The sequence below is a fragment of the Citrobacter sp. Cpa228 genome (assembly GCF_030333085.1).
GTDB lineage: Bacteria > Pseudomonadota > Gammaproteobacteria > Enterobacterales > Enterobacteriaceae > Citrobacter > Citrobacter pasteurii.
Window position 1 is genome coordinate 1 of record NZ_JAOWGQ010000038.1, and the last position, 57671, is coordinate 57671.

A 57671-nucleotide genomic window follows, 5' to 3' on the forward strand; every position below is an offset into this window, starting at 1 on the left:
CTTCAGAGGGTATATCCCCGCGAAAAACACTGAACAGTATTATTCATAACTCCGGCATGTCTATTAGATTCACTATTGATAAGTCAGAAAAATCGCTACAAGGTGAATATGAACTATGTATAACCAAGGACACGGATGGAGCATACTCACTGAAGATTAGTGAAGAAAACGTATCTGAACAATTAGAATTACAATTAAGTGAAGCGCAGTTCATATCAGGAGCCAGATATTTTAGCACCATATATTTTCTGGATAAAAACAACCTATCAGAAGCCGGACAAAAATATATTGATACGGGATGCCTCGATCTATCAGGGGAAGATTTAAGCGAACTTGATATGAGCGATTTGGATTTGAGTAATGCTGACCTTTCCGGGGCAAATCTAAGTAGAACAAGTATAGAAACTGAGCAACTACTTGATACTAGTTTAATACGTGACAATTTTAGCGAAGATAATCAGCGTGAAGCAGCAAAAAAGTTGAGTGAGATAATGTTGTTGGAAACAAATAATTTCAATAATTTCAATAATTTCAATAAGTTCGATAAATTATTCGAATCCGTTAAGAACATGGCTAAACCAGAGTGTCAACAATTGTTTAGTAAAACATTGATTGAAGAAAAAAATTCGAACATAGTGGTTTCATATTCAATCGCAGGAAACATTATTGCCAGGCCACGTATTCAATTTGCGGATTTGGCGTATTAGTCGCGACTTGATCTGACACTGGACCTTGAAAGGTTGAGAGTTACCGGTTTTGATATGGGTGTCGAATCCTTATACAAAACACGAGGTAACTCTCATGCTTCATGCTAACAATCCCGTCATCAAACACAAAGCCGGTTTGCTCAATCTGGCTGATGAACTCAGTAATGTATCGAAAGCCTGTAAAATCATGGGCGTCTCACGCGATACATTTTACCGTTATCGCGAACTGGTTGATGAAGGTGGCGTGGATGCACTGATTAACCGCAGCCGACGTGCGCCCAATCTCAAAAATCGGACAGACGATGCCACTGAAAACGCCGTGGTGGATTACGCCATTGCGTTCCCGGCACATGGTCAACAATGAACCAGCAACGAACTGCGCAAACAAGGCGTCTTCATCTCCGGAAGTGGTGTCCGTTCCGGCTGGTTGAGACACTGCCTTGAGAACTTCAAAAAACGTCTGAAAGCGCTGGAAGAAAAAGTGGCGCGTGATGGCATCGAACTGACCGACGCACAGATAGTCGCACTGGAACGAAAAGAAAGTGATGACGAGGCCTGTGGCGAAATTGAAACCGCTCATCCGGGTTATCTGGGCTCACAGGACACGTTCTATGTGGGTAACCTGAAAGGCGTCGGGCGTATTTATCAGCAGACGTTCGTTGATACGTACTCTAAAGTTGCCCATTGCAAGCTCTATGTCACTAAAACACCAATTACAGCGGCTGACCTGCTCAATGATCGTGTGCTGCCATTTCATGAATCTCAGGGGCTGCCGATGCTGAGAATACTGACCGACAGAGGAACAGAGTTCTGCGGTAAGGTGGAACAGCATGACTACCAGCTTTATCTGGCGATAAATGATATCGACCATACGAAAAAGAAAGCGATGTCCCCGCAGACGAACGGTATCTGCGAGCGGTTCCACAGGACAATATTGCAGGAATTTTATCAGGTAACGTTCCGCAAAAAACTGTATGGTGCTCTCGATACATTACAAACGGATCTTGATGAATGGCTGGCTTATTATAATAATGAGCGAACTCATCAGGGAAAAATGTGCTGTGGGCGGACACCAATGGAAACATTACTTGATGGAAAACGCATCTGGGCTGAGAAAAATTTAAGCCAGATGTAATCTGACAGATACCTGTATAAATAACCGGTAACTGTCAGATCAGGTCTGAGCTAATACAAGTCATAGGTACAACCCTGATGAAGTTCTCTGACGGATTCACACGCCTATGGCCATCTGTAGCAACTATTGTGTGCTACTGCACGGCCTTTTATCTTCTCTCCCAGACTCTGTCGACCATTCCAACAGGTATTGCGTACGCAATTTGGTCAGGTGCTGGAATCATATTAATCAGCCTTTTGAGCTGGTTGGTAAGTGGGCAAAAACTTGATTTTCCGGCGATCGCAGGCATGCTTCTTATTTGTGCTGGGGTTCTGGTTATTAATATTTTTTCAAAATCCTCCCCACATTGATTCTCTTATCTTGCTCTTGTAGGAAAAGCGCATATGAAAATACCAAAACTCCATACAGAACGCTTGCTGTTAAAACCATTAGAAGCCGAAGATGCCTCGCAGATTCAGGTGCTTTATCCACGCTGGGAGATAGTTCGCTATATGGTTTCCTCAGTACCCTGGCCCTATCCTGATAACGGTGCGGAGAATTACGTCAATAACATTGCCCTGCCTGATATGAAAAAAGGGATTGCGTGGATCTGGACTATCAGACTCCGTGAGGCCCCTGACGCTCTCATAGGTTTAATTTGCCTTTATGACGTTGAGGATAATAACCGTGGATTTTGGTTAGATCCGGAATATCAGGGTCAGGGTTTTATGCGTGAGGCCAGTAATGTCGCTACGGATTACTGGTTTAATACGTTAAATAAGACGGTATTGCGTGCGCCGAAAGCCTCTCTCAATATCCGTTCCAAACGTATTTCAGACAGTAGCGGCATGCGGCTTATCAAGACGGAAAAGAAAGAGTATGTCAGCGGTTTGCTGGATTCTGAACTTTGGGAAATCACGCGCGACGAATGGAACGCTCATCAGGTTGGTTAATATAAATTATGGAATGTCCATAACTGAACCGCAGAGAATTTCTGTTCTTCGCAAAAGTTCATCGCCTCTTGAATCAGTTTTCTACCCAATCCACTGCCGCGACAGCCATCATCGAGAATAAACCAGCGCAAATGCGCTTCATTCGTTTTGCCCTGCACCAGTTCGGTAATCAGGAGCCCGGTGGAGCCGACGAAATTGCGCAAACCTGTCACATCAACTACTGTGTGGGCTTCCCGATGTTTGAGAAAGTGGAAGTCAACGGTGCCGCTACGCACTCGGTATTTCGTTACCTGAAAGACGAATTACCCGGCGCGCTGGGTGGGCGGATCAAGTGGAATTTTACTAAGTTCCTGATCGGGCGTGACGGCAAGCCGCTCGAGCGTTTTCCCCCTTTCACTACCCCAGAGAAAATAGAAACCACTATCCTTACAGCGCTTAAAGTCTGAGTGCCCCTGTAATTCAAACCGACCCTGGTATGCTCCAGTTCGCTGTCTGAATAAAAAACACGCTGCAAAATCAACAAAATATAATCAACTTGCTTAATTACTCTGCAATCGCGTGAAAACATGCAGAAAAATGCTAATTCCCTCTTGCCTCATTCGGTCTGTGCCGCTAATATTCGTCCCCGTTGTCACCTACAACGTTGCGTTCATAGCTCAGTTGGTTAGAGCACCACCTTGACATGGTGGGGGTCGTTGGTTCGAGTCCAATTGAACGCACCATTTGCGTCCGTAGCTCAGTTGGTTAGAGCACCACCTTGACATGGTGGGGGTCGGTGGTTCGAGTCCACTCGGACGCACCAAATCATATCCCTTTGATTTGGTGCCTTTTAACTTAGAAAATTCTCAAACGTTCTCCTGAAACACATCTTATTCTTTGCGCAGACAAGCAAGATACTTCTGCACCGATCGCACCACAATCTGTCTGACATTGGATTTAATATCCTGACCTTCAAACGCGCCATAGAGTCGGTCGAATCTGACATCCTGTAACGCGCGCATAATGTGGATAACCGCGCTTGCCGGCAATGGCAGCATATTGGGGTAGCTCCACATAAACGACACTGCATCCGCACCGGGAGCGACCTGCAGAATATCGCCCACGAGGATTATCCCCACCCCATCATCAATATGCATAATACTCCCCCCCCGCAAAATGTCCGCCCAGGCGTAACAACGTTATAATGCGTTATAGCCCCTTGCGTATCGTCACAGGACATTCCGCAGGTCTCACACAAGATTGTCATTTGTCTTCCCCCTGTACGCATGCCCTCTTCCGTTCCCGTTCAGGATCTTTCATTACGGTCAAAGCATCGAACAAAAAAAGACAGCGTCAGCATCCCCCCCGCACGCTGGATCAAATAACCCTTTGAAAGTGAATACAACACCAAATGATGCCAACGAAATGGCATCATCAGATGCCTTCAAAATCCCTTGTGCAGAGCGTACCATTCATCTTCTTCACATAACCGCCATAGCCCAGAGATCAGATATCATGCCCTCTTCAATCACCCTGCTTGCTGCGGGAAGTTTACGACTGGCATTTACCCCACTGCTCAAGCAGTTCACCCGCCTTAGCGGCATTGAGGTCAACGTCGGCTATGGCCCGGCAGGCTTGCTGCGCGAGCGTATTGAAGCCGGGGATCCGTGCGCACTGTTCGCCAGTGCAAATCGGGCACATCCGCAACGGCTACTGGACACACACCAGGCCGTTTCCACACATACACTGTGCTGGAATCAACTGGGTCTGGTCACCAACCGGCGCGGTGAGTGGCTGGATTTACTCCGCGACCCGGCGCTGCGTATTGGCACATCCACACCGGGCTGCGACCCTTCCGGTGATTATACCTGGGCATTTTTCGACAACATGGATGCACTGGAACCAGGCCTTGGACGACAGCTTCGTACACGCGCCCTGCAACTGGTTGGTGGCCGCGATACGCTCAGCATCCCGCCTGGCGAATTGGCAAGCTGTTGGCTTCTTCGCCAGGGGTTGGCCGATCTGTTTATTGGTTACGCACATTATGCAAAAGCGCTCGGTTCACCGTCCGATGTTCGCTACGTTGCTATTCCTGCTGAACAGAACATCTTGTGTGAATACCAACTGGCGGTGCTCGATGCTTCTGAAGAGGTGATGAGACTGGTTAAATTTATGCTTGCCCACGACGGTCAGGCATTCCTGACCGCCGCCGGTTTCTTGCCTGTTAGCGGTGGATAGCAAACAGCGGCGCAAGAAACGGAGTCTGATAGTTTTCCACACTGAATTTTCTCAATGGCAGGCCATAGGCCTGGAACAGATTGTCTTCTGTCACCACGCCGTCCGTCGGCCCTGCCAGCCATTTTCCCTCAGGAAGCAACAGCAGCGTATGAGTTGCAATCTGTAAGGCGTGCAACGGATCGTGCGTCGAGAAAAGCACGCTACAGCCCTGCCGGTGTGCCAAATCGCTGATGAGCTGCAGCACGACCTGCTGATTGGCAAGATCCAACGCTGAACATGGCTCATCAAGCAACAGCGTCTGGCATTCTGTAACCAGAGCACGGGCAATCATCACCAGTTGCTGCTGACCGCCAGAAAGTGAGCTAAACGATGTGGTGGCGAGATGCGCAATGTTTAGCTGTTCCAGCGCCTGCTCCGCCCGTTGTTGATCCTGGCGGCTCGGCTGAGCAAACAATTTTACGTGCTGCGCCCGCCCCATCAACACCACGTCGCTCACCGTATAGGGAAACGGCAGATGGCAATGCTGGGCCACAATGCCTATCCCCCCATGAACGTCAATACTCCCGCCCAGCGCGGGTCGCGTGCCCGTTAGCGTATCCAGCAGCGTGCTCTTACCCAGACCGTTTCGCCCAAGCACCGCCCAGATCTGGCCTTTCTGACACTGAAAAGTGAGGGGGTCAAACAGTGGAGAGCGATAGCCATAGCTAAGCTGATTCACGCTGAGCGCAATAGATGTCATTGTTTCCCCCGACGACTGGTACGAATGAGCAAGAAGGCAAACAGCGGTGCGCCGAGCAACGCGGTGATGATCCCAAGCGGTATTTCCGCATGCATCAGAGTGCGGGCGATATCATCAACCGCAATCATAAAACCACCTCCCATCCAAAAAGCACACGGGAGCAAGCGACGATGATCAACCCCCACCAGCAACCGCGCAAGATGGGGAATAACCAGCCCAACCCAGGCAATGCTGCCACTGACCGCCACCTGAGCGGCAACTAAAAACGCGCAGCACACCAGCACGCTACGCCGCAGCGGAACCACCGCCACGCCCAGCGCTTTAGCATCTTTATCATTGAGCGATAACAGATTTATCCGCCAGCGCAACTGGTATAATATCGTCGCCGCAATGGATACCGGGATCGCCAGCAGCAGGACTTTATGCCAGTTAGCCGTGGCAAAACTGCCCAGCAGCCAGAATACGATGTTCGGCAAGGTTTCTTCCGTATCGGCCTGGTATTGAATCAGGCTCACCAACGCGGCAAAGAAACCACTTAAAATAATGCCAGACAAGATCAGCACCAGCGTATTTTCCAGCCCTTGTAAGGCCGCAATGGCATACACCAGAATGAGCGCCGCCAGACCGAAGAAGAAGGTTGAACCCATCATCAGCCACGGCTCAAGGCCCAGCAGAATGGCCAGCGTCCCGCCGAAGGCCGCCCCCGAGGTTACGCCTATGATGTGCGGGTCGACCAATGGGTTGTGAAACACCCCTTGCAAGGTAGCGCCGCACAATCCCAGCGCCCCCCCCGCCAGCAACGCCATCAGAATACGCGGTAGTCTGACTGTCCATATCACCTGACTGGCAATACCCTGCGCATCGCCAAAATGGGTGAGTTGATAAAACACTTCACGTAGCGACAGCGGATATTGTCCAAGACACAGCGAACTGACCCCCAGCACCAATACCCCTGCTATCAGTAACGATTGCAGGGGGAAACCCCGTTTACTTAGCAGCATCAGACTGCCAGTTCACACGATAAAAACGTTGATAGTAATCCTGCGCCTGCGCATCCACATCGACATTTTTATAGGCATCCGGGTAAAGTTTTTTGGCCATCCACAGCTCACCTATTGCCAACGCTTCCGGCATCGGATAGCCCCAGGCTTTGGCATATTCAGGCATCAACCAGACACGATGATTTTTCACCGCATCAATACCCTGCCAGTTAGGATCGTTTTGGATCTCTGTGACCACCTGCGGATATCGGTCCTGAACAAAAATCACCTGCGGGTTCCACGCCAGCACCTGCTCAAGCGCCACCTGACGTGCACCTTTCACGCTGGCCGCCGCCACATTTAACCCACCCGCATGTTGCATCATCAGGCCGGTGTATTTCCCGGAACCGTAGGTCATAAGGTCAGGGTTAGCCATATAAATGCGAACCTTTTGCGCTTCCGGTATGGCAGCAACTGGCGCATTGAATTTTGCTCGCGCCGTAAAGACGTAATTGATCAGCGTTTCCGCCTGCGTTTTACGCCCGACCACATCCGCAATCAGGCGGATCCCCTGCTTTAAGCCTTCGTTGTAGACCTGCTCTTCATCAGCCATCGTCGGGTTCATTTTATTCTGTTGCCCGGCAATATCCTGACGTAACGAGATAGCCACCACCGGGAGACCGGCATTCTGAATCTGCTGGATCATCTCGGCGGGCGCATAGTTGGCGACAAACACTACCTGCGGATGAATCGCCAGCAAACTTTCGATATTCACGCTGGTGAGATCGCCAGGCGTAGGCAGCGTAGTTATTGTCGGCATAAACCGGGCAAACTCAGGCCCAAGCTGTTTTTTCCAGCTCGACATCACGCCGACGATATCCTGCGCAGCATCCAGTTGCACCAGAATATTCAGCGTCTGGTGTTGCAGCACAACCACCTTATCGACATGGTCAGGGATTGTAACCTGACGCCCAAGCTGATCGGTGATAGTGCGATCCGCCTGTGCGGAAAAGGCAAAAAACATGCTGGCGCAAACCAGCACAAAAGAGCGAAGAGTTAACATAGATACCATCTGGACTGGGAAAAATTCGATATGCATTAAATTATATAACGTGATAGCTGGCAACCCATTATCGCCAGACACGGTATACCGCCACGCGGTTCGTCACGGCAAATACAGTGTGTAACCCTGAACTGGCCTGCATTTGCCCGTCAGCGTTTCCCGCTTTACCCCTGTGGGGGTAGCCCGGCTAAAATCCGCATCGCCTGCGCCTCGCTAAGCGAATAATCAAAAAACTGGCGGTAAAAATCGCGGGTTACGTTAACCATATCCAGACCGCTAAACAGTGTTGGATGCAGCGTTGACGCGGCCCACAGCAGCTGTAACGCGCTTTCGGTTCCATAGCGATCCCAGGGGAAGACGCCCGCCGGATTGCGCCAGACTTTGCCCTGTTTCACCGCGTTAAGCTCTTTGAACAACGCTGCATAAGGTGAACTGGCAATATCGCCACATCCCGCCCCGAGAATAATCACCTCCGGCTGCCAATACAGCACCCGCTCGGGTGAGACTTCTTTCATGTTACCGTCCACTTCCCCGGCGACGTTCCGCCCACCAGAGAGCGCAATCCAGGTATCAATCAACGTGTTTCTACCGTCGACTTTCAGTGGGTTCAGCGACTGAATGTGCAGAACCCGCGGGCGCTGATTTTCCGTTAATGTCGCCGTTTTCGCGCGAACATCCGCAATAGTGCGGGTTAAAAATTGATTATATGCCACCGCCCTGGCGCGAGCCTGATCCGTGCCTAACACGTCCGCCGTGGTCGTGACTGACTTTTCCATCGAAGGATAATCAGTAAATGCCATTTCCAGCGTCGGGATACCCGCCTGGTTGTAACTCTGCGCATCCCCCTTGCCCTTTGCGACAAACAGAACATCGGTATGCAGAGCCAGCAGGGCCTCGCTATTGAATGACGTCCCGTGAATTTGTAAGGCCTGATTCAGCGATGGGTTTATTTTGAACATCCACGGCTGGCTCTGTGGATGGTTGACGGTGGCGACAATCTGACGTCCCGCCCCCAGCGTCATCAACACCGAGTGATGGGCAAACCAGCTATCCGCAATACGTTGAACTTGTGTGGGGACGGTTACAGTGTGACCGGCATCATCCACAACCTGACGCGTGGCCAGGGCGGGAAACGCCAGCCACACACAGAGCAACCATGTGTGGCACGTTTTCATCAGCAATCCTTAAAAATCAACCTGAACGGAAATCTGCGCCTGACGTGGGGCGCCAAGTTGCGCACTGGCCGCCCCGGCCCCCGTATAACCCGTCAACGCGCCGGGGACAATGTTGGTCCAGTAGCGGCGGTCGGTCAGGTTAGTGATATCAAACCGGAAGGTCGTGGGCGTGTTCCACAGTCTGGTGGCATAACGGCTACCAATATCCACCGTGGTATAACTGCCTACCCAGGTATCATTCGCGTTATCGGTAGCCCGACGTCCGACGTAATGCACGTTGGCATCCACATCCAGTCCCTGAACCTGTTCAATGCTATAGACTGCCAGCACATTCGAGGTAAAGCGTGGCAAGCCGACAACCTGCTTGCCATCTGCACTACTGGCGGCAGTATTGTGCAGCATGGGGTCCAACCAGGCGGCTCCCCCTAACACCCGTAAATTTTCTGTGATATGCCCATCGGCCATCAGTTCCAGCCCGCGGTTTTTCTGCGTACCGTCCTGAGCAAATTCGCCGTTGTCGTTGGTATAAGCGAAGGGACGTTTTGCTTCAAATAGCGCCGCGGTGAGCAGCAGATCTTTGACGGGCGCATATTTTGCCCCCACCTCTACCTGATGGCTGCGATACGGATCCAGTACGTGTCCTGCGTTGCTGGCCCCGGCAGGTGCGGTATCGCCCTGCTGCAAACTGTCAGCCCAGGTGGTGTACAGCGTGACGTTCTCAACCGGTTTATACATCAGGCTGGCGGAGCCGCTCATGCCGTTATCCTTTTGGCGACTGGTTTCATGACCGGATTTGTTATAATTGCTGACGGTAAACAGGTTTTCGCTACCAGACAGCAATAAACTCCATTGTGGAGTGAAATGCAGCGTATCGCTTAACAGAAATGCATGCTGCGTAGTGGTCGCCGAATGATAGCGATTAGTAAAGTCAGGATAAGGCGGGCGCGGATAGTCGGGATGTTGATCAAGTGAAGAATGCCCCAGCGTAAAAGTTCCCCCATTTCTCGGGTTATAGTTTTTCCATACAAATCCGCGCATTCCGGTCGCGATATCCTGCGTCAACCAGCCGGAATCAATGCTGCCGGTCAGGTTCGCTAAATAGCTGTTGATCGTAAAGCGACTGGCCGCTGAATTCGAGGTCGTGGTGGTGTAGTGACCCCGATTATCCGTCAGGGTGTTGGTTACTGCCGTCGATTCACGGTCAGCAACCTGGTGTAAGGCCCCCAGATCCAGCATCCAGTTACCGTCAAAATCATGCTTGATGTGCATGTCCGCAGTGGTCGTTTCATCATCATGACCTGCATATGACTGACCATATTTACTGTTCGTCGGATCGAATGCCGAAGGAAACTGCACGCCTTTTGCCAGCGCAAAGCTGCCTAGCATGCCTTTTTCATAATAGTGGTAATAGCTGAAATTACTCTCCAGCACGGTTTTATCGGTCAGCTGAAAATCCAGGCCCAACCCCGCGTACTGCCGACGAACATGACTATCGGTGGTGTAACTGTGCCCTTCATCATTCATCAGGTTGAGGCGGTACTTCACTCTGTCTCCCGCGTCGACAGGCCCGCTGAAATCCATTGATGCCAGCGTTCCTGACCCTGTACCTTGCCCTACGGTAACCCGATGCAGTGGCGTATCCAGAGGGCGTTTCGAGACCAGATTAAACATCCCCGCCGGGTTGGCTGGCCCGTACAGTGAACCCGCGATACCACTCAGCACGTCTATATTCTGGAACTGCTCTGTCGGATATTCGGTGGTGGAAACGGCATTCAGCCCATCAATCATATGGTTTTGCACCACGCTCCCTTGCATGCCACGGGTTTGTGGTCGAACACCCTCTCCCTGCACGGACGGTATGTAGCGATAAACATCCTTAACATCTTTGATTTGTTGCTGATCAATCACTTTTTTCGACAGTGTTTGTACCGACCACGGAACATCAATTAACTCTCGCTGGCCCAGGCTACCGATCATCGCCTTTTTTTCAGCCGCCGCAGGCTCCTGCCCGGGGAAAGAAGATTGAGCAGGCGCGGAGGCAGTAACGGTAATGGTGTCATCAGCATGGGCCGACAGGGGGGCAGCAAGACAAGAAAAAGTCAGCAACCCGGAGGCAATTGGGGTGATTTTGCAATTTAACATGTGTTGATTCAATTCGTTAGATAGAAAGACTGGCGGTCGCTAACACAAGCGCCTTCTCTTGCGGGGCACGTTTATTATATTTGTATGATGAATAGAATAGGCCTAATCGATATATATGTAAATATATAACGATGGGAACTGACGAATTGGCGACAATAAAAAAGCCGACGGTAATGGCTACTGTCGGCTTTACACACGATCGGTGCTGAACGAAATTACTTCATCGACGTTTTGATTATCTCTAACGCTTTTGCAAACTGATCCTGCGGGATAGTCAGTGGGTAAAGGAAGCGGATCACGTTGCCATACTGGCCGCAGGTTAACAGCAGCAGCCCCTGCTCGAGCGCTTTTTTCTGCACGCGCTGCGCGGCGGTAGCACTGGGTTCACCCGTGGCCGCATCGCAGAATTCAGCGGCAATCATCGAGCCTAATCCCCGCACTTCGGCAAGTTCAGGACATACTGCACGCGCATCGGTCAGCACAGCACACAGTTGCTCGCCAAGAGCTGCCGCACGCTGGCACAGCTTTTCATCACGGATAATATCCAGTACCGCATGAGCTGCCGCAATCGATAGCGGGTTCCCGGCGTAAGTCCCCCCCAGTCCACCCGGCGCGGGCGCATCCATAATATCGGCTTTGCCTACGACACCCGACAACGGCATCCCACCCGCAAGGCTTTTTGCCATGGTCATCAGGTCTGCTTTATCAGCATAGTGATCCATCGCAAACAGCTCCCCGGTGCGGGCAAACCCACTTTGCACCTCATCGGCAATCATCACGATGCCATGCTCATCGCAGATACGGCGAATTGCCGCGACAAATTCCTCCGGTGCGACAACAAAGCCGCCTTCACCCTGGACGGGTTCGAAGATAATCGCCGCGACCTGGCTCGGATCGATATCCGCTTTAAACAAACGCTCTATCGCTTTAATCGAGTCTGCAGTTGAAATCCCCTGCAGCGCAGAAGGATACGGCGCATGGTAAACGGACCCCGGGAACGGGCCGAAACCTTTTTTGTATGGCGCCACTTTGCCGGTTAACGCCATCGTCATGTATGTCCGCCCGTGGAAACCACCGCCAAAGGCGATAACGCCAGGGCGACCGGTGTGAGCGCGGGCAATTTTAACCGCATTTTCCACGGCCTCAGCCCCGGTGGTAAAGAATGTCGTTTTACGCTTACCGTCAATTGGCGCCACGGCGTTGATTTTCTCCGCCAGCGATACATAACTTTCGTAGGGAACAATCTGATAAGCCGTATGGGTAAAGGCTTGCAGTTGCGCTTCAACGGCCTGCACCAGACGCGGATGGCGATGCCCGGTGTTCAGCACGGCAATCCCGGCGGCGAAATCAATATACTGACTGCCTTCAATATCGGTAATCGTGCTGTTTTCAGCCGACTGGGCATAAAAATCACACATCACACCCACGCCACGTGGGGTGGCATCCAGACGACGTTGTTGCAGGTTTTTATTGTTCATTCTCTACACCTTGTCCATAGACACAATTGGTTGAATTACCCTTTAAATTTAGACGCCATCTGGTACTTTAATCGAGAGCCAAATCGTTTTATTTTAAGGATCCAAATGCGTTCACTTGCCGGAGATGTGATCAAGCATGCATTTAGCCAGCAGACTGACGAGAAGCTGCATCGTCGCCTGTATGCCGCCATCTGTAGCTGCATCCTTGAGGGGGGCCTGAAACCCGCTACCCGCATGCCCCCTTCACGCGACCTGGCGAGTGAGCTGGCGTTATCACGGAATACTGTCCTGCGGGTTTACGAGCAGTTGCAGGCCGAAGGCTATATCTCCGCGCGCACCAGCAGCGGTACATTTGTGACCGACAGCGTGCTGGACAATCTCGGTCTGGCCCCTAATAAACCTCCGGTTTCACCTGCGACACGTGAAGACCACGCCAGTTTGTCCTCCCGTAGCCTTGAACTGCTAGGGCATGCCAGCGCCAGCCCTCGCCAGTGGGGGGCTTTTATTCCTGGTGTACCGGACGTGAATTCTTTCCCGCATCGCGCACTGAAAAAGATTCAGGATCGGTTGGCAAGGCGGCTACGCCCGGAGTTTCTCACCTACGATGCCACTGGTGGTTTGATTGAACTGAAAGAAGCGCTGGCGGATTATCTGCGCACCGCACGCGGCGTGCGCTGTACGCCAGATCAAATATTGATTACCGAGGGTATTCACCAGGCGTTGGATCTGGTAACCCGCTCGTTGTGTAATCCTGGCGATAATACGTGGATTGAAGAACCCGGTTACTGGGGAATAAAAAACATTCTGCGCATCAATGCCGTCAACTTTTCGGCCATCCCGGTTGATGAACAAGGCATGGTTCCGCCTGCTTGCGTCGAACCTGCGCCGAAACTTATTTTTGTGACACCGTCACATCAATATCCGCTTGGCCCGGTAATGAGCCTTGGTCGACGACGGCAGCTACTCTATCAGGCTCGTGAAACGCACAGCTGGATTGTGGAAGATGACTACGACAGCGAGTTTCGTTTTTCCGGCCAACCCATCCCGTCATTGCAGGGACTGGAAGAAGATGCTCCGGTTATCTATATCGGCACCTTCAGCAAGACCCTCTATCCGGCACTGCGGCTCGGGTACGTTGTGATACCCAAACCGCTTGCCGCCCCACTGATGAAGGTACATAACGATCTCTATCGTGGTGGTCATCTCCTGATTCAGGCGGCGCTGGCTGAGTTTATTCGTGAGGGTTACTATGCGGCGCACATCCGTAAAATGCGCCAGTTATATAGCCGCCGACGCCATACGTTGGTAGAGCTCATCATCAGCCAGCTTGGTGAGGATTATCTGGGACCTTACAGCAGCAACGCCGGACTACATCTGATTTTACAGCTACCTGTGGGTACTGATGATAGCGCCATTGCCCAACAGGCCAACGCACAAGGTCTTCTGGTTCGCCCGCTTTCGCGGTACTACGTGAAAGAAGAAAAACGCAGCGGTCTGCTGCTGGGCTTTGCCAGTATTGAAGAACATGAGATGGCTGCGGCGTTTACCCGACTGGCGGGTATTATCAGGATAAACACCGAGTAAGCACTGTCATCCGGCCTACAAAAATGCGTAATTCGTAGGCCGGATAAGCGCAGCGCCATCCGGCATCATTGCATAGATTAATGTGAGGCTTTTTTAATCCCGGACAGATCTTCCTGGCTAACCTCACCATTACCTTCACCCCAGCTTTTACGCACGTAATTGATCACATCGCGCATTTCGCTGTCGCTGAGCAACCCGCCATAGGCTGGCATCTTAAAAGAGACATTCCCCCGTGTCGTCGGTGTTTCTGCGCCGTGGGCAATCACCCTGAACAACGGCGTTGGGTCATCTACCATCACTAACGGGTTGTGAATGAGCGAAGGTGCATTATCATCGGTCCCTTTCCCTTCCAGACCATGACAGGTCGAGCAGTAGCGGTTATAGGTCACTTTACCCGCTTCCGGCGAATTCGACCAGGAGGCCGTAGCGGCTGCCGTACGCGCCGATTCCGTCTTCGCGCTTTTCAGGCTCAACAGATACTGCGCAATCGCCGTGGCATCTTCGTCCGTCAGATACTGTGTGCTCTGGCTGACGACTTCAGACATCGATCCCGATACTGCAGCATGTTTGCTTTTCCCCGTCAGCAGCAATGACGTTAACGCCTGCTCAGACATCCCGGTTCCCCGCAGCGATGGCGCATACCAGCCGTCGATCATCGCCCCGCTCAGGTACTCAGCATCGGCATTGGTATAGGCTTTTTCGTTCATCGCCATCCCTCTCGGGGTATGGCATGACCCGCAGTGCCCCGGACCTTCCACCAGATAAGCACCCCGTTTTACCCGCGCTGCCGTATCATCCGCTTTGTTGTCTTCAACAGCGGCAGTTGGCGCATTGGTAAACAACCAATTCCAGATATGCAGCGGCCAGCGGGCCGAGATCAGCCAGGGAATAGCGTTCTCTTTATTGGGCTCTGCTGACGGCTTAACATCATGCATGAAATAGCTATACAGCGCCTGAACATCTGCGTCGGACAGTTTCGAGTAAGAAGGATAAGGCATCGCCGGGTACAGCGGATGACCGTCTTTAGCAATCCCCTGGCGCACGGCCTTCTCAAAATCGTCGTAAGAATAGTTACCGATACCGTGAGTCTTATCCGGGGTAATATTCGTCGAATAGATATCACCAACCGGCGTGGGGAACTTCTTGCCTCCCGCCATCGCCGCGCCGCCTTCCGCGGTATGGCATGCCACGCAGTCTGAAATCCTCGCGATGTACTCACCGTTAGATTCAGCGGCCGAGACAGAAGCGGTAAACAGGCAGGTGATTAGAACGGTTACATTACGCATAGATCACCCCATATCCTTGAGTTCATTAACCGCGCGCCATGCCTGATCGATCGCAGCATGAGCATAAGCGCTCCAGTCAGCATCAGAGTTAGCGATAGCAATACGTCCGATAGGTTTACGCGCCCGCTCAATAATCTCCGGCATTTTTTCCATATCGTCGAACAGTGAATTAGCGTAATACGCATAACCATGCGCCCAGCGGTTAACAGTAATGGCCGCGATATCCCGCTGGTTGTCAAAACCGGTTGAACCAAACATTTCCTGCAACTGAGAACGGATCATCTCTTCATGCGCGGCAAACGTAGTCCCCAGCAAATAAGCGCGCCCCAAACGGAACTGCTCCCTCGCGGACAGATTACTGCCAGGATACGTGGGTACATAGACCATATGAATTACCATTGGCTCGTCCGGCGAGGCCGGGTGTTGATATCCGCCGATACTGACCGGATAGTCGAGCTTAATTCGGCTGTATGGCGCGGCTGGTGAATAAAACTCATGAACCCCCAGTTGCTTAAACGCTTGCCAGTTTTTGACCACCACATTGGTGTACACCAGCGGCGCCTTCACGTTCAGTTTGAGATCGGCCTGCTGCTGCTCTGGCGTTTCCGGTACCAGATACGGGATCATCATGTTATAGCCCGCCATAATGGCGTTCTTACCGTGCACGCGATGCATTTTGCCATCGCGTAGCCAGGTGACGGCAACGCCCCCCTCCACGTTTGCCGCATTAATCACCGTGCTGTTCAGGCGTAAACGCGTGGTATTTTCCGGCAGGTCGAGCTTTTCATAATCCAGTCTGGCGAGGACAGAATCTTCCATGGTATTGCCCGGCAGCGCGTCCGGCAGCATGTGTCTGACCAGCAACCGTGCCAGACCCGCATTGCCATCCGGGAAATGATAGACATATGGCTCTTCGAGGTCGGCCAGCGATTCACCGTCCAGCGGCGGCAGCCCTAACGCTTCCATTCCCGGCAATGCGCACGCACGAGCATCACTACCGGATATGCCTTCAATACCGATGGCAAAGAAATCGTTGGAACGCTGCTGGAAATAGAGCAACGCCATTTTGCTTAAACCGACCCTGGTGGAAAGAAACTCACTATAGCTGTGGGTATCCAGCCATTCCGTTTTCTCATCAACCGTCATCCCAGCAAGATAATCAACCGGATGCACATGCAGATCGATCAGGGCTTTACGATCTTCCTCACTCAAGGGGAAGTCGTTAATAAAGTCTTCGATATTCCGGCCATTGAGCCGATCCGGCGGAATATCATCGGATACCGCACGCCCCGGATCGCCGCTGACTATTTTCGTCTCACCAAAATTCTTTTTATCGAAGAAGACGCCGCGACTAAGCTGCCAGTCGGGATAGAAATTAACGTCAAAACTCTTTTTCAACCGCGTGACGCTCACGCCGACGGTTTCCATCAGCTTATTCACTTCGGGGCTGAAATTATGCGCGGGTGACTGAAAAGCTTCACTCCCGCCATATCCGATAAGTTTTTTGCCTGCTGAGGTGAATTCGTTGCGTTTGGCGTGACCACCAAAATCATCATGGTTATCGAGGATCAGCACCTTGCTGTTTTTCCCGGCCAGTTCATGCCAGAAACAACCCGCGGCCAGTCCGCTGATACCACCGCCCACAATCACCAGATCGTACTCTTCCTCGATGGGCAGAGTGCTTAAATCAAAGTGCTTATGTTCACGGCCTAACGCATGGGCCATTTCAAACGACCCCGGATGGTTACCGCGTAGCCCCGTTAACGCCGGCGGATAATAACTTCCATCAATAAATTCGTGCCCCTTTCCTGCCGCTCTGACCAGATCCAGAGGGGTCAGTCCCGCAGCGATAGTCACCGCCACGCCGTTGAGAAAATCACGTCGGGTAATTGCCATTAACTTTGTCCTTTTGCCACTGACACATTGTCCTAAAAAACACTACAAATGAGAGGTTCCCCCTCGCAGATACAAGGAGGATACCGCCGACTACTTCACTGGCTTTAGCTCTTCATCCAGTTTTTTAGCGTCATAATAATCACCCTGCCAGGTGATTTTTCCTGCCTTAACATGAATATAGCTGACACCTTCAAATTTGATCGGATTATTTGTCGGCGGGCTTCCCGCCCATTCACCGCTATTTTTACCCGAGAACTCCCAACGAAATGCCACGGTATCTTCATCAGCGACAGGTTTACCGACCATTTTCCAGGTCAGATCCGGGACCGCCTTAATAAATGCACCGATCACGTCTTTTTCAGCTTTTTCCCGACCGGTTACCGGCTCTCCTGCGGCGGCATCGTAATAAACGGCATCATCCGCCAGGTACTGGGCAGCCAGCGGCGCATTATGCGCATTCCATGCTGCCATATACGCTTTTACCGTGTTCAGCGGTGAGCTTTCTGCCAGGCTGAATCCTGAGAACATCACCAATGAAAGTGCGGCTATTTTTAATGTTTTCATCGTATTACCTGTTATTCGGAAATATCACACATGATATGTTTCACCCGGGTATACTCATCGAGCGAATAAGAGGAGAGATCTTATCCGTAGCCGGATTTTTTGAATCCACCGTGCGGCATTTCGGCGCACAGAGGAATATGACTGTTAATCCATACGGTGCCGAAATCGAGATCAATACTGAAACGCTGAGCGCGACTGTGATTGCAGGTCCAGACGCTCGCGGCCAGGCCATATTCCACATCATTCGCCTTGCGCAACGCGTCTTCATCACCAGAAAACGACTGGATGGTCATTACCGGGCCAAACACTTCGTGTTGGATGGCTTCATCATGTTGATGCAGGCCGGAAATTATCGTTGGCTCAAAGTAGAAACCCGGTCCAGGCCCCGCATGACCACCTGTTTCAATTTTCGCATGTGCAGGTAAACGCTCAATAAACCCCTTCACCTGCTCAAGCTGGTTTTTGCTATTCAGAGCGCCATATAACGCATCCTGATCCTGCGGAGGACCAAACTTGATACTTTTGGTTTTTTGGATCAGTTTTTCCAGGAACGTCGCATAGACAGAATCTTCCACCAGGATGCGCGTGGCGGCAGTACAATCCTGTCCGCCATTGAAAAATCCTGCGGTTGTGATGGCAGTAATCGCCTTGTCCATATCGGCATCAGCAAACACAACGGCGGGCGCTTTGCCACCCAGTTCAAGATGGGCCTTTGTCAGGTTCGCTGCTGCTGATGCCGCAACCTGCAGACCCGCGCGTACCGAACCGGTAATCGACACCAATGAAGCCGTCGGGTTAGAAACCACCAGCGAGCCAGTACTGGCCTTGCCCAACACGACGTTAAACGCCCCGCGCGGAAATAAGGGTGCCGCCAGTTCAGCCAGGAGCAGCGTACTTACCGGGGTGGTATCGCTCGGTTTTAAAACTACCGTATTGCCTGCGGCCAGCGCCGGTGCAATCTTCCACACTGCCATCATAAACGGGTAGTTCCACGGTGTAACTTGTCCCACAATGCCCAACGGCTCACGACGAATCGTTGAGGTGAACCCGGCGGAATATTCTCCGGCGGCCTTCCCTTCCAGACAACGCGCTGCGCCGGCAAAAAAACGGATCGCATCGCACGAGGCTGCGATCTCTTCTTTTTCGATAAAATGACGCAATTGACCGGTTTCCTGGCTTTGCGCGTTGACCAGTCGTTCAACATTTTTTTCTATCTCATCCGCCAGTTGCAGCAGTGCTTTTTGCCGCTGGGCTGGTGTCGATTTCTTCCACGTGTTAAAGGCCGCCGCGGCCGCCAAGTAGGCAAGCTCCACCTCAGTCGCACCGGCATTAGGCGATAACGCGTACGTTTCACCGTCAACCGGGCTCACCAGCTCAAACATGTCTTCTGTGTTACCCGCTACATATTGCCCATTTATAAAATGCTTCAGGGTTCTCATGCTTGTCTCCCGCCAATTAATACATAAAGAATCTTATGTAATATATATATTGTAAAAGTTTTTCAAATGCGCAACATTGACACTATGATAAACCTCGCATTTTTAACTTAAATTTTACATTTTCAGGGTAAGGCTTTTCATCGTCAGCGCGCAGTGCGTTTTGACGCTATCGGGACACACATCCGCCTGTGCAGCGATGTTGCGCATGGGCAGGTAAAATAACGCGGCCATTCTGACCTTTCGTGCCCCGCGGGCATGTGTTAAAAATGGTCGTTGTTTCAGGGAATTGAGTGCAGAAAAGATTATGATTACTCATGCGGTCATATTTGCGCCTATCGGGCAGGTCAGTCGTTCAGACCAAATAGTGCAGCGCCTTTCAAACGCCATTATTACCGGGTTGCTGGAGCCAAAAGAACAGCTGCCCAATGAAACCGATTTGGCAAAAATGATGGGTGTCTCACATATCACTATCAGAGAAGCGCTCAATACGCTTCGGGCTAATAATCTTATCCATACGGTTCGTGGCCGTAATGGCGGGAGCTTCGTTTGCGAGAATATTGATGGCAAAAATAGCGCCCTGCATCCGTTTAAATCGATCAGTACCGATTACCTTTCGGATTTAGGCGAAATGCATTGCGCCATTATCAGCCACAGCGCCAGGTTAGCCTCCAGACGCATGACCGCGGCGGATATTGCCAAATTTCGCGAGTTTGTAGACGTGCTGAGGAAAGCCGACTCACCTGAACTAATGACTCAGGCCGATATGCGTTGTTTGCTGGCAATTGCGGCCAGCTCTCATTCGGCACGGCTGGCCAACCAGGAGCTTCAGGTCCAGGCCGAGTGGGCATCACTGGTGGCAATACTCTATCGCGCCGACAATATTCATGCGGAAATTATTGCGCTTTATTCGGCGCTGGCCGACGCGCTAGCCGCCCATAACGAGACCGGGTCAGTCCAGTACGCCACGCAGATCATCGACACGTTTACCTATTACCTTATTGAAAAAAAGCTGAAATATAACTCGAACTGACAATCAGTGAAGGCAGGACAGATCATGAGCTCTTCGACATCCTTAAGCGCATTAATCCGTAAAATTGATGATATTACCGTCTCTACCGTAGAGTCTACCGTTGCGCTGGCGAGGAGCATTCACGAGGCCATTGCCGGTGTGCAAAAGGGCTCAGCCGAAGTTGTCCTCGACCCCGCTGTCAGATCAACGGTTCAGCAACACATCAAGAGCACACTGAACAACAATCACTACTGTTCGGGCGCAGGTTTCGCCAGCCATATTGAGAGTACAGCAACCAGCAAAGAATATTGGCTGCTGGAATGGTGGTATAAAAAAGATAATGGATTGAGTCAGGCACATCTGGATTTGGATCAGGCGACGCAACAGCGGCTGGATTTCAGAACCTTTGAGTGGTTTAAGCATTCGCCTCCGGCAGGTGAAGCGTACATCCATGGCCCGTATGTCGACTATATCTGTAACATCTCCTATACCCTAACCTCAGCGGTTCCGGTTTACTACCATGATCAGTTCCTCGGCGTCGCCGCCGTCGATCTGCTGGTCAGCCAGATAGAAGCCGAACTGCTCTCCTGCACTCACCCTGATTATGTCATTCTGACCAATCTGGAAAACCGGATCATCTTTTCCAGTTGGCCGCGCTTTCGCGTCGGTGAATTATTGTCACCTGCGCACAGCACGGTGGTGTATCAAAGCGACTACTTTATCCTTTATCACTACCAGAAATAGTCAATTCAAGACTGAGCGTTACCGGATAAGGATGCCAGCGTCGTATCCGGCGCGCAAAACGTGCGAAACTAAGGGCCCGAAGGCCCTTAATTTTAGTTATCCTGCCCCATATTGAGCTTCGTGGCGTAGGCAATAGCATCGTTTTCCGGTGCAGCCGAGCGGCCAAACGGTCGGGTAAGGAACATGTAGATCAATCCTGAACCTACCACAATCGCCAGGCCAAACAGTACTGTCCACCGATCGATGAAATCACTGCTGTCAGCAGGCTGTGCCAGTAACCAGATCCCACACAGACCGTAAGCCAATGCCAGCACGTTTACAATCACCCCCCAACCTCCAATCGTCCACTCTCCGGCGGGTTTCCAGCCTTTCAGGCGTTGACGCAGCGCGGCCAGTACCACCATCTGGAATGAAATATAAATGCCGATCACAGCGAATGCGGTGATACGCGATAAGTTATCTGGCTGGAAATAGACCCAGACACAAATGATAACCGGCAACACGCAGCTGACGACCATGGCATTATCCGGGACACCATTTTTAGAAATTTTGGCCATCCACTCACTGCCCGGCAGCATTCTGTCGCGGGAGAAAGAAAAGATAAGACGACTTAATGCCGCTTGCAGAGACAGAATGCACGACAGCATCGCGATAATCGCGACGACGATAAAGACCGTCGCACCGGTTTCCCCCAGCGCTTCATTGAGGATTGCCGGGATCGGATCGGCGGTTTTACCATTCACGATACTTACCAGGTTCGGTGACGCCAACAGATAGCCCATGACGGAAATAATGGCGGAGATCGCGCCAAACACGATACTTAAAACCATGGCTACCGGAATTTTTTTGCTTGGATTTTGCACCTCTTCTGCCACGTTACCGCACGCCTCAAAGCCAAAGAACATAAACAGGCCCATCAACGCGGCAGACATAAAGGCGGTGGAATAACTTCCGTCATGCGCCAGTACCCCCATCGAATCAAAGATGACGGAGAAAGGCTGTGAACGGTGGAAAATTAGCAGGTAAATACCCAGCGCAATCACGCTGACGATTTCACACCAGAAACCAATTTTGGCGACCCTCGCCAGATTCCTTGTCCCGGACATATTAACGGCCATCATCAAGAGCAGCAGCAAGACGGAGGTCACCAGCATGGTGGCGGGTGTCTGGCCATAATGAAAGAGTGATTCCACAAATGTTGATGTGTATTCCGCGATCGAGGTAATCGTCACCACCAGCGCCCACAGGTAGATCCAGGCGGCGATCCACGCATATTTCTTACCCCACAACCTTCTCGCCCAGGGATACAACCCCCCGGTGATCGGATATTGAGACGCAACCTCACCAAACACCAGGGCGACTAACAACTGCCCACACGCGACGATCAAAATCCACCACACAGCGGGGGGGCCCGCCAGCGTCACTGCCAACGCGAACAGCGAATAAACAGCGGTAAGCGGCGACAGGTAGGTAAAACCCAACGCAAAATTTGAAATAAGCCCGATCGAGCGGTTGAACTGTTCTTTGCCATCTTTTTGAAAATTATCGTTTTTCTTATCAGGTGTCTGTTCCATATTGCTTTCTCTTTTGTGGAATAGTCGCAGGGTTGAACAATTAATGTATAAAAGATATTAAGTTATATGTATAGTCATTTTGTCGCATATTTGTTAAAACAAATCGCACATCACGTTCCTGAATAAACAAGGATACGCCTCAATTTATTAACATTTAATTAACACAAAAAGGTGAATTATGAGAGGTTTTCAGGGGTGAGGGGTAAGATGGTTGATACCCTCCGGATGGGTGTTTCTGCCCAGGTACGCATCAGTGGAAACGACGATTTTTGAGTTAACGCAGGCTTTCTTCTTTTCCAGCGACTCGCGAGTTACGCGAGGGAAACATTAACAGAACGTACAGTGCCAACCCACCGTCACTCACCAGGGCAAACGCAACAATAACCAAAGACACATCATAATTTCCTGTCAGATCTTTCAACCGTCCCATGAGCGGCGGAAACACCAGGCCTGCTACGTTGGCAACTGGTTGTCACCCGTCTGATGTTTGAGCCCAACGCCGTCAACGTAACTGCCCGCGATCTGGCCGCGATTGAAGACGGGGTATGGGAAACCGAGCGTGCGGTTGAGCAGCACCTTCTGCTGCTGGAAGCAATACGCCTGCGTCAAGGCGCGACGGCCAGGGAATATATGCGCAATATTATTCTCAGCGCCGCGAACCGCCATCTGTGGGAGACGCTGCCGGAAAAATACGCTGACCTGGTATAAGAACGTGCTTAGTAGCAATAATCGCTGCTGTTCAGCAACATTTTTGCAATATAATGGAACGGTGTTAAACGCTGAACCTGAGCAGGTGAATGATGGAAATTGATCTCGATAATCTGGTCTTTGATGGACTGGAAGAAGCGCAAGAGCGTAATGCTGAACGTCTGGAAGATGCGGACAAAAAAGCGCAGGAAATTATTGCTGATAATGACTGCGGCGATGCCTGCAAAATCTAATTTCTGAACCGGCGCAATGCCGGTTTTTTTTAGTCAGCCTGTGCTTCACGCCGTATAACGCAACGCCTCAATCAACTGTGCAAAGGCTGCGGTATGTTGTCTACGGCTGGGATAGTACAGGTAATAACCGGGAAAAATTGCAACGCATGTTCCCCGAGCGTCAGATGGATATTACCCGCCACACGCTGACGAATATCAGTTAATGCCAGTAGATCCGTTGCAATGTCATCGAAACGCGGACTGATACTGTTGATAAGCCGTTCTCCGGCTTCGCTGCGGCGCGGGTAAAACTGCGTTCACGGACAACGACAATAAGATAATAGAGATCGTTAAAATTATCACGCAACCTGTTTTGATGTATGTTACCGGTCAGAATTAGGATTCAGTAGTATTACTGATTATTTTGCACACTTCATTCCAGTACACTTCGCGCGTCTGGCGAAGTTCAGCGTGTTGTTTTATCACGGAACCACTCCGGATCAATGTTGGCGATATCCACCCCATACAGGCTGGCGACAGGAAGAACAGACTCCACAACACGCTGAAGATTTCGTTCCGCACTATGTTGTGGAGTCTGTGGATGTCGATTCTTTATACGCAACCAAAGATATTTAACCCCATTCATCTTCTCCGCCTCCTCTGTCTGTTGGACACAACGTATTCCAACGCAGAATGCGTAAAAAATGAAATGCGAATTTTTGCCAACGTTGTGCACTATTTTGCATTTCGATTTTTCATTATTTTCACCCGTAATTAACACCTCTTTCACTAATATCATTTTGTATATAGATAAGAATTTTTTCTTATTTGGTCACCGCCGCAAGTTATGGGAGCGTAAAAAGCACAAACCAAAACAACAGGGATTCAAAGAAAATGATGGCAACGACGATTCACAGCACAAAAAAAACATGGCTGGCACTCAGTGTCCTGCTGGCGTCAGGCATTGCCGCGTCATACGCTCAGGCCGATCAACTGGCCGATATCAAAGCCGCAGGCGTGGTTAAAATCGCCACCTTTGACGCCAATCCACCGTTCGGCTCTATTGATGCAAAAACGCATAAAATTGTCGGCTACGACGTTGATTTCGCAGAAGCGCTGGCTAAATCACTTGGCGTTAAACTGGAACTGGTCGCCACCAATCCGGCTAACCGTATACCGTTATTGCAGTCCGGTAAGGCCGATTTAATCGTAGCGGATATCACTATTACACCTGAGCGTGCACAGGTTATCGATTTCTCCGCCCCTTACTTCGTTACCGGACAGCAATTCCTCGTTCCGGCAAAATCGCCGGATAAGCTTGATGACTACAGTAAGGCTCGTATCGGTGCGGTGAAAGGGACGACAGGTGAGCAGGCGTTGCATCAGCGTTTTCCACAATCACGTGTGCTGGCCTATGACGATATTCCGCTGGCACTAACCGCCCTGCGTAATGGTAATGTCCAGGCGATCACCCAGGACAGCACCATTCTGGCAGGGTTGTTAGGCGGTGCACCGGATAAAGCAAATTTCAAAATTTTGCCCGACCTGTTGAGCAAAGAAGAAATTGGTGTGGGAGTGAAAAAAGGTGAACCTGCGCTATTGAAAGCCGTGAACGACGAGCTGTTAAAGCTCGAGTCTACCGGTCAGGCAGCCAAAATTTATGATGTCTGGTTTGGTCCGCAAACCAAAAATCCGCAGCCCCGCGCCTTCAAAATAGAAGCGAAGTAATATGCTCACAGGCCTTTTTAATCGTCCCGCAGCTTCGGCTGCGGATTTTACGCATCTGCGCCAGGCACGTGTTGAACTGCGTAATGTCATAAAACACTATGACAATCATACCGTGCTTAACGGTGTCAGCCTGTCGGTTGAACCGGGCGAAGTCGTCACCATTCTCGGGCCTTCTGGCTCAGGAAAGTCGACGCTTATTCGCCTGATAAACCAACTGGAGTCACTGAGCGGCGGCGATATTTTTATTGATGACAAACCGATCGGTCAGCTGCGCGGCTCCGCATTGCGTCAGCTCCGCAGCCGAATTGGCTTTGTGTTCCAGCAATTCAATCTCTACACCCACCTGACGGCACAGCAGAACATCACGCTGGCGCTGGAATATGTTCACGGTTGGAAAAAAGCGGATGCTGAGCAACGGGCACTTGAACTGCTGGAACAGGTAGGATTGGCCGAGAAAGCCGATGCGTATGCCGCCCAACTTTCCGGCGGACAGCAACAACGTGTTGCTATCGCCCGCGCACTGGCCTCCTCGCCGCAAATCATCCTGTTCGATGAACCCACCTCCGCGCTGGATCCAGAAATGATCGGCGAAGTGTTGCAGGTCATGAAGAGTCTGGCTCATAGCGGTATCACCATGATTGTCGTGACCCATGAAATGCATTTCGCCAGGGAGATTGCCGATCGTGTGGTGTTTATTGATGGCGGCGATATTCTCGAAGTCGCGCCTCCTGCGGCGTTTTTCACTCGCCCTCAGCACCCCAGGACTCAACGTTTTCTGAAAAAAGTGCTCGACCCGTTACACCAGGAGTCATCGTTATAATGCATGCAATGGACTGGCAGGGGGTGCTGAGCGGGCAACCTCTGCAATGGATAATCTCCGGTTTTCTGACCACGCTTTGGGTCACGCTAGCCGGCGTGGTACTCGCCACGGTGTTTGCCATCTTTCTGCTCAGCCTGCGCCTGACAGGACAGCGCTTTGCGACCACCATGGTCAGCGTGTGGGTCTCTGTTTTTCGCAATACCCCTTTACTCGTTCAACTGATGTTCTGGTACTTCGCTGCGTGGAATCTTCTTCCTCGCGACGTGATTACCTTCATTAATGCGGAACATTCCTGGTCCATTCTGCCGGGGGATGTCTGGTGGTTAACACCGGAGTTTCTCTGCTCCGCATGGGGGCTGGGTGTATTTACCTCGGCCTTTCTGGTCGAAGAGGTAGCCTCCGGTTTGCAGGCTGTGTCTGGCGGGCAGCGCGAGGCAGCCATAGCACAGGGGTTTTCGTCATGGGCGACTTTTCGTCACATCCTGCTCCCTCAGGGGCTGGCAAATGCCTGGCAGCCGATCGTGGGGCAATATCTTAATCTGATGAAGTTGTCTTCATTGGCCAGCGGCATTGGCTTTGCCGAACTGACGTACCAGGTGCGGCAAATTGAAAGCTATAACGCCCATGCGTTGGAAGCCTTTGCCGTCGGCACGGCACTCTACCTGCTGACCGGTATTGTTCTGGGGATGTTGTTAACCCGTCTTGGCCCTGTGTCTGCAGCAGGTAAACCGTTGGCGCGTAAAACACGTATATTCCGTTTCAGGAGCCTACTGCATGATCGCTAATATTTCGGTTATTACCGACAATCTGGACTACCTCCTGTGGGGACGGATCGCAGAGGGGCAACCGGGGGGCGTTCTGCTCACGCTGTTGATGGCGATTGGCGCAGCGGCACTGGCGCTTCCCGCCGGGATCGCACTCGCCTGCTGTGCCTGGCGTTTTCCTGGGGCGATACGTAAGGGGCTGTTTATCTGGGCAGAGTTTATTCGTGGTATTCCGTTAATCTTCGTGATTTTCTGGATGTGGTATCTGTTGCCCATGCTCACAGGCAGTGATTTGCCGGGAGCCATAACCGTCACGCTGGCATTGGCCTGGTTTACCGCCGCCTCGGTGATGCATTCTGTGTACGCGGGTATCACTGCGCTGCCAGGCGGTCAGTATGATGCGGCCATCGTTCAGGGGTTTCGTCCGCTCCAGGCGCTCGGGTTAATTCTGTTGCCGCAGGTTCTGCGCAACGTACTCCCCTCGCTAACGGGGATTTTTATCGGGCTGCTCAAGGACACGTCGCTGGCGTTTATCGTCAACGTGCCTGAACTCACGACGGTTGCGGGTCAGGTTAACAGCCGGGTGCAAATTTACCCGGCTGCCATTTTTGTCTTTACCGGACTGGTCTATTACCTGCTGTGTTTTAGCCTGGAGAAGATCACTCAGCGTCGGTTCGCGTTGAAATAACAACACGGCTCAACATGCCACAAACTGATGGTCTTCGTTGAGCCGATACTTCACCCCTGCGCGAATGTTATTTTCACCCTCAATAGCCACCGCAAAGCGCATTCTCTTACCGTCGTGATAGGCAAGCGCCGCGCATCCGCCGGGGCCGAGGATTATTGAATCGACCACGCCAGTACTGGCAATAACGGTGTTTTCTCCGTTGGCCATGATCTGCACGTTGTCCGCGCAGTTGGCGATTTTCGACTCTGCGCCAAAACTGGCTATCTGGGTTAAATCACCGCTGCTGGCAATACGACTTCTGTCGCCCAGCGAACTGATGCGCACCCGCATACCCGTGCTGGCCATGCGTGTACCGCCTCCCACACTACTGACACGGGTGGAGTTTCCCGCGATGGCAATACGGCCACGCTCACCGGAACTGGCAACATGAGCGTTATAACCCACGCAGCCAATACGTGCGCTGTAACCTGCACTGGCAATCTGCGCGGCGTACCCGGCGCTGACGATTTTAATGTTATCGCCCGCGCTACCGAGACTGTCGCCATCAGCCGCGCTCGCCAATTGTTTACCGTTGTCGTCTGCCGTCTGCGGGCAGACAACACGGCCCATCGCACAGATATCCTGCTGGACAAAATTCTCTTCATCCTGCCATCTTGACCAGCCGTATTCCACGAGGCTATCTGCCCAGTCACTATACCCTTCCTGCTGGAGTGCACGGTGCACCTCCGCATAGCTGCCTCCCTCAGGAAACGCACGCAGAAACCAGCGATACATCACGGGCCCGACGCGCCAGGCCCGTAAGTCACCACGCGTAATCATCATCTCTTAATGCCGGTGATAGCCATCCACCATGCACTTAAAGGTTTCGCCCGGTGTGCGTCCTGTAGTGCAGAGATAAAGATGTCCAAAAATGAAAAACACGCTCACGACAGCCAGCGCAAAGTGCGCCTGCAGCAACCAGTAACGTACGCCAGGGAACAGATCGCCCACAACCTGTGGGTACAAGGATAGCAACCCGGAGATCAGCAGTAGCGGCAGCAAACCGTACATCACGCCGACATACGCCGCCTGCTGTAACGGATTGAATTTCGAACGCGTTGATGCCGGGAATGGATGCGCTTCGCCCTGCATAATACCAAACAGGTAAAATCGCGTCTGCCTCTGCGCCCGGCCGATCCAGCCCTGACGCTGAATAATATAGTGATGACCGTTCCCCCCAATAAGGTTAATCAGGACAAAACCAATCCAGCAGGCAAGCAGCAAAAAGCCACAAACCTCATGCACAGTCAGCAGGCTTTTCATCACTGGGGCACTGACAGCGGTGAAATGGTTTATCAGGCCGCTGGCCAGCAGCAACAGAAATAACAGCGCATTCGACCAGTGCCACAAACGGACAGCTTTCGAGTATAAATAGACCTTCTCTCCGTGTCCTGCGGACGCTTTATTCGCTGAACGTAAGCGCAACATTGCGTGGAGTGCCAGCACCAGCCACATCCCCACCAGCATTAACCCGGCGAAAACCAACCAGACAGGCCAGTAATCCGGCGAAAACATTGGGACGTACTGCGCAAGCTGTGCGTGAAACTGTTCGGCATTCTGCGACGCGTTCATACATTATCCTTTTTAATCAAATGTTGACCGAACCGACGATACAGATGGGGCTTCCCGGCGCCTGCAAGTTGATATTCGTAGTACTTGTTTTCCCGCAACCAGGTCTGAATTTCCGGGCTGTCCTCACGGCCAAAAATCAACGCGTGTTCTGGACAAGAATTGACGCAAATTGGCGGGAAACCTTTCGCCAGACGTGATTCGGCGCAGAAGTCGCATTTATCCGCCACTTTGGTTTGTGGGTTGAGATAGCGTACCTGATACGGGCATGCGCCAATGCAGTAACTGCAGCCGATACAACGAGAGGTATCGACTCGCACAATCCCGTTTTCATCTCGCCAGGAAGCACCGGTAGGACACACCTCAATACAGGGGGCATCGTCACAATGCTGACAGGACTGACGAAAATAGTGATACAGCGTTTCGTTATCGTTATCCGTTACCGGGATATGGGCTATCGATAAACGACTCCCCTGAACAGGAACATGATTCGTTTTCCTGCACGCTCGGGCGCAAATATTACATCCGTTGCACAATGATTCGTCGTGGATCATGACATAACGAACGTTTTTATTACTCTTCGTACTCGCTAACAGGTTTTGGCCTGGGCCGGTGAAAAAAATCACCGTCCCCATGCCAATGACAAATTTTCGTCGGGTGAAGGACATCGGGTTATCCTCTAATGCTGTGACAGTGATCGTCCACACGTTCCATGACATCAACCTGAAAAATTCAGGGGTTCTGATACTGCTCAACCTCAAGCCATTCGCACAGGCCATACGCTTTGCCGTAACTCATAAAGCGCTCGCTAAACAGATAAGGTTCCGCATTCGACGATTCCACAGCACGTATGTCTGCATAATCAGGATGCGTTTCCATTGCCGTGAGCGCCGCCGTAACCTGCTCAGGTTCAAAGTGGTATGGCGGCTGCGCCAGCATGGCGACCTTATAGGGGCGAGGATACGTTTGGCAGTCAAAACGTACCGCTTCTGCAATGGCATGGCAGATATCATTTTCCACCACCTGCACACACATCCCGGCATAGTTTGCCGTCATGGTTTGCGTCGAGTAGAAGTAGGTATCCTCTGAGCCCTGGATACAGATAATATCTGCGTCGGATGCGTGCTGGCACATCGTGTCCAGCAGCGTCGCCAGGTCACTTTCAGGAACCGAATAAGGTGGCAACAGAAACACGCTGCGTGCCACCAGTTGACCTGAAGCAGAATGCTGGCGGATAAAATCCGCCACTATCGACTCCGGGGTGGTGGGTTCCTGAATTAATGACGAACTCCGGTGTGCGGCAGGCTGGCGTAACGCGTGCAGCCACTGTCTCTTTTGGCTATCCACGTCGTCACCATGCACATCCTCTGCAGCGGCCAGGTCGTTACTCACGTACGTCATCTGCGTTCCTTACGCCGGCAACAGATTGTGTGCAGCCAGGTCGGCTGCCACATCCTCAAGGCCGAGGCGGTGAAGGGTGTCGCGAGTTGGGCAGCCCAACGCCGGGTCCCAGCCCATTTCCTGATAGAACATCGTAAGCGACTGACGCATATCTTCCCGGTCCATCTTGTCGGTCCCTTCGGTAAAGACCGGGATCTTCGGATCTTTATCGAACACCCAGGAGCAGATCAGGTCGTGCTCATTACGCATATCCATGGTTTGCATCAACTTGACTGTATAAGCACGATGCAGGGTAAAAATGCGCTCCGCGGCCAAATCCAGACTCGCCTGAGTTGTTTCATCCCCCGTTACGGCCTGGAAGAATTTCGCTTCCAGATCGAGGTCTCCGCGATAGTTTCGGCTCTTCAGTGGCGAAACTGTCATTGGCCAGACCCAGTTACACAGCGTAACCGCATTGTGCAGGCAGACTTTCAGCAGCGTCCATTTGGCGTATTTGATTTTGGCGGCATTAATCGGGGTGTAGTTTTTGGTTTCATCGTATGCATCCTGTGAACCAAACAGTTCGCCCGCCACTTCACGCTGTAGCGCCAGCGGTAAACCGGAGCCGATAAAGTTGATATGGGTATGCGCCATACAGTCGCGGTTGAACATACAGTTGGTGATCGCCCCCACCTGCGCCGAGGCTTCGTTCGCATGGTGAACAGGGAAACCAAACGGCGACCACAGTTTGTTCTTCGCGTAACCCCAGTACTCTTCGCCCAGATCCCAGCGCTCAGCAATGGCATACGAGCCATCCGCAAGGTGGCTAAGTTCGCCTACGCGATGCGCCAGTCGATAGTAGAAATCTTTGATAAAGTTCGGATCGCCTGCCTCCAGTTGATCCCAACGGATCTCTGCATACTCCTCTGCTGGCAGCACACGCTTAAAAACACCTTTCGAATAGCAGTAAGTAAAGTCACGGTGCAACTGCCCGTAGTTACACCAGATGCCATAATCGTCAAACAGGTTCAGGCCAACCAGGTTTCCTACGACGCGCCCATCGTCTTTATCGTCAAAATCTTTCGGCCCATTCGGGAAAATAGTGGTATGTACAAAGTTCGCCACGCAGGTATTTCCGCCGGTACTCGGCACACCAAAGTCTTTCACACGGGGAACATTGAGTTGCGACATACAGCGAATTGGACATGAATGGCAGCCACTCATTTTGACGGTGTACTTCTCAGCGGCCGGGCCGAGATCAAATACGGATTTATAGGTACGAAAACCGACAGTATTCTGGTTTCCCGGTGGAATTTCCCCCGTTTCGATTGGCCCACCTTCCGCAGCGCCCCAGAACAACCCTTTGCGAGCCGTCCAGCGCGAATTAGGTGAAGAGTATTCAGCCCAGGCCTGCGGCGTGCTCGGCACAACATGGTTATTGTTGGCGCCGATAAGTTCGGTCATCATGTAGTCATTAAGCCGCTTCATCTCTTTGCGATCGGCGATATTGACCCCCTGGGTCCCTTCTACCGCAATGGCCTTCAGGTTTTTCGACCCCATGACTGCGCCAGTACCGGCCCCGCCACTGTGGTTACGGCTGTTAATCATGCAGGAAAGCGGAACAAGATTTTCACCCGCCTGACCAATGGCCGCAACGCAGGTTTCCGGGCTGGTGATACGGCAAATTTCTTCTGTGGTTGCGCGCGTACCCTTACCCCATATGAAGTCCGCTTTTTCGATGCTGACCTTATCGTCTTTGATGTTGATCCAAACCGGAGAAGGTGATTTCCCTTCGATAATAATGGCGTCGTAACCCGCGAATTTCATTTGTGCGGCAAAGAAACCGCCCATATGGGCATCGACCACTAAATTGCCTTTGGTAAATGTCGATAATGAGGTGATATTGACACGAGAACTGCAGGGTGCGCCTGAACCGGTTAGCGGCCCGGTCGCGAAAACCAGTTTATTTCCTTCATCAAAAGGTTTAGTGCCTGGCTGAACTTCGTCGTACATAATTTTATAGCCAAAGCCCATCCCACCGACAAATTTCTTAAATTTACTGGAATCTTCAACGGTGATATTACCCGTGGTGAGATTGACCCGTAAAATATTACCTGTCCAACCATTAGCCATCATGTTTTCCTTTGCAAGAAGGTCCGATAGATATACTCGCCACCTTTCAGGCAGTTCTTTTATTCAAAAACTGCGATTTTTCTGGCAATAAATGACGCGTATCAGGCAGCCCTGCTATCCATCAAACAGTAATATCTTTCCACTCAATAATTTTTAATGCCCCAGTCGGACAAGCATTAGCGCATTCCCCGCATAAAACACATTTTGAGGATTTCTTCGTTACGGTATTAACGGTCGCCATCATCCATGGGCAGGCCGTGGTACAGGCACTGCAGCCAATACAGCGTTTATGATCTACGGCAATGCAACCGTCTTCCTGTTTCCAGGTAATTGCGCCAATCGGGCAGACTTTCATGCACTGGGGATCTTTACACTGACGGCAGGTATCTGCTGTATAGTTTAAATCGCCGTACAACCCGCCACCGGACCCGACTCCATCATCGCCAAAGAAGTAGTTACGATGAATTTTGATGCGGGAAAAAAAGGTGCCAACAGCGCCATCGTTATAATTAGTACAGGAAATTTCACAGCGGTGGCAGCCAGTACAGCGGGCTCGTTGAGTCACCAGCACCCCTTTCGGCGTATTGATAAGTCCGACGGTGCCGCTATCGATATCTTCCTGCTTACAACCCAAAAGGGATAGCAGAGCTGGGGCAATCGTTAATCCTGCCAGACCCTTCCCTGATATACGCAGAAACTCAAGCCGCGTTAAACCACAATCTAAAAATGGACGATCAACCTGGTTCATTTATTTCGCATCCTCTTCGCAAACGCTGTAGTAGCAACAGATCCAGGCTAATTTTAATGAATGCAGATCAGGTCAAATCGGCCATAAATGTTGCCAACAACACGTGAATTTTTGCCCTAACCTGATCGCACAGATGACGGTGGTTAAACTGAATCAATCCATACCCTAAACTCGGGTATAATCCTTTAGGGTTAGGTGAATAAATAATGTGGTTATTCCCCCCCTGTAACCTTGATCGTTATCAATTAAAAATCGGAAGGAAAATAATTAATGTTGAGTGATATTTATTATCATTAAGCGAGATTGAAATAACATTTCATATGCATGAAAATATTTGGGAGTGCAATCACAAATATTGTGTTATATACCAATCGATATGCAATAAAATATATAACGGAATTTGTAATTTTAGTGACCGAACTAAATTATATTTATTGGAAGATAACGAAGATTAAAATAAGAGGACGGCAGAATAATTCTACCGCCCTCTTTTATGGATTAACCGGCCAATGCTTTAATCACCGTCTCCATGGCCTGTTTTTCTAACTCACTGCGCTTCACACGCTGATTGGCGAGGGTTGTTCTCAGTACGCCAGCAATGACGATATGCTTAGGCTCTTGCCCCAGATCGCGCATTTCCAGCACTACTTTACCGACTACTCTGCACATCTCGCGGTACAGCTCGTCGTCTTTGGTCTGATTTCCCATATTCACCCGCTCGTCATTAACTCAAACCCACAGCATATATCACTCTGGCGAATTAGACAAAATCCAATGAAAATCAAATAAATGTCACAATTTTACTGGATCCGCTGAAGTCGATTTACCAGCTCGGCGAGGCTTCCGGCCCGCATTTTTTCCATCACCCGCGCCCGATGCACTTCAACCGTGCGAACGGCAATATTCATGGCATCGGCGATTTCCCGATTTATCAATCCCTTTGCAACCAGATTCGCCAGCTCTCGCTCCTTCGGTGTAAGTTGCTGATAACAAGCAACAATTTCCTGTCGCGAAAAAGCCGCTGCCGAGGCCTGCACAGCATTTTCCAGCGCAGCCTGTAGCGGCGCGGCTGAAACCGGCTTCTGTAAGAAATCTACGGCTCCGCGCTTCATTTGTTCAACCGCCATGGGCACATCACCATGCCCGGTAAGGAATACCACCGCCAGGGTGCTCTCGCGCTGACGCATTGCTTCATGCACGGCATGTCCATCCAGTACCGGCATGCGCATATCCAGCAGCAATACGCCGACCTGGTGCAGATCGGCCTGAGCCAAAAACGTTTCGCCCTGCTCCCAGCAACGTACCTCATACCCCATACTTTCCAGTAAAAATGCACAGGCCTGAGTAACCGCTACATCGTCATCCAACAGATGAATTATTGCCACGACGTCCTCCTTCCTGTATTTGCTTAAAATGTAATGTCACCACTACGCCCGCCAGACCGTCAGGTGCTGGGTGATTTTTGATGCTAATGTCGCCATTTGCATAGCGAACCAGTCGCTGACAAATGGCCAGCCCGAGTCCCATACCTTCCTTGCGGGTGGTCATAAAGGGCTGGAATGCCTGATATAACTGCGCATCGTCGATCCCTCCGGCGTTATCCTGCACCAGAATGCGCACACCATGCTCCTCACTGCACGCTGAGAACCACACCGTTTTCGCCCCGGCCTGGGCCGCGTTTAGTACCAGATTAGCCAGAACCTGCTCCAGCAAAACGGTCGGCAGCGTAACCGTAAACGAATTGTCGACCTGCGTTTGTAACGCTACCGTCGGGAATTGCTGTGCCATGCGTAATAACTGCCAGACATGATGGATCGCATCATGAACGTTAATGGGCTCCCAGTCGTCGGTCATCACCGGATTTCCCTGCGCCTGACTGACCCACTGACGTAAATTGCGTAGCGTATCGGCCCCCCGCTGCGCCTGCACGTCAATCTGTTCAAGGGCGGGTAACAACGGATGCTGCTGATCCTGGCCGCGCAGACGAATCAGACTGCCCTGGGCATAATGGCGGATAGCCGAAAGCGGTTGGTTGAGTTCATGAGCGAATCCGGACGTCATTTCCCCCAGCACACTCATTTGACGCGCGGTTTCCAGCGCCTGTTCCTGTTTGCGCAACAGCACATTATTACGCTCAAGCAGTCTTCCGCGCCGGCGGACCAACAGCATGACCCAGATGTAATTGAGCGTCAGCAACAACAGGACGATACCCGCCGCCCCCATGGCCAGACGATGTTGAATAAACCAGCTTTTGACATCCAGCCACAGTTGGCGCTGCTGTGGGTGCTGACGGACATCACGCAGCAAGGCTTCTACTTCGCGGGTCGAGGCCGGCGCGCCCCAACGAAAGACGGCGTTTTGTGGCGCATTAAACAGTACCCGCGTGACACGATCGGCCAGTTCATCACTGACCGCGGGCAAGGCAGCAAACGACCAGTCAGGATAGAGCGGCGTGCTGGTTACGCAAGGAATTGACGTTGGATAGGTTATCACAGCCCTAAAGTCCGCTTTGCGGATTAGCCCTTCTTCATCCATTTTTTCCAGCAGACACACGGGCACAATCACCGCTTGAACCGCTTTTTCACGTAATAAATACAGCAAGGCATCGGCAGGAAAACCGGTAAACGTCAGACGTAAATCACGCTCAGGGCGCAAGCCAGCATCACTGAGTGCTTTGTATCCCAGCAAATACCCGCCAAATGCCTGGGCATCAATGGCACCTACCGTTTTACCAATCAGATCGTGTGCATTCCCAATCCCGCTGTCGCGCCTGACGAGGACAGCACTGCCAATCACGTTGCTGGTTGCCTTTCCACCACGTGTGGAGCGTAATGACGCCAGCCAGCGAAGCGCGGCATGGCTGTTTAGCTGCACGAATTGTGCAGGATTGGTGACCACAAACTGGACGGTTCCACGGTTAACCGCCTCCTGCATCTGCTGCAGATCCAGCGGTTGAATATGAAACTGTTCACCCGGAATTTGCTGATTTAACAGGGTTTCCAGCGGTTGCCAGTGGGTACGTGTAGAGACCTCTCCACGCATCGCCAAAACACCCACATTCCACGAATCTGCCCACGCCACGCTGCTGAGCATCCACACGGAGGCCAATACCGTCAGGCATCGAACGATGTTACATCCCACTGAATTATCCCTGTCAATTATGTTGTTTTAGATCAACAACTAGCCGGGTATGTGGTTAACCACAATAGAGTACTCCCCGTCACGATTTTTACACTGTAAATCATCGAGGTTCTTTATTCATCACACGCAATCAACGGCGTGACCAATGTTTCGTTGTTGCATCGTGACGGGAGAAAATATGGACAGCAGTAAACGGCAGTTTCTCCAGCAACTTGGCGTCCTGACCGCTGGCGCATCACTGGTTCCCCTGGCACAGGCCCAGTTTCCCTTTTCGCCTGAGCGGCATGAAGGATCACCTCAGCATCGCTACGGCATGCTGGTCGATCTGCGTCGGTGTATCGGCTGCCAGGCCTGCACCGTGAGTTGCGCGATTGAAAACCAGACGCCGCAAGGTGAGTTTCGTACCAACGTTAATCAATATCAGGTGCAACTTGAAGGCCAGCAAAGCGTCACCAACGTCCTGCTGCCGCGCCTGTGCAACCATTGTGATAATCCCCCCTGCGTCCCCGTTTGCCCGGTACAGGCCACCTTCCAACGCGAAGATGGCATTGTGGTTGTCGACAACACGCGCTGTGTTGGCTGTGCCTACTGTGTGCAGGCCTGCCCATACGACGCACGGTTTATCAACCATGAAACGCAAACCGCCGATAAATGCACTTTTTGCGTTCATCGACTGGAAGCGGGCCTGCTCCCGGCCTGCGTGGAGTCGTGCGTTGGCGGCGCACGCATCATCGGCGATATAAAGGATCCACACAGCCGGATTTCTCAAATGCTGCAGCAACATCATGACGCCATCAAGGTCCTGAAACCGGAAAGTGGCACCTCGCCGCACGTGTTCTATCTGGGCCTGGATGAGGCCTTTGTGACACCATTAATGGGGCGTGCCCAGCCCGCGCTCTGGCAGGAGGTTTAAATGAACCCTACCCTGATTATCGAAGAGGTTCTGACGCATCCCCAGGACGTAAGCTGGTTACCCTGGGCTGTGCAATATTTCTTTTTTATCGGCATTGCCGCCTGCGCCGCACTGTTTGCCTGCGTGCTTCACTGGCGCAAACAAGAGGCGCCGGAACTGGAAAACCTGACGCTGTTAATCGCCCTGACCTGCGCGATTACCGCACCGCTGGCGCTAACCGCTGATTTACACCAGACGGCACGCGTCTGGCATTTCTATGCCTTTCCGACGCCATGGTCATGGATGCCGTGGGGGGCGCTATTTTTACCGCTGTTCACCGGGTTTTTAGGGCTGTGGTTTATAGCACAGCAGATTAAGCGATTAACCGCAAAAAGTTACAGCGTCACTAAATGGTTGGCCGTGGGAAGTGCGCTATCGGCGATTGGACTGTTGGTCTATACCGGTCGCGAGGTCTCGATTGTCGAGGCGCGTCCGATCTGGTTCAGCTACGCCTTCCCGGTAGCGATGTTCCTCAGTGCCCTGCAAACCTTCCTTGCTCTGCTTATCGCCACGGTGAAAACCGCAGGGATAACATTACCGCGCAAACTGGCATGGGGACAGATAGTCACGCTGTGCGCGCTGGCTATCGTGGTGGTGGTATGGACAAGTGGCAACACGCTATCGGGGTCAGCAATTCGCCAGTGGCTGGATGTGGCGGCTTCCGCGCGGCATTACGCCAACGGCTGGATTGCACTTTGGGTTATCTCACTGGGTCTTTGCGCTCTGGCGTTACGCCATCCGTTATCACTGCCATTACGTATTTCGCTGGCAATAAGTGCAATGGCATTGTGCTGGCTGATGCGCTGGACATTACTCATTCAGGTACAGACCGTACCGAAATTTAACGCCCAGTTTAACCCCTATACCCTGCCCGGTGGCACAGATGGCTGGCTGGCTATTCTTGGCACTTTTGGCCTGTGGGTCGCACTGATCATTATGGTTCGTGAAGCCTTGAACGCGATCGCAAGGAGAATGCAACATGGCTAATTTAACTCGTCGTCAGTGGCTTAAAGTCGGTCTAGCCGTCGGGGGCATGGTGACCTTCGGCCTGAGTTATCGGGACGTGGCAAAGCGTGCGATTGATGGTTTGCTTGACGGAACATCAGGAAAAATAACCCGCGACCGTATCTTTGGTAATGCACTCATCCCCGAAGCACATGCCCAAACGCGCTGGCAACAGAACCCGCAGCAGGTTATCTCCATGACGCAGTGCTTCGGCTGCTGGACGCAATGTGGCGTGCGTGTCCGTGTTGATAACGAACAAGGCAAAGTGTTGCGTATTGCGGGCAACCCGTACCATCCGCTATCTCACGAACACCACATTGACTCCTCTGTTCCCTTTGCCGCCGCGATGGAACAACTGGCGGGCGAAACCGGCCTTGATGCCCGCTCCACTGCCTGCGCCCGTGGCGCCACCTTACTTGAAGGCCTGTACAGCCCGCTGCGCATTCTGGAGCCGATGAAACGCGTGGGTAAACGTGGGGAAGGCAAATGGCAGCGCATCAGCTTTGAGCAACTGATCAAAGAAGTGGTGGAAGGCGGCGATCTGTTTGGCGAAGGGCACGTTGACGGTCTGCGGGCGATCCACGATCCCGATACGCCGATTGATGCCCGACACCCTGGTTTCGGCCCAAAATCCAATCAGCTACTGGTCACCAATACCAGTGATGAAGGACGTGATACATTTTTGCGTCGCTTTGCCCTAAACAGTTTCGGCAGCAAAAACTTCGGTGCCCATGGCGCATACTGTGGTCTGGCCTATCGTGCCGGATCTGGCGCATTGATGGGCGATCTGGATAAAAATACCCATGTAAAACCCGACTGGGATAATGTCGAATTTGCGTTGTTTATGGGGACGTCTCCAGCACAATCCGGCAACCCGTTTAAACGCCAGGCTCGCCAGCTCGCCAGCGCCCGTTTACGTGATGACTTCCGCTATGTTGTGGTTGCACCAGCCCTACCGCTAACGACAGTGCTTGCCGACGATCGTGGACACTGGCAGCCCGTACGCCCAGGGACGGACTCCGCACTGGCGATGGGGATGATCCGCTGGATAATTGAAAAGCAGCGCTATAACGCTGATTACCTGGCTATTCCTGACGTACAGGCCATGAAGCAGGCCGGGGAAAAAAGCTGGACCAACGCCACCCATCTGGTCATTACCGATGAAATTCCAACGCTCGCCGGTCAGCATTTAACGCTGGCGCATTTACGCGCAGACGCCGCCAACGAACCAACAGTCATTAACGAAGCCGGAGAGATCGTCGCCGCCAGCAGTTGCCAACGTGCCCAACTGTTCATCTCCCGTGAAGTCACGCTGGCCGGGGGGCAAACGGTCACGGTAAAAAGTGGCTTCCAGTGTCTTAAAGAATCCGCTGAGAAACTGTCAATGGCGCAATACAGCCAGCAGTGTGGTGTTTCTGAGGCAGACATTGGCGCGCTGGCCGATGCTTTCACCCGTCACGGACGAAAAGCAGCAGTGATCACCCATGGCGGGATGATGGCGGGTAACGGTTTTTATAATGCCTGGTCGGTAATGATGCTCAATGCGTTGATCGGGAACCTGAGCCTCGAAGGCGGCGTGTTCGTCGGCGGCGGTAAGTTCAACGGCGCAACTGACGGCCCGCGCTACAATATGGACAGTTTTGCCGGGAGGGTGAAACCTAAAGGTCTGAGCATCGCCCGCAGCAAGACAGCCTATGAGTCTTCCGAAGAGTACCGCAACAAAGTCGCCGCCGGGCAGTCGCCCTTCCCGGCCAAAGCGCCCTGGTATCCGTTTGTCGCAGGCCAGCTTACCGAATTACTGGTTTCAGCACTGGAAGGTTACCCTTATCCGCTGAAAGCCTGGATCTCCAATATGACCAACCCGTTCTACGGCATTGCAGGGTTGCGCGGCGTAGCGGAAGAGAAACTCAAAGATCCTGCGCGTCTACCGCTGTTTATCGCGATTGACGCCTTTATGAACGAAACCACGGCGCTCGCTGATTACATCGTGCCGGATACCCATAACTTCGAAAGCTGGGGATTCAGTGCGCCATGGGCGGGTGTCGCCAGCAAAGCCACCACCGCGCGTTGGCCGGTCGTCAGAGCCGCAACCAGCAATACCGCAGACGGTCAACCGGCCTCGATGGAGGCTTTCTGCATCGCGGTGGCAAAACGCATTGGCCTCCCCGGCTTTGGTGACAATGCCATTACCGACCCGCAGGGCAATCAGTATCCGCTCAACCGCGCCGAAGATTATTATCTGCGGCTGGCCGCCAACATTGCCTTTATGGGTAAAGCGCCAGTTGCAGAGGCGCGGGAAGATGATATCGCGCTGACTGGGGTGCAACGAATCTTGCCGGTGATCGCCCAAACGCTGAAAGCAGATGAAATCAGTCGGGTGGCGTTTATCTATTCCCGCGGCGGGCGTTTTGCGCCGGATAACAGCGGGCGGGTCGATAACCGTGTCGGCAATGTGTGGGAAAAGCCGCTACAAATCTGGAATGCGAACGTCGCCGCGCACCGCCATGCGATTACCGGCGAGCGTTACAGCGGCTGCCCAGCCTGGTATCCTTCGCGCCTGTCTGATGGACGTGCGGTCGAGGAGTTGTTCCCGGAACAAGAGTGGCCGCTGAAACTGATTTCCTTTAAATCCAATACCATGTCCAGTGCGTCGGCCGTGATCCCGCGCCTGCATCATCTGAAGCCGGTTAATCTGGTGGCGCTCAATCCGCAGGACGGCAAGCGGTATGGTTTAGCACACGGCGATATCGTGCATATCACCACACCTGGCGGTCAGGTTGAAGCGCAAATCAGCTTACTGCATGGCGTGATGCCTGGGGTAATCGCGATTGAGCATGGCTATGGACATAAAGAGATGGGCGCTGCGCAGCATACGCTCGACGGTGAGCCGATGCCGTTTGATAAAAAGATAACGTCGGGAATCAATATCAACGATCTGGGCTTTGCGGATCCGACACGAAAGGTTGCTAACACCTGGCTGGATTGGGTTTCAGGAGCCGCTGTGCGTCAGGGGTTGCCAGCGAGAATTGAGCGTATAAATCGTTAATCATGTTAATAAAAGCATCGGAAAAAAATTATAACGCATTCATAAATAAAATTTAATTAAATTAATTATTGAAAGCCTGAATTATTCAAAAAAAGATTCAGGCTTTTTTATGTTTTATGCTACAGGAATCACATAATTGATATAAAAATTAGTTTTTCATTGTTCTTTTAACCGATGAGTAAGTTTCTGAAATGTATTTCTATCAAAGCAATAGAGAAGTTTGTCAGTACATAAGCGAGCATGAATTATGGGTTTTAGGTCGGATCACTGGAATACATAATAAGACTACACATAAGAATGAAAAGATGTTAGAGCCGTTATGGCGAAAATACGATAAGAATATTGAAGGCATTTCTATATTTTATTCAAAAATGGACGCGGCATTTTATTCAAAATATTTAGCACAGAGGTTTAATGAAAAATGGGATGTATATCCATTAGATGATTTCAATATTAAAGAAATGATGATGAATAATCAGCAGATTAAAAAAACCGACGATTATTATTTGTTATTACATGCCGGATTGTGGGCTAATAAAGAGCATGAAATTATTAGTTCAAATTATCATTTAGCTCAAGTAACAATCCCAGCCAAATATAACCCTGGAATTATAACTGAGGATAGCGAACATCCAATATTACAAATTCCTCAAAAGATAACAGATGAGTTTTGTAAAATATGGAGAAAAAGATTTCCTGATTTCATAAATCATACTAAATCACTGTGTAGTTATGATATTGATTATTTGAAAGAACAAAGTTTAATTGCATACAATAGAATAAAACTAAAGGAGTCCAGTAGAATAGATGATTGTGTTTATATGGCAACCTGGGAAAACTCATGGATTTTTTGTAACCCAGAGAATTTAAATTTAATAAAATAAGGAGTACGCAAATGGGACGCGCATATTTTTTAATCGTTGGCGATAAAACAACGTGTGGAGGAACTATTGTTACTGGTTGTGCAAATCATATTATTAATGGGCAACCAACCGCTTGTGAAGGTGATCACTATATATGTGGCTCAGATAAACAACTTTACCAAATAGTGGGGGGACAACCTGGTTACTTTATTCATGGCAGAAGTGCTGCCGGAACTGCGCATAGTGTTGGAACATGCTTGTGTAGATGTCGATTTATTAACTCGTATATTTATGCGTCATACGATTACGAAAGCAAAATTGTCTCCGCTCCTCAACCAGTAACCAGAGTAGCGTCTGTAGCGCCACAGAACGCACCACCCCCGCTAACTATGAGACCGGGGCCATCCTGTCCAGTAGAAGAAGATGAAGATGAAGATGAACCGTCACGCGAACCTGTAGATGCTGGATTTTGCGTATTACCTTACGGGGCCACACCATCATCATATGAACCTTATATTTTTATTAATCCGCCAGAGGGAACGCGCGAACTATATAAAAAATTAAATCCAGACATGAAGAAAAAACCGGGTTCAATTTTAATTATTGCAGATCCAGAAAAACAGGATGCAGATCAAATCAAACATATCGAGAAAGCCAGAGATAAAATTGATAATGCGCTGGAACCATTAACATTAGATGAAGCAAGGTTTTTGTATCAAAACAGACATGCAATAGACATGTTTACTTCATATGGTTCTGACTATGGTGGTATTCTTAGTGATATGTCAGAAAAATATTTTGGTGAAATTGAAAGTACGTTAAAGCAAATTCAGGATGCATATAAAAATCAATATGCAATGCGTGGTATGTTAATTGGCGAGCAATTTTTTGTAGAACGTAGGCAATTATTCTAAAAGCTGGATGGGATATTTTTAAAAATATTTAGAGAGCATATTGGTCTTGCTCAGTATGATGATATAAAAAAAGCACTGAGATTGTCGTCATCGTCTATTATTCATAAATGGAATCAGACCGGGGTTGACGATATTGAAGGTTACGCAACTTATATAGAAAAATCAGCAAAAATGGTAAAGTTGATGAAAACATTCAATAAAGTTGGTATTGTCTTGTCAGCATTGAATGGTGCTAATTCTATTTATGATGCCTGTACAATTGGTAGAGATTGTGAAAAAACGGCTTACACTGAAATTGGTAAATTTACTGGTGGGTTAGCTGCTCCGGTAGCATTTAACTTTGCCATTAAACGAACATCGACAGCCGTCTGTTCAATTGTACTGGCTGCTATAAGTGCTACAGAGGGAGGCGTGGGAGCTTTAGCTTGCCAAATTGTTGTACCAGCAATAACATCATTTGGAGTTGGTAAGGCTGGCGAAGAAGGAGGGACATTTATAGGTGAATCAATATATAACACTACTAATTAATACCCAATCAGAAGCAATTAATTAGCTTCCTCTGCCATGGTTAAATAATAAGGAAGTATATGACTAACAATGGATTAATCATATTAATTTTAACTGGAATAGTTGTTTTCAGTATCATAATCATGTATATATTAATGTTTATTGGCAATAAGAATTTTTATGTAATATGTGGTTTATATAAGAAAGAATTTGGCGAATTGCCATTTAACACCATACTATTTTATAAATCATCACCATTTTTTTTAACTGGTTATAATATAAAAACGAATTTTATCACAAGCCCCTTGATACTCAATAAAAAGGCCTTAGATAGTTCCAACCCTTGCGATGTGAAGTTTATAAAATCATTACCGAAAAAATTAACAAGAATTTATGTGATAACTCATTATTTTAATATATCCGTAGCAATTTCATTTATTACATTGGTGATAATGGCATACTTGAATAAATAAAGGGATTCCATCAGAGTCCCTTTATAGTTTTTATTTCAATGCCCCATATATCTGATCAACTATCCAGCCATATGGTTAACCGGATCGATAGACATCAGCGTTCCGGTCCATCTGGTATGAACTGGTCAACACACCAATCGTTGACATCATCAATGTGTTACCGTTCATACGCCACTCAGCAAAAAGCGGATCAGTTATTAACCGGGATCACCGCGCCTTTATATTTGGTGCGGATCCAGTCCTGGATCTCTTTGGAGTGCAGCACATCAACCAGCGCCACGATATCCTTTTTCTTCTCGTCACCGCGATGCACGGTAATGATGTTGGCATACGGGTTGTTTTCACCGCTTTCAACGGCAATCGGATCTTTCACCGGATCCAGCCCGGCGTCGATGGCGTAGTTAGCGTTAATCACCACCGCATCCCCTTCTTCATTGTTATACATCTGCGGTAACAGCGCCGCTTCCACGTTAGGCAGGAACTTCAGCTTTTTCGGGTTCTCAACAATGTCGCTAATGCGCGCGGTCACTTTATCTACGCCCGGCTTCAGTTTGATCACGCCCTCTTTTTCGAAAATCGACAGAATACGGCCTTCCTCAGATACCGCATCGCGCATGATGACCTTGCCACCTTCCGGCAAATCTTTAAGCGATTTCACTTTTTTCGAATAAATACCAATCGGCTCAATGTGGATCGCCCCAGCGCTGACGAAATCATACGTTTTATCGCCAGCATGATCTTTAATCACGCTGTTCAGGTACGGAATATGCTGGAAGTAGTTAGCGTCAATCTCACGGCCAGCCAGCGCGGTGTTCGGCAGAATGTAATCCTGGAAAGGTTTGATCTCCAGATCAATCCCCTGCTTCGCCAGTATTGGCTTAGCCTGCTCGAGGATCTCCGCATGCGGCACGTTGGACGCGCCAACGGTCAGCGTATCTGCCCACGAGGCAAAGCTCAGGGCGCTTAAGGTTGCTGCGGCAAGTAACGTCAGTGATTTTTTCATGATAATGGTTTCCGTATTTTATTAGCGTTTATCTAACAGAGAGGTGATCACATCGCCGCAAAGCTGGATGATGAAAACAATGAGCAAAATCGTCACTGTCGCCACCAGCGTGACGTCGCTGTGGTTGCGCTGGAATCCTTCCAGATAGGCCAAATTCCCTAAACCACCGGCGCCAATGACCCCCGCCATCGCGCTGTAGCTAACCAGCGCAATCAGCGTCACGGTGATGCCGGACACCAAGGCAGGAGAGGATTCCGGCAGTAAAACCCGAAAAATAAGTGTGCTCAGACGTGCGCCCATCGAACGCGTCGCTTCAATAACGCCTTTATCAACTTCACGCAGGGCAATTTCGACCAGACGTGCATAAAACGGCGCAGCACCGACGATCAGCGCAGGCAACGCGGCATTGGCGCCGAGAATGGTGCCGACCATCGCTTTGGTAAACGGGATCAGCAGCACGATCAAAATGATGAATGGGATCGAGCGAAAGATATTCACCACCAGCGAAATACCGCTATACACCGCGCGATTGTGAAACAGTCCACCGCGTGCGGTCAGGAACAATGCCAGACCAAGCGCGATGCCCAAGATAAAGGTCGCTGCGCCTGAAAGGGCTGTCATGTAGAGCGTTTCCTGGGTTGCTGCCAGCAGTTGTTCCCACTTCAGATGCGGGAAAAGTTCTTCAGCCATGTTGAATCACCTCGCCTTCAATGTCGCTCTGGCGCAGGTCGGCCAAAATATTGTTCAATTGTTCCTCAGAGGCCACAACGTGCACCCAGAGCTGACCAAAAGCGCCTTGTGCGGTTTGCGTCATCTTGCCGTGTAAAATGTTAAACGGCAGGCCATAGCGTAGGGTCAATTCACCCACCACTGGCCGATGCGTACGTTGCCCGGTAAACGTAAGCTTGATCACCACGCCGCCAAGTTCGCTGGCTAGCTGCGGGTTGAATTCGTCTTCCTCGGCGTATTGACTCACCTGACGAACGAACTGTCGGGTGATCGCCTGCTGCGGATGAGTAAAGACGCTAAGCACGTCGCCTTCTTCAACGACTTTGCCATTTTCCATGACCGCCACGCGATCGCAGATCTTGCGTACTACGTGCATTTCATGGGTGATCAGCACGATGGTTAATTTGAAGCGACGGTTAATATCGAGCAGTAAATCGAGGATCTGATCGGTAGTTTGCGGATCCAGGGCTGACGTAGCCTCGTCACAGAGCAGTACATCAGGATTATTCGCCAGCGCGCGGGCGATCCCTACGCGCTGCTTTTGGCCGCCACTGAGCTGCGATGGATACGCATTTTCGCGACCGCTCAGACCGACAAGGGTAATCAGCTCGGCCACTCGCGCCTTAATCATCGCTTTCGGCGCACCGGCAATTTGCATAGAGAAAGCGATATTTTCACTGACGGTGCGTGACCACAGTAAATTAAAGTGCTGAAACACCATGCTGATTTTCAACCGTGCCTGACGCAACGATTCCCCACAGGCGGCGGAGATATCCTGGCCGTTAATCGTTACGCTGCCGGAGGTCGGTTTTTCCAGACCATTAAGCAAACGTATTAAGGTGCTTTTTCCCGCCCCACTGTAACCAATAATTCCGTAAATCTGCCCCTGCTCAACCATCAGGTTGACATCATCGACAGCGGTAATGGAAAGCCTGCCTGGCGTAAACACTTTCGAAATATTTTTCAGGACAATCATGTCGTTTGGGTATCCGCTGCTGCTTATTGTTATCCTGCTAGTGCTTTTGGCTGTTTAGCAGTATGGATGTCCAAATGAGTGTAATCAGCGAGATTGGTTTTTAAAATGAATTAAAACGAATTTGATATAACTTTTAGGAATATGAAGACATTCGAGCCAGGATGACCGAATAACCTTCAACTGAGAGGACAAATGCAGGCTGTTGCGCAACAAACCTCGACGGTGGACGACCTCTTTATCCATACCTATGAACAAATTAGTGAATATTTCTTGTGAAACTGCACAGAACTCTTTTGAAACGCTGTTTCCATTTTCCTTTTTGATAATTTTCAGCGTATAATGCGCGCCAATTGTCTCTTGAATGGTTTCAGCACATTGACCTGTAAAACTCAACGACTACAAAATTCACCATCCCGTTGGGCTGAAACGCAAGCACACATTCCTCTGCACGCTCTTTCGATGTCACCTATCCTTAGAGCGAGGCATCACAACTTTCGTAACTCAGGTTTAGCTTTCCATCCGTGCGCGATGGAAGCCAGATTTCCATATCCTTCTCAACTTAAAGACTAAGACTGTCATGAAAAAGACGAAAATTGTTTGCACCATCGGTCCGAAAACCGAATCCGAAGAGATGTTAACCAAAATGCTGGACGCGGGCATGAACGTCATGCGTCTGAACTTCTCCCACGGTGATTACGCAGAACACGGTCAGCGCATCAAGAATTTGCGCAACGTCATGAGCAAAACCGGTAAAAAAGCCGCTATTCTGCTCGACACCAAAGGTCCGGAAATCCGTACCATTAAGCTGGAAGGCGGCAACGACGTTTCTCTGAAAGCGGGCCAGACTTTCACTTTCACTACCGACAAATCTGTTGTGGGCAACAACGAAATCGTTGCTGTTACCTATGAAGGCTTCACTAAAGACCTGTCTGTCGGCAACACCGTACTGGTTGATGATGGCCTGATTGGTATGGAAGTTACCGCTATCGAAGGTAACAAAGTTATCTGTAAAGTGCTGAACAACGGCGATCTGGGCGAAAACAAAGGCGTTAACCTGCCAGGCGTTTCCATTGCCCTGCCAGCACTGGCTGAAAAAGACAAGCAGGACCTGATCTTCGGTTGTGAGCAAGGTGTTGACTTCGTTGCGGCATCCTTTATCCGTAAACGTTCTGACGTCGTTGAAATCCGTGAGCACCTGAAAGCTCACGGCGGCGAAAACATCCAGATCATCTCCAAGATTGAAAACCAGGAAGGCCTGAACAACTTCGACGAAATCCTCGAAGCATCCGACGGCATCATGGTCGCTCGTGGCGACATGGGCGTTGAGATCCCGGTTGAAGAAGTTATCTTCGCGCAGAAGATGATCATCGAGAAATGTATCCGTGCACGTAAGGTCGTTATCACTGCGACCCAGATGCTGGATTCCATGATCAAAAACCCACGTCCGACCCGCGCTGAAGCCGGCGACGTTGCGAACGCCATCCTCGACGGCACCGATGCCGTTATGCTGTCTGGTGAGTCCGCGAAAGGCAAATACCCGCTGGAAGCTGTGACCATCATGGCCACCATCTGCGAACGTACCGACCGTGTGATGACCAGCCGTCTGGACTTCAACAACGACAGCCGCAAACTGCGCATCACCGAAGCCGTTTGCCGTGGCGCGGTTGAAACTGCAGAAAAACTGGATGCGCCGCTGATCGTCGTCGCAACTCAGGGCGGTAAATCTGCACGTGCTGTGCGTAAATACTTCCCGGATGCCACCATCCTGGCGCTGACCACCAATGAAACTACCGCGCGTCAGCTGGTGCTGAGCAAAGGCGTTGTTGCACAAGTTGTTAAAGAAATCAGCTCTACCGATGATTTCTACCGTCTGGGCAAAGAAGTTGCTCTGGAAAGCGGTCTGGCTCAGAAAGGCGACGTTGTAGTGATGGTTTCCGGCGCACTGGTTCCGAGCGGCACGACCAATACGGCATCTGTTCACGTGCTGTAATAATTCCATCGCGAATTAATTTGCTTAAAAAGCGCCCTTGTGGCGCTTTTTTTATTTTATCGATAGCCACAATTAATAAAAAATCAAATCGGATTTCACTATCCAATCCGAGATTATCTAAGATGAATCCGATGGAAGCTTTCTGTTTTCTCTCGGTTTTTTAGCTGTTTTTGCCCAATTCGATGCTTCTTTGAGCGAACGATCAAAAATAAGTGCATTCCCATCAAAAAAATATTCTCAACATAAAAAACTTTGTGTAATACTTGTAACGCTACATGGAGATTAACTCAATCTAGAGGGTATTAATAATGAATCGTACTAAACTGGTACTGGGCGCGGTAATCCTGGGTTCTACTCTGCTGGCAGGTTGCTCCAGCAATGCTAAAATCGATCAGCTGTCTTCTGACGTTCAGACTCTGAACGCTAAAGTTGACCAGCTGAGCAACGACGTGAACGCAATGCGTTCCGACGTTCAGGCTGCTAAAGATGACGCAGCTCGCGCTAACCAGCGTCTGGACAACGCAGCTACTAAATACCGTAAGTAATAGTATCTGTGTAATAGAAATGGCGCACATTGTGCGCCATTTTTTTTGCCCGTTATTTCCTTCCCTGTTACTGCGTTGTGCGCATCTGCACATCCTCCCCTGGCGCACCATTCTGCGCTGACTTCACATCTGGTCCGTTGGCAACAACAGGTGTCTGCCCGGCACTAACGGTCACGGGATAACCCGCACGGCGATACAGTGCTCTCTCAACCAGACTGTTATCGACGGCCTTATTCCCTTTGAACTGATTAAAACCTACCGGTAAAACATAGGGCATGGTCTGAACGTTTTGCTCCTCTTCCGGTGACAATGGCCTGTGCACCTCAACATAGCGCATACCATTTGGCTCGACGGCGTACTTTATCGGCTCGTTGATCGCTCTGACAGGCGTACCTGGTCGCACCTGCTCGAACAACGCTTTGATATCCGGCGCGTTCATACGGATACAACCAGAGCTTACGCGCAGACCAACACTGTCAGGTGCGCTGGTGCCATGGATCAGGTATTCACCGTTTCCATGCGCCAGACGCAGTGCAAAGCGCCCTAACGGATTATTTGGCCCGGCTGGCACTACCGGCGGTAATGTGATGCCGCGCTCCAGCGAGCGTTTACGGATGCCCGGTGTAGGCGTCCAGGTCGGGTTGGGTATTTTCTGCCCAACCCGGGTTTCCATCACCGGCGTTTCCAGCCCCTGCAAACCGATACCAATCGGGAATACCTGAACACTATTTTCTCCCGGCGGGAAGTAATACAGACGCAGTTCCGCCAGATTCACAATAATGCCTTCGCGTGGCGCATCCGGTAGCAATAATTGCGAGGGAATAGTAATCAGCGTTCCGGGTTTAGGGACGGGGGCAATAGTGTTATTGGCTTCAAGGATCAGCATGGCAGCGGTGTCAAAACGCCGGGCTATCGCCTGGAGATTCTTATCACCTTCCTGCACGGTGTAGGTTTGATTGTGCCCCACAAGACGGCTATTCGCCGGAGGCAACGGATAATCGACCGCCCATGCGGCCTGAATAGCGCTGTAAGCGCCGATTAGCATTAACGTAATAACAGACGCGCGTTTCATACTCACTCACCCCCCTGGCGTTCTTGCCGGACGGCGGCGAGCGCCCGATCCGGCCTACGAGTCACTGCGTTGTTCTACACGAACGCTTTCAGGTCGGTCTGAAAGTTGACGTGTTTTATCAGTTTAGCTAAGAGTTGCGGCTTTGGCGCGAATAGCCCGAATCATCGCCTCCAGCCCCTGTGAACGTGAAGGGGTGAGATGCTGTGCGAGCGCCATTTTTTCGAACCACTGACGCACATCAAAATTCACAATATCCTGAGCCGTCATCCGGTCATACAAAATGAAGACGATGGCGATAAGTCCTTTCACAATTGCCGCATCACTGTCGCCCTGTAATTCAATAATACCTTCAGCATTCTGCCGCATAACAATCCATACCTGACTTTGACATCCCTGAATGCTATTTTCCGGGCAGCGATCGTCGGCATTTAATTCCGGCAGGCGCTGACCCAGTTCAATGATGTACAGGTATTTCTCTTCCCAATTAGCGCAACGCAGAAAATTACGCAATAGTTTTTCTTTATCCGGTAGCGCAGCCATAATGCCTCCCTGTTATCCCAGCAAGTGATGAATACGCTTGAGTCCCGTCACCAGGCGATCCACTTCTTCATGGGAGTTATACATGGCAATAGAAGCCCGGCACATCGCGGGAACGTGATAATAAGCCATCAACGGCATAGCGCAGTGATGCCCCGTACGCACAGCAATTCCATAGTTATCAAGAAAGCTACCGACGTCATACGCGTGATGTTTGCCGAGGTTAAAGGCGATCACGCCTAAACGGTTTTCCGGGCCGTAGATTGTTAAATCCGGCACATCCGCCAACTGTTCCAATGCATAACGCATCATGAACTGCTCATATTCACTGATTTCTGCCAGCCCGAGCGCTGAAACATATTCAATAGCCGCGCCGAGCCCAATAATGCCCCCGGTGTTTGGCGTTCCGGCTTCAAAACGCCAGGGGGCTTTAGCCCACGTCGTTCCCTGGCTCAGACTGACGGTTGCTATCATCGAGCCACCGCCTTCCCACGGTGGCATTTCCTGCAGCAGCGACTCTCTGGCATACAGCACGCCAATACCGGTGGGTCCATAGAGCTTGTGCCCGGAGAAGACATAAAAGTCGCAATCCAGTGCCTGCACATCCACCTGATGATGCATAACCGCCTGTGCGCCATCTACCAGCACTTTTGCGCCGTGCTGATGCGCCAGCGCGATCATCTCCGGCAGCGGGTTTTCCGTGCCCAGCACGTTAGATACGTGGGTAATCGCCAGCAGTTGCGTGCGATCATCAAACAACGTCGGCAGCGTTTCCAGTTGCAACGTCCCGTCGGCATTGAGCGGAATAACGCGCAGTTCAGCCCCGACTCGGGCACACAGCATCTGCCAGGGCACTATGTTGGCATGGTGCTCCATTTCGCTGATGATGATGTTATCGCCAGCCCGCACATTGCTGTTGCCCCAGCTGTTCGCCACCAGGTTGATCCCTTCCGTGGTGCCGCGGACAAACACCAGCTCTTCAGCGGAGCGGGCGTTAATAAACAGCGAGGCGAGCTTGCGCACATTCTCCATTTTTTCCGTGGCCTGAGCGCTCAGCGTATGGATCCCACGGTGGACCGCCGCATAGCCGTGACGGTAAAACTCGGCTTCAGCATCAATCACCTGATTGGGTTTTTGCGCGCTCGCCGCGCTGTCCAGATACGCCAACGGTAAACCATTCACTTCACGCGTCAGAACCGGAAAATCGGCCCGCACTTTTTCAATGGGAAATGTCATGCTACGCCTCCCGGCAGACGTTGGGCTATCCGCGCCAGTACCTGTTGTTTCAGCGTTTCATCGCTCAGGGCTTCCGTCAGCTCAGCGGCAAACGCGTAGAGAATCATCTGTTGGGCATCCTGCTGACCAATCCCACGCGAACGCAGATAGAACATCTGTTCATCGTCGATCCGCCCTACCGTCGCCCCGTGGCTGCATTTCACGTCATCAGCGTAGATTTCCAGTTGCGGCCTGGTATCCACTTCTGCCAGTTTACCGAGCAGTAGATTATTGTTCGTCATCTGACCATCAGTTTTAATGGCATGCTGCGCCACGTTAATCAGGCCATTAAACACCGCCCGGCCTTTATCGCTGACAATCGTTTTATGTAACTGGCGGCTGTTGCAATACCCCTTATTGTGTTCAAGCCAGGTTCGGGTATCGCAAACTTCATTTTTCACCGGCATCGCCAGGCTGTTAAGGCGCAGCGTGCTGTTCTCCCCATTAAGCTGGGTACTGGTGTTATGGCGTAATACCGCACCACCGAGTAAGAAGCTGTAGCTCACCGCCGTCGCATCTGCCCCTACCTGGATATCGTTATGCGCGAAATGGTGGCTAACCGGATTCTCAAACGCCAGTTTGATATGGTGCAAATGGGCATTTACCGCCACGTTCATGGTTAAACGTGCGCCGGTGAAATGACGAAGCTCGCTAAGGCTGACATAGTGTTCAATAACGGTGGCTTCTGCGCCTTCCGCCAGCTCCAGATGGTGGCGATAGTGCGCCGTGTTCACCTCATCGCCCGCCAGCCCCTGGGTAATGTGCAGCAGCAGCAGCGGTTTCGCGGGGCGCTGGTTACGCTTCACCTGAATGTGCGTGACGCTACGCGACAGGCTTTCGGTCAGGTGCAGAAAGACTTCCGGTTGGATGGCGGCCGGTAGCGTCTGACGCGCATCATCAACGGTAATGTCAAAGCCGCTGCCGTCCATGCGGTCGCTCAGCGTCGGGCAGAACTGCCCGTCGACAAATACCAGTCGTATGGCATCAATTGCCGGCGCCAACGCTTCACACTGGGCTGACGTTATCTCAGCGACATGACTGACAAACTGGCTGTTGGTTAAACCCTCCAGCGGCGTGTATTTCCAGTCCTCATGTTTACGCGTCGGCAACCCCAGCCGCAACATCTGTTGCAGGTGTTGTTGCGCATGCTGTGAGCGACGCTCACCCTGCGCTTCAAACAGATGATGCCACTGTTGGAGCACGTTACTGCTGTTCACTAAGCCAGCCATACCCTTGCTCCTCCAGCTGTTTAACCAGCGTAAAATCACCGGACTTCACAATGCGCCCCTGGTAGAGAACGTGGACGTAATCGGGTTTGATATAGTCGAGGATTCGCTGGTAGTGGGTGACAATAACAAACGAACGCTTTCCGTCACGCAATGCGTTCACGCCATCTGCCACGATTTTCAGCGCGTCAATATCCAGCCCGGAGTCCGACTCATCCAGAATGCACAACTGAGGCTCCAGCACCGCCATTTGCAAAATGTCATTACGCTTTTTCTCACCGCCGGAGAAACCGACGTTGACCGAACGCGTGAGTAAATCTGCCGGCATCTTCAGCAACGCAATTTTTTCTTCCATCAGATCCTGGAAGTCAAACCTGTCCAGCGATTCTTCGCCACGGTAGCTGCGCACGGCATTCAGTGCCGTTTGCAGGAAAAACTGGTTACTGACGCCGGGAATTTCTACCGGATACTGAAATGCCATGAAGATGCCTTCACCGGCACGGTCTTCCGGTGACAGTTCCAGCAAGTTCTTACCGTTAAATTCAACCGTCCCGCCAGTGACTGCATAATCTTCTCGTCCGGCGAGTGTCGCAGACAACGTGCTTTTCCCGGAACCGTTCGGCCCCATAATGGCGTGTACTTCCCCGGGGCGAATCTCAAGACTCAGCCCACGCAGGATCGCCTTCTCTTCCACACTGACCTGTAAATCTTTAATGCTTAACATGTGCTTTCCTTAAATTTTAGCCGACGCTGTGTTCAAGACTTATGGCGAGAAGTTTTTGCGCTTCCACGGCAAATTCCAGCGGCAGCTCAGAGAACACGTCTTTACAGAAGCCATTGACGATCATTGAAATAGCATCTTCTTCGCTGATGCCACGTTGCAGGCAGTAGAACAGTTGGTCTTCACCAATGCGCGAGGTCGTCGCTTCATGTTCAAGCTGAGCGCTGTTGTTACGGCACTCAACATACGGGAAGGTATGTGCCCCACAGTCCGCACCAATCAGCATTGAGTCACATTGGGTATAGTTGCGGGCGTTAGTGGCGGTAGGCATAATTTTCACTAAGCCGCGATAGCTATTCTGGCTATGTCCGGCGGAAATCCCTTTCGAGATAATGGTCGATTTGGTGTTTTTGCCGATGTGGATCATCTTGGTGCCGGTATCGGCCTGCTGGTGCCCGCTGGTCAGCGCAACGGAGTAGAATTCGCCGATCGAATTATCACCGCGCAGAATACAGCTCGGGTATTTCCAGGTAATGGCTGAACCGGTCTCTGACTGCGTCCATGACATTTTGCTGTTTTCGCCTTCGCACAGCGCACGTTTAGTCACAAAATTCAGGATGCCGCCGGTATTGCCATCGCCGGGGAACCAGTTTTGTACCGTTGAATACTTCACCTCAGCATCTTTATGGATGATCACCTCAACCACCGCCGCATGCAGCTGGTAACTGTCACGTACCGGCGCCGAACAACCTTCGATATAGCTGACGTAACTCCCCTCATCCGCCACCAGAATCGTGCGTTCAAACTGTCCGGTTTTTTCTGCATTGATACGGAAATAGGTCGACAGTTCCATTGGGCAACGCACACCCTTCGGCACATAAATAAACGTGCCGTCCGATGCCACCGCCGCATTCAGCGCGGCAAAGAAATTGTCATTCCCCGGGACGACGGTACCGAGGTATTTTTTTACCAGTTCTGGATGATCGTGGATGGCCTCGCCGAACGAGCAGAAAATAATACCCTGTTCCGCCAGCTTATCGCGGTAGGTCGTCGCGACTGACACCGAATCGAAAATGGCATCCACCGCCACTTCTTTGCCTTCACGGACCGGCACGCCAAGCTGCTCGAACGCGTCTTCAACCTCTTTGCTTAAAAACGCATTCGCGCCCGTTTGTTGCACCGCTCCCGGCTCAGAGGCACAGGTTTCATCACAGTTGCCGCAAGAAGGTGCAGAGTAATAGCTGTAATCCTGGTAGTTCAGTTTGTCATAGTGCGCTTTTAGCCAGTGTGGTTCTTCCATCGTCAGCCACGCGTTAAACGCATTCAGACGGAACGCCAGCATCCAGTCGGGTTCATTTCGTTTTGCCGAAATTGCCCGTACAACCTCTTCGTTGATCCCTTTCGCCAGTTCATCGGTTTTGAGTTGGGTAAAGAACCCCTCTTTGTAATTGAGGTGCCCGCCAGCCCAGGTGTTGACATCGTCAGTTGCTTCAGTGTTACGAGACATAGTACCGCCTATACCCCAAAGCTTTCGCCACAGCCGCATTCGTTCTGGGCTTTCGGGTTATGAAATTTAAATAACTGATTTAATCCTTCACGCACGAAATCGACTTCAGTTCCATCGATAAACGGCATCGCCTGTAACGGGACATAAAGTCTGGCGCCCTCTGTTTCAAAGAGCAGATCGTCTTTCTCAGGTTGCTTGACGGTGTCCAGCACATAGCCAAATCCCGCGCACCCGGTTTGTTTCACGCCTAGCCTCACGCCCAACATATCGGGTTGCCTTGCCACCAGTTCACGGATATGCGCCGCTGCCGCAGGCGTTAACGTCAGCCCGCGCCACGCAAAATCGTTGGGATTGAATGTTCCTGAATGCAATTCCATAGGGTTACCTCGAGTCATTAGCTTTCAAGCTATAACACCATGTTAGTGATAATGATTATCACTTCAACCCCTCAACAGCAGGGGCATTCGGGTTAACCGCCATTTTTGACGACTTTTATTAAGCATAGCCCCTGCGGCGAGGGTTAACAGGGATGGATTTTTTTATTCAATACATTGATTAATAATAGATTATGAATGTGTAATCGTTCCGGCAGGTCAAATGCTAAAAGATGTATAGATAATGTCTATTTAAGGGATAGGTGGGGATGACTACGGGGAGCAATGCGGTTCAAAACGCATGTGGGCCATAAAAAACCCTTAAGTCTGCTTGCTATGCTGGCAGACTTAAGGGTTCCGACCCCATCCGGCGCTTATCTCCGGCACTCACAATGGCTTAGCTCTTGAAGGGGCGATAAGAAGAATCTCATACACTGAAAAATTTTTTTTAACACAAATTGCGCTTTGACTATTTTATAAACACGCTCAATCACATCGTTAGCACTGTGTCTTATTCAGTGTATCCAGCAACAGTCGCAACCCCGCAGGCTGGTGATCGCGGGAAAGATATAAACCATAAATCGGCAGGCGTTTAGGCTGTAGTTGGGGTAGAAGTCGTATTAATCTCCCCTTCGCCAGCCCTTCTCTCGCCTCCTGCTCAGGAACCAACGCAATCCCCATCCCCGCCAGGGCGGATTCACATAGCAGTGACGAGATACCGGCGCTTAAATTACCTTTAATGGCCACAGTGACGGCTTGCCCTTGCGCATCCAGAAAATGCCATGACTTTCCGGCGAACCCGCTGTAATAAAGGCAATTATGCTGCGCAAGATCGTCGACGTTTTTTGGGATGCCATGCTGGTTAAGATAATCCACGGAGGCACATAACACCGATTCACAATCCCCTAAGCGCCGGGCAATCGTTCCGGGTTCGGGATTTTCCGTGATGCGGATCGCCACATCGATACGCTCCCCAACCAGGCTTACCGGTTGATTGTTGATCTCAACTTCAATGCGGAGTTCAGGATAGCGAGCAAGAAATGCGGGCAGCACCGGTGCCAGAATATGTAGGGCAGTAAAATGTGCACACGCCACCCGTAGCGTACCCGATGGGGTCTGCGCGAGCCCGGCGGCACCAATATCTCGCGAAAGCTGTGCCAGGGTGCGGGTTTTCAGCAATGCCTCTTCGCCGGCAGGCGTGATTGTCAACCGTCGTGACGAACGATGGATAAGCCGCGCCCCGGTCCACTTTTCCATCTCATCCAGATAGCGACTGACCATCGGTCGGGAAAGCCCGAGCGCACGCGCGGCGGCACTCAAACTGCCTAAATCACAGATATGGTTAAAAACTGTTGCCGCCAT

53 protein-coding genes, 2 tRNA genes and 6 pseudogenes (1 of these 61 running past the window's edge) are annotated in these 57671 nt (G+C 51.0%); 26 read left to right on the forward strand and 35 right to left on the reverse strand.

Annotated elements, in window-relative coordinates; genetic code table 11:
- The 4 genes and pseudogenes from OGX91_RS06235 to OGX91_RS06250 all read left to right on the forward strand — a co-directional run.
- The coding region (locus tag OGX91_RS06235) for a pentapeptide repeat-containing protein (protein WP_286625741.1) at positions 1-707 on the forward strand (707 nt) is incomplete at its 5' end.
- A 94-nt stretch (positions 708-801) separates the two neighbouring features.
- Positions 802-1842: pseudogene (locus tag OGX91_RS06240) on the forward strand (IS481 family transposase).
- Between the two features lie 20 nt (positions 1843-1862).
- Positions 1863-2192, forward strand: coding sequence for an EmrE family multidrug efflux SMR transporter (locus OGX91_RS06245; RefSeq protein ID WP_072041514.1), 330 nt, complete (start codon positions 1863-1865; stop codon positions 2190-2192).
- 33 nt (positions 2193-2225) lie between these two features.
- On the forward strand, positions 2226-2774 hold the full coding sequence (locus OGX91_RS06250; RefSeq protein WP_005121261.1) for a GNAT family N-acetyltransferase: 549 nt from the start codon (positions 2226-2228) through the stop codon (positions 2772-2774).
- Between the two features lie 2 nt (positions 2775-2776).
- Here the strand turns inward: OGX91_RS06250 and OGX91_RS06255 are convergent.
- Positions 2777-2986, reverse strand: a pseudogene (locus tag OGX91_RS06255) (GNAT family N-acetyltransferase); the annotation flags it as partial.
- Between OGX91_RS06255 and OGX91_RS06260 the strand changes: the two are divergent.
- From OGX91_RS06260 to OGX91_RS06270, 3 genes and pseudogenes are all read left to right on the forward strand, one after another.
- Positions 2927-3220: pseudogene (locus OGX91_RS06260) on the forward strand (glutathione peroxidase); the annotation flags it as partial. The pseudogenes OGX91_RS06255 and OGX91_RS06260 sit on opposite strands and share 60 nt — an antisense overlap.
- Positions 3221-3419: 199 nt before the next feature.
- A tRNA-Val gene (locus OGX91_RS06265) sits at positions 3420-3496 on the forward strand.
- Positions 3497-3499: 3 nt separating this feature from the next.
- A tRNA-Val gene (locus OGX91_RS06270) sits at positions 3500-3576 on the forward strand.
- Positions 3577-3643: 67 nt separating this feature from the next.
- On the opposite strand, the pseudogene OGX91_RS06275 reads toward OGX91_RS06270, so the two are convergent.
- Positions 3644-3956: pseudogene (locus tag OGX91_RS06275) on the reverse strand (MBL fold metallo-hydrolase); the annotation flags it as partial.
- Between the two features lie 312 nt (positions 3957-4268).
- Between OGX91_RS06275 and OGX91_RS06280 the strand changes: the two are divergent.
- On the forward strand, positions 4269-4991 hold the full coding sequence (locus OGX91_RS06280) for a substrate-binding domain-containing protein (RefSeq protein WP_199947600.1): 723 nt from the start codon (positions 4269-4271) through the stop codon (positions 4989-4991).
- Here OGX91_RS06280 and OGX91_RS06285 read toward each other — a convergent pair.
- The 6 genes from OGX91_RS06285 to puuE form a co-directional block, all read right to left on the reverse strand.
- Positions 4978-5730 carry an ABC transporter ATP-binding protein gene (locus OGX91_RS06285; protein ID WP_199947599.1) on the reverse strand — a complete coding sequence of 251 codons (753 nt, stop codon included), beginning with the start codon at positions 5728-5730 and terminating at the stop codon, positions 4978-4980. The genes OGX91_RS06280 and OGX91_RS06285 overlap by 14 nt on opposite strands.
- Positions 5727-6731: a FecCD family ABC transporter permease gene (locus tag OGX91_RS06290; protein ID WP_199947598.1), complete on the reverse strand. Its 1005-nt coding sequence runs from the start codon at positions 6729-6731 to the stop codon at positions 5727-5729. The genes OGX91_RS06285 and OGX91_RS06290 overlap by 4 nt, the downstream gene beginning before the upstream one ends.
- On the reverse strand, positions 6718-7773 hold the full coding sequence (locus OGX91_RS06295; RefSeq protein WP_199947597.1) for an ABC transporter substrate-binding protein: 1056 nt from the start codon (positions 7771-7773) through the stop codon (positions 6718-6720). Before OGX91_RS06295 ends, OGX91_RS06290 begins: the two co-directional genes overlap by 14 nt.
- A 164-nt stretch (positions 7774-7937) precedes the next feature.
- The gene (locus OGX91_RS06300) at positions 7938-8948 is read right to left on the reverse strand and encodes an ABC transporter substrate-binding protein (RefSeq protein ID WP_182290544.1); all 1011 of its coding nucleotides are present in this window, start codon (positions 8946-8948) and stop codon (positions 7938-7940) included.
- A 9-nt stretch (positions 8949-8957) separates the two neighbouring features.
- On the reverse strand, positions 8958-11090 hold the full coding sequence (locus tag OGX91_RS06305; protein WP_286625742.1) for a TonB-dependent receptor: 2133 nt from the start codon (positions 11088-11090) through the stop codon (positions 8958-8960).
- 215 nt (positions 11091-11305) lie between these two features.
- Positions 11306-12568 (reverse strand): 4-aminobutyrate transaminase, encoded by a 1263-nt coding sequence (puuE, locus tag OGX91_RS06310; protein ID WP_286625743.1) that lies wholly within the window; start codon positions 12566-12568, stop codon positions 11306-11308.
- A 105-nt stretch (positions 12569-12673) separates the two neighbouring features.
- On the opposite strand from puuE, the gene pdxR reads away from it, so the two are divergent.
- Positions 12674-14152 (forward strand): MocR-like pyridoxine biosynthesis transcription factor PdxR, encoded by a 1479-nt coding sequence (pdxR, locus tag OGX91_RS06315; protein WP_199947594.1) that lies wholly within the window; start codon positions 12674-12676, stop codon positions 14150-14152.
- Between the two features lie 77 nt (positions 14153-14229).
- Here pdxR and OGX91_RS06320 read toward each other — a convergent pair whose 3' ends face one another.
- The 4 genes and pseudogenes from OGX91_RS06320 to OGX91_RS06335 form a co-directional block, all read right to left on the reverse strand.
- Positions 14230-15438, reverse strand: coding sequence for a c-type cytochrome (locus OGX91_RS06320; RefSeq protein ID WP_040233774.1), 1209 nt, complete (start codon positions 15436-15438; stop codon positions 14230-14232).
- 3 nt (positions 15439-15441) lie between these two features.
- Complete coding sequence (locus tag OGX91_RS06325) at positions 15442-17334, reverse strand: NAD(P)-binding protein (protein WP_286625744.1); 1893 nt, start codon at positions 17332-17334, stop codon at positions 15442-15444.
- 90 nt (positions 17335-17424) lie between these two features.
- A complete protein-coding gene (locus OGX91_RS06330) occupies positions 17425-17898 on the reverse strand; it encodes an ester cyclase (protein WP_005121279.1) in 474 nt (157 codons plus the stop codon).
- 11 nt (positions 17899-17909) lie between these two features.
- A pseudogene (locus OGX91_RS06335) lies at positions 17910-19337 on the reverse strand (aminobutyraldehyde dehydrogenase).
- A gap of 304 nt (positions 19338-19641) precedes the next feature.
- On the opposite strand from OGX91_RS06335, the gene OGX91_RS06340 reads away from it, so the two are divergent.
- A complete protein-coding gene (locus OGX91_RS06340; RefSeq protein WP_040233767.1) occupies positions 19642-20367 on the forward strand; it encodes a FadR/GntR family transcriptional regulator in 726 nt (241 codons plus the stop codon).
- 24 nt (positions 20368-20391) lie between these two features.
- Positions 20392-21090, forward strand: a complete 699-nt coding sequence (locus tag OGX91_RS06345) for a cache domain-containing protein (protein ID WP_040233766.1) — start codon at positions 20392-20394, stop codon at positions 21088-21090.
- A 92-nt stretch (positions 21091-21182) separates the two neighbouring features.
- Here OGX91_RS06345 and OGX91_RS06350 read toward each other — a convergent pair whose 3' ends face one another.
- On the reverse strand, positions 21183-22664 hold the full coding sequence (locus tag OGX91_RS06350) for an APC family permease (protein ID WP_040233764.1): 1482 nt from the start codon (positions 22662-22664) through the stop codon (positions 21183-21185).
- Positions 22665-23147: 483 nt separating this feature from the next.
- Between OGX91_RS06350 and OGX91_RS06355 the strand changes: the two genes are divergently transcribed.
- Positions 23148-23372: a hypothetical protein gene (locus OGX91_RS06355; protein WP_005122848.1), complete on the forward strand. Its 225-nt coding sequence runs from the start codon at positions 23148-23150 to the stop codon at positions 23370-23372.
- Positions 23373-23464: 92 nt separating this feature from the next.
- The gene (locus OGX91_RS06360; protein ID WP_003832695.1) at positions 23465-23605 is read left to right on the forward strand and encodes a hypothetical protein; all 141 of its coding nucleotides are present in this window, start codon (positions 23465-23467) and stop codon (positions 23603-23605) included.
- A gap of 445 nt (positions 23606-24050) precedes the next feature.
- On the opposite strand, the gene OGX91_RS06365 is transcribed toward OGX91_RS06360, so the two are convergent.
- Entirely contained in the window at positions 24051-24230 is a 180-nt protein-coding gene (locus OGX91_RS06365) for a hypothetical protein (RefSeq protein ID WP_005122845.1), read from the reverse strand.
- A 248-nt stretch (positions 24231-24478) separates the two neighbouring features.
- Between OGX91_RS06365 and OGX91_RS06370 the strand changes: the two genes are divergently transcribed.
- From OGX91_RS06370 to OGX91_RS06385, 4 genes are read left to right on the forward strand one after another with little or no spacing between them, the layout of a single operon-like run.
- Positions 24479-25312 (forward strand): ABC transporter substrate-binding protein, encoded by an 834-nt coding sequence (locus OGX91_RS06370; RefSeq protein WP_040233760.1) that lies wholly within the window; start codon positions 24479-24481, stop codon positions 25310-25312.
- A 1-nt stretch (position 25313) separates the two neighbouring features.
- Positions 25314-26132, forward strand: coding sequence for an amino acid ABC transporter ATP-binding protein (locus tag OGX91_RS06375; protein WP_040233758.1), 819 nt, complete (start codon positions 25314-25316; stop codon positions 26130-26132).
- Entirely contained in the window at positions 26132-26917 is a 786-nt protein-coding gene (locus tag OGX91_RS06380) for an amino acid ABC transporter permease (RefSeq protein ID WP_040233756.1), read from the forward strand. Before OGX91_RS06375 ends, OGX91_RS06380 begins: the two co-directional genes overlap by 1 nt.
- On the forward strand, positions 26907-27584 hold the full coding sequence (locus tag OGX91_RS06385; protein WP_005122840.1) for an ABC transporter permease subunit: 678 nt from the start codon (positions 26907-26909) through the stop codon (positions 27582-27584). The genes OGX91_RS06380 and OGX91_RS06385 overlap by 11 nt, the downstream gene beginning before the upstream one ends.
- A 9-nt stretch (positions 27585-27593) precedes the next feature.
- Here OGX91_RS06385 and ydhT read toward each other — a convergent pair whose 3' ends face one another.
- The 9 genes from ydhT to ttrS all read right to left on the reverse strand — a co-directional run bounded on the left by ydhT (position 27594) and on the right by ttrS (position 36546).
- Positions 27594-28406, reverse strand: a complete 813-nt coding sequence (gene ydhT, locus OGX91_RS06390; protein ID WP_061067814.1) for a protein YdhT — start codon at positions 28404-28406, stop codon at positions 27594-27596.
- Positions 28407-28409: 3 nt separating this feature from the next.
- Entirely contained in the window at positions 28410-29195 is a 786-nt protein-coding gene (gene phsC, locus OGX91_RS06395; protein WP_005122837.1) for a thiosulfate reductase cytochrome B subunit, read from the reverse strand.
- The gene (locus OGX91_RS06400) at positions 29192-29860 is read right to left on the reverse strand and encodes a 4Fe-4S dicluster domain-containing protein (protein WP_005122836.1); all 669 of its coding nucleotides are present in this window, start codon (positions 29858-29860) and stop codon (positions 29192-29194) included. The genes phsC and OGX91_RS06400 overlap by 4 nt, the downstream gene beginning before the upstream one ends.
- 64 nt (positions 29861-29924) lie before the next feature.
- On the reverse strand, positions 29925-30593 hold the full coding sequence (locus OGX91_RS06405) for a YdhW family putative oxidoreductase system protein (protein WP_155020996.1): 669 nt from the start codon (positions 30591-30593) through the stop codon (positions 29925-29927).
- A gap of 9 nt (positions 30594-30602) precedes the next feature.
- Positions 30603-32705, reverse strand: a complete 2103-nt coding sequence (locus tag OGX91_RS06410) for an aldehyde ferredoxin oxidoreductase (RefSeq protein WP_005122834.1) — start codon at positions 32703-32705, stop codon at positions 30603-30605.
- A gap of 121 nt (positions 32706-32826) precedes the next feature.
- Positions 32827-33453: a ferredoxin-like protein gene (locus OGX91_RS06415; protein WP_005122832.1), complete on the reverse strand. Its 627-nt coding sequence runs from the start codon at positions 33451-33453 to the stop codon at positions 32827-32829.
- Positions 33454-33951: 498 nt separating this feature from the next.
- Positions 33952-34161 (reverse strand): fumarate hydratase FumD, encoded by a 210-nt coding sequence (gene fumD, locus OGX91_RS06420; protein ID WP_040233753.1) that lies wholly within the window; start codon positions 34159-34161, stop codon positions 33952-33954.
- A 92-nt stretch (positions 34162-34253) separates the two neighbouring features.
- Positions 34254-34838 (reverse strand): tetrathionate respiration response regulator TtrR, encoded by a 585-nt coding sequence (ttrR, locus tag OGX91_RS06425; protein WP_005122830.1) that lies wholly within the window; start codon positions 34836-34838, stop codon positions 34254-34256.
- A complete protein-coding gene (gene ttrS, locus OGX91_RS06430; RefSeq protein ID WP_137378468.1) occupies positions 34813-36546 on the reverse strand; it encodes a tetrathionate respiration histidine kinase TtrS in 1734 nt (577 codons plus the stop codon). The genes ttrR and ttrS overlap by 26 nt, the downstream gene beginning before the upstream one ends.
- Before the next feature lie 226 nt (positions 36547-36772).
- Between ttrS and ttrB the strand changes: the two genes are divergently transcribed.
- The 6 genes from ttrB to OGX91_RS06460 all read left to right on the forward strand — a co-directional run bounded on the left by ttrB (position 36773) and on the right by OGX91_RS06460 (position 43902).
- Positions 36773-37507: a tetrathionate reductase subunit TtrB gene (gene ttrB, locus OGX91_RS06435; RefSeq protein WP_005122827.1), complete on the forward strand. Its 735-nt coding sequence runs from the start codon at positions 36773-36775 to the stop codon at positions 37505-37507.
- Positions 37508-38533 carry a tetrathionate reductase subunit TtrC gene (gene ttrC / locus OGX91_RS06440; protein ID WP_155020995.1) on the forward strand — a complete coding sequence of 342 codons (1026 nt, stop codon included), beginning with the start codon at positions 37508-37510 and terminating at the stop codon, positions 38531-38533.
- Positions 38526-41597 carry a tetrathionate reductase subunit TtrA gene (gene ttrA / locus OGX91_RS06445; RefSeq protein ID WP_286625751.1) on the forward strand — a complete coding sequence of 1024 codons (3072 nt, stop codon included), beginning with the start codon at positions 38526-38528 and terminating at the stop codon, positions 41595-41597. Before ttrC ends, ttrA begins: the two co-directional genes overlap by 8 nt.
- 305 nt (positions 41598-41902) lie before the next feature.
- Positions 41903-42481: a hypothetical protein gene (locus OGX91_RS06450; protein ID WP_286625752.1), complete on the forward strand. Its 579-nt coding sequence runs from the start codon at positions 41903-41905 to the stop codon at positions 42479-42481.
- Between the two features lie 11 nt (positions 42482-42492).
- Positions 42493-43374, forward strand: a complete 882-nt coding sequence (locus OGX91_RS06455) for a PAAR domain-containing protein (RefSeq protein ID WP_286625754.1) — start codon at positions 42493-42495, stop codon at positions 43372-43374.
- A gap of 183 nt (positions 43375-43557) precedes the next feature.
- Positions 43558-43902, forward strand: coding sequence for a hypothetical protein (locus OGX91_RS06460; RefSeq protein ID WP_053065224.1), 345 nt, complete (start codon positions 43558-43560; stop codon positions 43900-43902).
- 517 nt (positions 43903-44419) lie between these two features.
- On the opposite strand, the pseudogene OGX91_RS06465 reads toward OGX91_RS06460, so the two are convergent.
- The 4 genes and pseudogenes from OGX91_RS06465 to OGX91_RS06480 all read right to left on the reverse strand — a co-directional run.
- Positions 44420-44528, reverse strand: a pseudogene (locus OGX91_RS06465) (hypothetical protein); the annotation flags it as partial.
- A gap of 16 nt (positions 44529-44544) precedes the next feature.
- A complete protein-coding gene (locus OGX91_RS06470; protein WP_005120221.1) occupies positions 44545-45357 on the reverse strand; it encodes a MetQ/NlpA family ABC transporter substrate-binding protein in 813 nt (270 codons plus the stop codon).
- Between the two features lie 21 nt (positions 45358-45378).
- On the reverse strand, positions 45379-46047 hold the full coding sequence (locus OGX91_RS06475; protein ID WP_005120223.1) for a methionine ABC transporter permease: 669 nt from the start codon (positions 46045-46047) through the stop codon (positions 45379-45381).
- Positions 46040-47062, reverse strand: a complete 1023-nt coding sequence (locus OGX91_RS06480) for a methionine ABC transporter ATP-binding protein (RefSeq protein WP_005120225.1) — start codon at positions 47060-47062, stop codon at positions 46040-46042. The genes OGX91_RS06475 and OGX91_RS06480 overlap by 8 nt, the downstream gene beginning before the upstream one ends.
- Before the next feature lie 375 nt (positions 47063-47437).
- On the opposite strand from OGX91_RS06480, the gene ynhH reads away from it, so the two are divergent.
- The 3 genes from ynhH to lpp all read left to right on the forward strand — a co-directional run bounded on the left by ynhH (position 47438) and on the right by lpp (position 49597).
- Complete coding sequence (gene ynhH, locus OGX91_RS06485) at positions 47438-47632, forward strand: protein YnhH (RefSeq protein WP_245163452.1); 195 nt, start codon at positions 47438-47440, stop codon at positions 47630-47632.
- Positions 47633-47639: 7 nt separating this feature from the next.
- Positions 47640-49052, forward strand: a complete 1413-nt coding sequence (gene pykF / locus OGX91_RS06490) for a pyruvate kinase PykF (RefSeq protein ID WP_003029366.1) — start codon at positions 47640-47642, stop codon at positions 49050-49052.
- Positions 49053-49360: 308 nt separating this feature from the next.
- Positions 49361-49597, forward strand: coding sequence for a murein lipoprotein Lpp (gene lpp, locus OGX91_RS06495; RefSeq protein WP_003029373.1), 237 nt, complete (start codon positions 49361-49363; stop codon positions 49595-49597).
- 67 nt (positions 49598-49664) lie between these two features.
- Here the strand turns inward: lpp and ldtE are convergent, their stop codons facing one another.
- The 8 genes from ldtE to OGX91_RS06535 form a co-directional block, all read right to left on the reverse strand.
- Positions 49665-50669 (reverse strand): L,D-transpeptidase LdtE, encoded by a 1005-nt coding sequence (gene ldtE, locus OGX91_RS06500; protein ID WP_286625776.1) that lies wholly within the window; start codon positions 50667-50669, stop codon positions 49665-49667.
- A 123-nt stretch (positions 50670-50792) separates the two neighbouring features.
- Positions 50793-51209, reverse strand: coding sequence for a cysteine desulfuration protein SufE (gene sufE / locus OGX91_RS06505; protein WP_005120233.1), 417 nt, complete (start codon positions 51207-51209; stop codon positions 50793-50795).
- Between the two features lie 12 nt (positions 51210-51221).
- Entirely contained in the window at positions 51222-52442 is a 1221-nt protein-coding gene (gene sufS / locus OGX91_RS06510) for a cysteine desulfurase SufS (RefSeq protein ID WP_005120235.1), read from the reverse strand.
- A complete protein-coding gene (sufD, locus tag OGX91_RS06515) occupies positions 52439-53710 on the reverse strand; it encodes a Fe-S cluster assembly protein SufD (RefSeq protein WP_182290565.1) in 1272 nt (423 codons plus the stop codon). The genes sufS and sufD overlap by 4 nt, the downstream gene beginning before the upstream one ends.
- Positions 53685-54431 carry a Fe-S cluster assembly ATPase SufC gene (sufC, locus tag OGX91_RS06520; protein WP_005120239.1) on the reverse strand — a complete coding sequence of 249 codons (747 nt, stop codon included), beginning with the start codon at positions 54429-54431 and terminating at the stop codon, positions 53685-53687. The genes sufD and sufC overlap by 26 nt, the downstream gene beginning before the upstream one ends.
- 16 nt (positions 54432-54447) lie before the next feature.
- Positions 54448-55935: a Fe-S cluster assembly protein SufB gene (gene sufB, locus OGX91_RS06525; RefSeq protein ID WP_005120241.1), complete on the reverse strand. Its 1488-nt coding sequence runs from the start codon at positions 55933-55935 to the stop codon at positions 54448-54450.
- 8 nt (positions 55936-55943) lie between these two features.
- Entirely contained in the window at positions 55944-56312 is a 369-nt protein-coding gene (gene sufA, locus OGX91_RS06530) for a Fe-S cluster assembly scaffold SufA (RefSeq protein ID WP_005120243.1), read from the reverse strand.
- A 495-nt stretch (positions 56313-56807) separates the two neighbouring features.
- On the reverse strand, positions 56808-57671 hold the 3' portion of the coding sequence (locus tag OGX91_RS06535) for a LysR family transcriptional regulator (RefSeq protein ID WP_286625762.1). It continues 12 nt past the right edge of the window; the window shows 864 of its 876 coding nt (coding positions 13-876); its start codon lies off the right edge, out of view — the gene reads right to left on this strand; it ends in the stop codon at positions 56808-56810.

What these genes read in the sequence shown, in the direction of transcription:
- OGX91_RS06250 (WP_005121261.1), top strand. Translation starts at nt 2,226, where the DNA reads ATGAAAATACCAAAACTCCATACAGAACGCTTGCTGTTAAAACCATTA.
- sufC (WP_005120239.1), bottom strand. Translation starts at nt 54,431, where the DNA reads ATGTTAAGCATTAAAGATTTACAGGTCAGTGTGGAAGAGAAGGCGATC.
- OGX91_RS06280 (WP_199947600.1), top strand. Translation starts at nt 4,269, where the DNA reads ATGCCCTCTTCAATCACCCTGCTTGCTGCGGGAAGTTTACGACTGGCA.
- ttrB (WP_005122827.1), top strand. Translation starts at nt 36,773, where the DNA reads ATGGACAGCAGTAAACGGCAGTTTCTCCAGCAACTTGGCGTCCTGACC.
- OGX91_RS06320 (WP_040233774.1), bottom strand. Translation starts at nt 15,438, where the DNA reads ATGCGTAATGTAACCGTTCTAATCACCTGCCTGTTTACCGCTTCTGTC.
- ttrC (WP_155020995.1), top strand. Translation starts at nt 37,508, where the DNA reads ATGAACCCTACCCTGATTATCGAAGAGGTTCTGACGCATCCCCAGGAC.
- ttrS (WP_137378468.1), bottom strand. Translation starts at nt 36,546, where the DNA reads ATGCTCAGCAGCGTGGCGTGGGCAGATTCGTGGAATGTGGGTGTTTTG.
- sufD (WP_182290565.1), bottom strand. Translation starts at nt 53,710, where the DNA reads ATGGCTGGCTTAGTGAACAGCAGTAACGTGCTCCAACAGTGGCATCAT.
- OGX91_RS06285 (WP_199947599.1), bottom strand. Translation starts at nt 5,730, where the DNA reads ATGACATCTATTGCGCTCAGCGTGAATCAGCTTAGCTATGGCTATCGC.
- ydhT (WP_061067814.1), bottom strand. Translation starts at nt 28,406, where the DNA reads ATGATGATTACGCGTGGTGACTTACGGGCCTGGCGCGTCGGGCCCGTG.
- lpp (WP_003029373.1), top strand. Translation starts at nt 49,361, where the DNA reads ATGAATCGTACTAAACTGGTACTGGGCGCGGTAATCCTGGGTTCTACT.
- OGX91_RS06360 (WP_003832695.1), top strand. Translation starts at nt 23,465, where the DNA reads ATGGAAATTGATCTCGATAATCTGGTCTTTGATGGACTGGAAGAAGCG.
- OGX91_RS06340 (WP_040233767.1), top strand. Translation starts at nt 19,642, where the DNA reads ATGATTACTCATGCGGTCATATTTGCGCCTATCGGGCAGGTCAGTCGT.
- OGX91_RS06375 (WP_040233758.1), top strand. Translation starts at nt 25,314, where the DNA reads ATGCTCACAGGCCTTTTTAATCGTCCCGCAGCTTCGGCTGCGGATTTT.
- puuE (WP_286625743.1), bottom strand. Translation starts at nt 12,568, where the DNA reads ATGAACAATAAAAACCTGCAACAACGTCGTCTGGATGCCACCCCACGT.
- sufE (WP_005120233.1), bottom strand. Translation starts at nt 51,209, where the DNA reads ATGGCTGCGCTACCGGATAAAGAAAAACTATTGCGTAATTTTCTGCGT.
- OGX91_RS06355 (WP_005122848.1), top strand. Translation starts at nt 23,148, where the DNA reads ATGTTTGAGCCCAACGCCGTCAACGTAACTGCCCGCGATCTGGCCGCG.
- OGX91_RS06405 (WP_155020996.1), bottom strand. Translation starts at nt 30,593, where the DNA reads ATGACGTACGTGAGTAACGACCTGGCCGCTGCAGAGGATGTGCATGGT.
- OGX91_RS06295 (WP_199947597.1), bottom strand. Translation starts at nt 7,773, where the DNA reads ATGTTAACTCTTCGCTCTTTTGTGCTGGTTTGCGCCAGCATGTTTTTT.
- pykF (WP_003029366.1), top strand. Translation starts at nt 47,640, where the DNA reads ATGAAAAAGACGAAAATTGTTTGCACCATCGGTCCGAAAACCGAATCC.
- sufA (WP_005120243.1), bottom strand. Translation starts at nt 56,312, where the DNA reads ATGGAATTGCATTCAGGAACATTCAATCCCAACGATTTTGCGTGGCGC.
- OGX91_RS06345 (WP_040233766.1), top strand. Translation starts at nt 20,392, where the DNA reads ATGAGCTCTTCGACATCCTTAAGCGCATTAATCCGTAAAATTGATGAT.
- OGX91_RS06410 (WP_005122834.1), bottom strand. Translation starts at nt 32,705, where the DNA reads ATGGCTAATGGTTGGACAGGTAATATTTTACGGGTCAATCTCACCACG.
- sufS (WP_005120235.1), bottom strand. Translation starts at nt 52,442, where the DNA reads ATGACATTTCCCATTGAAAAAGTGCGGGCCGATTTTCCGGTTCTGACG.
- OGX91_RS06290 (WP_199947598.1), bottom strand. Translation starts at nt 6,731, where the DNA reads ATGCTGCTAAGTAAACGGGGTTTCCCCCTGCAATCGTTACTGATAGCA.
- ldtE (WP_286625776.1), bottom strand. Translation starts at nt 50,669, where the DNA reads ATGAAACGCGCGTCTGTTATTACGTTAATGCTAATCGGCGCTTACAGC.
- OGX91_RS06450 (WP_286625752.1), top strand. Translation starts at nt 41,903, where the DNA reads ATGTTAGAGCCGTTATGGCGAAAATACGATAAGAATATTGAAGGCATT.
- OGX91_RS06455 (WP_286625754.1), top strand. Translation starts at nt 42,493, where the DNA reads ATGGGACGCGCATATTTTTTAATCGTTGGCGATAAAACAACGTGTGGA.
- OGX91_RS06460 (WP_053065224.1), top strand. Translation starts at nt 43,558, where the DNA reads ATGAAAACATTCAATAAAGTTGGTATTGTCTTGTCAGCATTGAATGGT.
- OGX91_RS06365 (WP_005122845.1), bottom strand. Translation starts at nt 24,230, where the DNA reads ATGAATGGGGTTAAATATCTTTGGTTGCGTATAAAGAATCGACATCCA.
- pdxR (WP_199947594.1), top strand. Translation starts at nt 12,674, where the DNA reads ATGCGTTCACTTGCCGGAGATGTGATCAAGCATGCATTTAGCCAGCAG.
- OGX91_RS06300 (WP_182290544.1), bottom strand. Translation starts at nt 8,948, where the DNA reads ATGAAAACGTGCCACACATGGTTGCTCTGTGTGTGGCTGGCGTTTCCC.
- OGX91_RS06385 (WP_005122840.1), top strand. Translation starts at nt 26,907, where the DNA reads ATGATCGCTAATATTTCGGTTATTACCGACAATCTGGACTACCTCCTG.
- OGX91_RS06350 (WP_040233764.1), bottom strand. Translation starts at nt 22,664, where the DNA reads ATGGAACAGACACCTGATAAGAAAAACGATAATTTTCAAAAAGATGGC.
- OGX91_RS06330 (WP_005121279.1), bottom strand. Translation starts at nt 17,898, where the DNA reads ATGAAAACATTAAAAATAGCCGCACTTTCATTGGTGATGTTCTCAGGA.
- OGX91_RS06415 (WP_005122832.1), bottom strand. Translation starts at nt 33,453, where the DNA reads ATGAACCAGGTTGATCGTCCATTTTTAGATTGTGGTTTAACGCGGCTT.
- sufB (WP_005120241.1), bottom strand. Translation starts at nt 55,935, where the DNA reads ATGTCTCGTAACACTGAAGCAACTGACGATGTCAACACCTGGGCTGGC.
- OGX91_RS06370 (WP_040233760.1), top strand. Translation starts at nt 24,479, where the DNA reads ATGATGGCAACGACGATTCACAGCACAAAAAAAACATGGCTGGCACTC.
- OGX91_RS06470 (WP_005120221.1), bottom strand. Translation starts at nt 45,357, where the DNA reads ATGAAAAAATCACTGACGTTACTTGCCGCAGCAACCTTAAGCGCCCTG.
- OGX91_RS06475 (WP_005120223.1), bottom strand. Translation starts at nt 46,047, where the DNA reads ATGGCTGAAGAACTTTTCCCGCATCTGAAGTGGGAACAACTGCTGGCA.
- phsC (WP_005122837.1), bottom strand. Translation starts at nt 29,195, where the DNA reads ATGAACGCGTCGCAGAATGCCGAACAGTTTCACGCACAGCTTGCGCAG.
- OGX91_RS06380 (WP_040233756.1), top strand. Translation starts at nt 26,132, where the DNA reads ATGCATGCAATGGACTGGCAGGGGGTGCTGAGCGGGCAACCTCTGCAA.
- fumD (WP_040233753.1), bottom strand. Translation starts at nt 34,161, where the DNA reads ATGGGAAATCAGACCAAAGACGACGAGCTGTACCGCGAGATGTGCAGA.
- OGX91_RS06480 (WP_005120225.1), bottom strand. Translation starts at nt 47,062, where the DNA reads ATGATTGTCCTGAAAAATATTTCGAAAGTGTTTACGCCAGGCAGGCTT.
- ttrA (WP_286625751.1), top strand. Translation starts at nt 38,526, where the DNA reads ATGGCTAATTTAACTCGTCGTCAGTGGCTTAAAGTCGGTCTAGCCGTC.
- OGX91_RS06400 (WP_005122836.1), bottom strand. Translation starts at nt 29,860, where the DNA reads ATGTCCTTCACCCGACGAAAATTTGTCATTGGCATGGGGACGGTGATT.
- OGX91_RS06325 (WP_286625744.1), bottom strand. Translation starts at nt 17,334, where the DNA reads ATGGCAATTACCCGACGTGATTTTCTCAACGGCGTGGCGGTGACTATC.
- OGX91_RS06305 (WP_286625742.1), bottom strand. Translation starts at nt 11,090, where the DNA reads ATGTTAAATTGCAAAATCACCCCAATTGCCTCCGGGTTGCTGACTTTT.